The following is a 46,103-nucleotide window of genomic DNA, read 5'->3' on the forward strand; positions in this document are numbered from 1 at the left end:
TGATAAGGCACATGTATAGGAGTGCGAGCCTAATCAAACAACGGGAATTTAGAACCCTACTATTCTTGATCCTTCTTTTTGTGGTGGTGGGTTTTATCAACTCTGACTATTTATCATGGCAGAATATCGATAAATCGTTGAAAAGCAGCTTGCTATTTATTGTTCTCGCGGTCGGGATGACCTTTGTTCTATTAACGGGAAATTTAGATATTTCTGTAGGCGGAACACTGGGCATAAGTGCGGCCGTTTGCGGAACGATTCTTCGCGATGGTGGAAATATTTTTCTAGCTGTCATCGCTGCCCTACTAATTGGAGCTTGCATTGGACTCATTAATGGATTTGGCGTAATAAAATTAAAAATTTCTTCCTTTATTATGACGTTAGCCATCCTCTCGATCACCAGAGTGGTCCAAGTTATTTATACGGACGGAAAGTGGGTTGAAAATATTCCGGCCCACGTTAAAGAGCTTTCGAATCTAGATATCTTCGGCATTAATCTATTATCTTTCATCGTTATTGTGGGGGTCATCTTCGTTCAGTTGTATTTATCGAAGAGCAGCAAGGGAAGGTATTATACAGCGATTGGGGATAACGCTGACGGAGCTATTTCATTAGGCATTCCCGTGAAGCGATATATTGCCTATTCCTTTGTCATCTCTGGTGTCTGCGCCTCGTTAGCGGGATTAATCTTTGTGAGTCAAATTGGCTTTGTCTCAACAAATGCAGGAGCAGGAATTGAGCTAACGGTCATCGCCTCGTGTGTGCTTGGGGGTGTGTCCTTGATTGGCGGAATTGGAACGGTTGTTGGGGCAGCATTAGGGGCGATTATTCTAACTTCGATCAACTCTGCTTTGGTTTATATGAAAGTCCCCGCCTTTTGGAATGATACGATTTCGGGTTCACTCTTAATCATGATTGTCGTCATTGATGCCCTGCTTGCGTTTAATGCCAGTAAGAAGGCGAAGAAAGTCCGATTAAATGCAAGAGTTCTGCAAAAGGAGGCGTAGAAATGACATGTTAACGAAAATCCCGAAATGGAACCTTGCCTTATTTGTCATAATTATTGCTGAAATTATTGTTTTTGGAATGTTGAACCCGAGATTCTGGAATGTCACGATTCTGTTAAACAGCTTTAACGATTTTATTGCGATTGCGATAATTGGCTTTTTTGTCACATTGGTCGTTATTACGGGAGGAATTGACATTTCTGGCGGTTCGATAATCGGATTAACCTCGGTGGTCACGGGGCTGTTATCACAAGTGGCGAGTCTCAATATCTGGGTTTCGATTATTTGTGCCATTTTTATTGCCGGTTTATGCGGCCTTCTCAACGGTGTCCTGATTGCTTATGGAAAAGTTCAGGCGATGGTGATTACCCTTGGCGGCATGCTTTTATATAGTGGGATTGCGATTGTGCTGGTGGGAATGTCTGGCGTCAGTACCTATGAAGGAATTTCAGGGTTTTCTGAGGGGTTTAGCCAAATTGCCAATGGAGAGGTCATGGGAATCCCGCATGCTGTTCTTCTTTTTATTATCATGTTTATCATCGCTTATATCCTTCTGCACCGCACGAGGTATGGCAGATATATTTATTTAACAGGAATAAACAAAAACACAGCCGAGTACTCGGGAATTCATACGAAAAAAATCATTGCGAGTACCTACGTCTTGTCAGGGTTAAGTGCTGGTATTGCAGGGGTTGTGTTGACTTCCTATTTAGGCAGTGCAAGAAGTGATTATGGTGCTGAGTATCTTATGCCCATTCTGACGGTTGTTGTCTTAGGAGGAACCTTAATCACAGGAGGTAAAGGAGGTGTTGTCGGGACAGCTTTGGCCAGCATTATCTTAGGATTCATGCTGATAGGTTTGCAAATGGCTGGAGTTTCTACCCAGTATATCGGATTAGCTACGGGGGTCCTTTTGATCGTGTCTGTCGCATTCTTGGGAATCAATCGAGACTTTAGATCGAACATGAAGAGAATCGTTACACAAAAACAAAATATTGGAGGTTAACTTTCAATGGGAAAAATAAAATCTATTACTCTATTGATTGTGGTGGCAATTGTGATGTTATTTACAGCTGCATGCGGATCCAATGAAGGCGCTTCTGGAGATGGCAAAAAGAAAGATGATAAAGATATTCAGGTTGTGTTCATTCCAAAAATGACTGGGAATGCCTTCTTTGAATCTGGTAATGATGGGGCACAGAAAATGGGTAAGAAAGTTGGTTTTAAAGTAAAGTACGATGGTGCACCTGAAGGTACGGTTGCGAACCAAGTCCAAATTATTAATAGCGCTGTCAATAGCGGTGCTGATGCGATTGCCATATCTTCTGTCTCTTCTGACGGCTTAAATCAAGCCTTGAAAAAAGCAAAAGATGCCGGTGTTAAAGTGGTTACATGGGATTCGGATGTGGATCCTAAGTATCGTTCTGTCTATATCAACCAAGGTACACCAGAAATCTTAGGTAAAATGCTTGTTGATATGGCTGCAGAGCAAATGGATAACCCGAATGAGGCTAAGAAAATTGGCTGGTTCTATTCCAGCCCAACCGTTCCAGACCAAAACGCATGGGTTAATTATGCAAACAAATATATTAAAGAAAAATATCCAAAATGGGAACTTGTCACGACTCAATTTGGTGATGCCAATGAACAAAAATCATTACAAGTTGGCGGAAGTATTTTAGATTCTTATCCTGATATTGATGCCATTATTTGCCCAGACTCCACTGCACTTCCAGCAATGGCTCAAGCAGCGGAAAATAAAGGTTTAAAAGCAGATGATGTCATTATTACAGGATTTGCTTCACCAAATTCAATGAGACAATTTATTGAAAATGGAACGATTACCAACCATGGTTTATGGGATGTAAAAGATCAAGGCGCGCTTGCGGTATACGTTGCTTATTGGTTAGCGAAAGGCAATGAACTGAAAGTTGGAGGCTCTATCGATGTTCCTGATATGGGTTCCGTTAAAGTAGAGCCGAACACCATTCAAGGCTACGACTATACAGCGGATGATTCTGGAATAATCGTCTTGCCTGAGCGGATTGTATTTACAAAAGAAAATACGAAGGACTACAATTTTTAACCGATTAACCTCGGAGTTTGAACAAAGGAGAGAGAGAGAAATGGCTGATACGATTGGCAACAAAAGTGCAAAGGAATTTGCAGAGAGTGTACCATTCGCGAACAATGGGAATTTCCATGTAAAAGGGGCAAACAATCTAGATTGGGGGATGAAGGATCGTTTATCGAGAATCTTTAACCCTAACACAGGCAAAACGGTCATGTTAGCGTTTGACCATGGCTATTTCATGGGGCCAACCTCAGGGTTAGAAAGATTAGATTTGCTGATTCCTAGATTGGCCGGTTATGCGGATTGTTTGATGGGTACTAGAGGTGCCATCCGAAGCAGTGTCCCACCGACCTTTAATAAGGCGATTGCTTTACGGGCAACGTCAGGTTCCAGTGTTCTCCAAGATGACCTCAGCCATGAATCGATGGTGGTGGACATTGAAGATGCGATTAAGATGAATGCAAGTGCCATCGCAATTCAAACTTTCATTGGTTCCGATGGACAAAAGGAAACGATTGAAGAATTAAACAAGGCGGTTAACCTCGGCTCCCGATACTCGATTCCAACCTTGGGTGTCGTCGCTGTTGGTAAAGAAATGGAGCGAACGACGAAGTTCTTCTTGTTAGCGACAAGAATGCTGGCTGAATTTGGTGCACAAATTGTTAAAACTTATTACTGTGACGATTTTGAAAAGGTTGCAGCAGCTTGCCCAGTCCCATTAGTCGTTGCAGGCGGTAAGAAATTACCAGAGAAAGAGGCCCTAACGCTAGCCTACAACTCTATTCAAGGCGGAGCAGCTGGTGTGGATATGGGAAGGAATATTTTCCAATCTGAATACCCTGAAGAAATGATTCAAGCGGTTATTAAGGTTGTCCATGAAGGGTATACGGATATTGAGGCTTATGAGTTTTACCAACATCTCATAAACTAATTTCTATTGTTATGTATGGTATAGCTTCTACGTTAGAGTAGGAGCTTTCCTTTTAAAATTATATAAAGAAGGTTTTCGATAATGGCAAGGGTAGCTTTTTTATTAGCAAGTGATTTTGAGGATTCTGAAATGATAAATTCATATGAAGCCATAAAAGGTGATTATAGGTACGAATAAAGGTGTCGTATGTGAGGGTAAGAAGATGACCGTCGCTTATACCACAGATCTGGCGGCCGCTGAAGCAAACGCGGCTGACTTTGATGCTGCTGTCATCCCGGGCGGCAGTGCACCAGAGGAATTACGTGTGAATGAGGATGTTGTGAGGTTTGTTAAAGAACTGGATCAACATTCTAAAGTGGTTGCTGAAATCGGAAAAAAGGTGCCTGACCCCTGTTGCGTGAACGCATTAACACACTAGGGGTCAGGCACCTTTTTCGATCTTTCAAGTTTATATAGCTTTAGTCGTCCATGATTCTACGTCCCAAATATCTGTTACCACGTCTTGGTAAAACTCAGGTTCATGAGAGATAAGGAGCATGCTACCCTTATACGATTTCAAAGCTCGTTTAAGCTCAGCTTTTGCATCTATATCCAAATGGTTGGTAGGCTCATCGAAAACAAGAATATTGCTTTCTTGGTTAAGGAGTTTACATAAGCGGACTTTCGCTTGCTCGCCACCACTTAAAACCGATATTTTACTTTCAATGTGTTTTCTAGTTAATCCACATCTTGCAAGAGCAGCACGAACCTGTCCTTGGCTTAAATGAGGAAACTCATTCCATATTTCTTCGATGCACGTATTTTGATTTTCTGTTTTCACTTCTTGTTCAAAATAGCCAATATACTGATGTTCACCGCGTTCTATTGTACCAGAAAGAGATCTTATTTCTCCAAGCATGCTACGAAGGAGTGTCGTCTTTCCGATTCCATTCGCGCCAACTAAGGCGACTTTTTGTCCACGCTCAATATAAAGATTTAACGGTTTTGAAAGTGGCTCTTCGTACCCAATAATAAATTCTTTCGTCTCAAAAATTAATTTACCTGAGGCTCTTGATTCTTTAAAGTTAAAATCAGGTTTTGGTCGTTCCTGTGCAATTTCAATAACGTCCATTTTATCGAGTTTTTTCTGTCTGGACATTGCCAGGCTGCTAGTAGATGCTCTTGCTTTATTACGGGCTACAAAATCCTTTAAATTAGAAATCTCTGATTGTTGTCTCTTAAAAGCAGCTTCAACTTGTATTTTTTTAGCTTCATAGACAATAAGGAAATTGTTGTAATCACCGATGTAGCGATTTAATTCTTGATTTTCTAAATGGTAGATGACATTTACCACGCTATTAAGAAATGGCATATCATGCGAAATCAATAAAAAAGCATTCTCGTATTCTTGCAAGTAACGTCTTAACCACTCAATATGTTGTTCGTCTAAATAGTTTGTAGGCTCATCTAAAAGAAGAATATCTGGCTTCTCGAGTAAAAGCTTTGCTAATAAAACCTTTGTTCTTTGCCCGCCGCTCAAATCATGAACATCTTTTTCTAATCCTACATCATCAAGACCAAGTCCACGTGCCACTTCTTCTACTTTAGAATCAATAATATAAAAATCATTATTTGTTAATATATCTTGTAATGTACCAACTTCATCTAACAACTTTTCCATTTCTTCAGGTGTAACGTCCGATAATTTTTCATAAATCGTATTAATATTCGTTTCGACGTCAAAGAGGTATTGAAAAGCCGTATTTAGTACGTCACGGATTGTCATTCCCTGTTGTAAAGCAGTATGTTGATCAAGATAACCGACTCGTTGATGCTTTGCCCACTCTACTTTTCCATCATCAGGCTGAAGTTGCCCTGTAATGATATTCATAAACGTCGATTTACCTTCACCGTTTGCCCCAATTAAAGCGATATGTTCTCCTTTTAATAAGCGGAAGGAAACATTATTAAAAATAGTCCGATCACCAAAGCCGTGGTTTAAGTCTTTAACCGTTAATATACTCATCTATTCAGCCTCATTTAAATTTCATTTTATTTTGTTTAAGAAATATTTATAGTTTCGTTCGTCTGTTTGTTAGAAGTTAATATTTGACTATAACACAGAAAATGGAATAGTTGAATGGTTTAAATTGGAGGTGAGGGAACGGTTCTAAAAAAAGGTGCCTGACACCTGATGCGTTAAAGCTTTAACTCACAGGGGGTCTGGCACCACTTTTAGGGCGTCCAGGTAAGGAATCTGATGATAGTACATTGCACTTTTGTCGTTCGTATAACCGCTCGGTGATGGAGTCTGTCTGCCCTAGGTGATTGGATTTCATTTTAGGTAGTATTTATCTCTAAAAGAAGTGTCAGCAATCCTGTCTACATAAAATTCACCGTTCAAATATTTGATCACAGAAACACTGCAATTTTCAAGGTGTGGATAACCGCTCAATTTTGCTATTTGCATTATGTAGTTGCCTATTGTTACCCCGTGTGAAAATACTAGAATATTTCCACCCTCATTTTTATGCTTATGAATGATTTCATCGATAGCAGAGCTTGTTCGTGAAAAAAGCTGTACGTAGGATTCGCCTTCAGGTGCTGACATATTTAAATCGGTAAGACTATATAATTTCTCTAGAATATTCCCATATTGAGCTAGTAATTCTGTTTGTGATAGGGATACCAATACACCAAAGTTCATTTCCTTTAGACGTGGGTCAGTAAAGATGGGGATGTTTCGTTGGCCAATGGCATACCTAGCCGTATCTACTACTCTCCGGCTTTCACTAGCGTATACTGCTTTGAATTCGATATCAGATAAACCGATTCCTACAGATTTGGCCTGTGCAATTCCGTTAACTGTTAGTGGTGAGTCACAGATTCCCTGTAATCGTTTCTCTACATTATATTGGGTCTCCCCATGCCGAACAAAATAAAGATTCACTTCTTTTTCAGAGAACACGTGTAACCACCTGCTTTGTATTGGGATTAATTGATTGATAAAATGAATACTAACACACTATTCGGGTAGTTTGTAATAAAAACACCAAGCCTTTCCCGTCCACCAAATTTTGGTTAATGATTTTACAAATCCGATGCAATAAATAGCTTGGAATGGAACAAATCGGTTGGTTGAGTGTGAAAATTGGACATAGAATAACAAAAAAGAGGCGAACAGTGCTGTTCGCCTGTTATTATATAGATTAAAGTTGTTCGTGGAAATCGTTTTGAATCAAGAAAATCCGGGGCATGACAGGCACCCTAACTAATGCTCTATAAGTGAATCCGATTTTACGGGCGAATTTTCCAACCTTATGGGCGAATTCAACAAATTTATGAGCGAATTCTTCTATTTTATGGGCGAATCGCTAATGGCCTTAGATTAGAGAATCCTCCGCTATACAAGTTCTAAACATCTTAAAAGACCCGCCCTCCTAGAATGCCCTTACGTGATTAAATACTGTTCAACATTCCGTCAAATCATTTTTAACAAATCGTGAACTTATCACTATACCTATGTTGTTTAACGGAAAAAGGGAATATAGTGTAATCATAAAGAACAAACAAAACATGAAGGGCGGAATGATTTATGTTTAATAAATTTTTAAGAGAAAATAAAATTGCAGCGGCTATTCTTACGGTCTTACGTTTATACCTTGGCTATTCTTGGGTAACAGCAGGTTACGGAAAATTAACAAGTGGCGGCTTCGATGCGGCAGGATTTTTAAAAGGAGCGATTGCAAACCCAGTAAAAGGTCCAGATGGCGCCGTCGTATTTGGATGGTATGTGGACTTCTTAAAACACTTTGCACTACCAAATGTTGATGTGTTCAACGTGATCGTACCTTGGGGCGAAACTTTAATCGGCTTAGGCTTAATCTTAGGTTGCTTAACAACAACTGCAATGTTCTTTGGTCTAGTGATGAACTTCAGCTTTTTCTTAGCAGGAACTGTATCTCACAACCCTAGAGACATCTTCATCGGATTTATCATTTTAACAGCAGGTTACAATGCAGGAAGAATTGGTTTAGACCGCTGGGTCGTTCCATTCATCGCAAAAATGAGCAAAAAAGGTACTGGCAACGATAAAGCAAAAGCGCGAGCATAAATATAGTTTCAAGTAAAAGACGGTTCGGACATCCGAACCGTCTTTTTATTATTGTGCCAGGCATGGCAGTGTACGGAACTGGCGAATAGTGACAGGTTCTGCTTGTGTTAAAATTTGTATATTTGTGGAAATAAATGTCGAAATAAATTTGTAAAAATTATCTATTTTACTGGTAAAATATAAATAGTATAAAATACCTAATTTGTAGTGACGACTTTTTGGTCGTTTGGAAGCACTCTTTAAAGTTGTTTTTACATTTAAAAAAAAGGTGGTTAGGGATAACATAAATAAAAGTTGGGAAAGCCAACCTCCATATAAAAATTATCGGCTTAGTTAAGGTACATATAAAAATGACTGAAATTTAGATTAATGTTCAAATTCCGAGAGGTGAAGATAGATATGGGATTTTGGGATAGTGTAGGTAAAGCTGTTGGTGGCGCAATAGAAAATAACCGGAAAGAAATCGGTAAATATATGATGCAGTATAAAAATTACCCTGAAAGTAAACTGGAAGAAATTCGTAATAGTCGTCATTCTAGTCTTGCGCAACGTGCTGCAGCTGATAATCTAATTGATGGTAAGCTTTTACACATAATGGATGAATATTAATCACCAAATAGTGCTCTTTTAATAGTTAAATCAATATAAATGTTGAGATTAGACGGGCATTAGTAGTAGTTATCTATTCTTATAGAGACACACTACTAGCAATTAGAAAAATATAGAAAAATTTTATTATGGGAGGTTAGACGCTAATGGGAATTTATAAACCAGGAAGACCAGCGAAATACGATCCAAATACTGGACAAGGAAACAAGCCACCACAAGCTCCAGGTGAATATAGAATTCGTGATGGTGCCGGTAAAGTTGTTTATGTGGGAGAAACAAACGATTTAAATCGTAGAATGAATGAGCATAAAAGAAATGGTAAATTTAATTAATTAAATAGGAGAGATAAAAATGTCAGGGTATACATATGAGTATAAAGTAGCTGATGGTCGTTCAACGAGTAATACTAGAAGAGAACACGAGCAAAAAAAGATAGAGCAACACAAACCTTCACTCAATAAATCAAAGGGTGGAGAAGGCAGAAAAGCAACTAAAAGATAAAAAGTGAATTTACTAAGAGTATTTTTAAGACTTATTTATTTGAATACCCTTTTTGCTACAAAAAATTAATATCGTGTTGAGTAGAAAAACACCATCCAATGGTGTTTTTCTACTTTTTAAACTAACATGACGGTGAACCGTACCATAAATAAATGAGATTTTTTAGGAAAACAGAACAACACCAATCCATAATAGGACTGGTGTTGTTAATTTGTAATTTCATGGGGGCTCAATTTCAATTACTAAATCATTTTCATTAATTTCCATAGAGTCAAAGATTTATCATCTTGAATTATGTTTGTGGATGGAATTTTTTTGAACTATTTGTGGATAATTGGTAAAATTAAAAGAGATTCAACGAAAAATGTCGAATTAAAGTATAATAGATTTATGGAAAAATTGTTAGTTCGTGTGGGTACAGAATCTCATTTTACTAAAATGAAGGTTGAGTATGGGGGAGAAACATATGAGAGAAGAAAGCAAATTATCCAAAGGTGATCTAGATTATATTATTAATGAGCTGAAACAAACTCAAAAGGAAACAGCATCCACTTTAGCAATACAACCAGCTAGACCTGTTCATCGGCATCAAAAATTACAATGGTTTAAATCTCGGATTTTGGTAATTGTAATAGGGGTTATCGTTAGTCTAGGCATTTTATTTGCAGGGTATGTTTATTTACAAAAAGAAGAAACATTAAAAAGTACATCAGTCGTTGAGAGCATCCAAAAATTAGCTACATTGGCAACGGCACAAACACATATTAAAACTACTTTATCTAAAGAAGATAATAAATTATTTGGCAAAAGCATCCCATTGGATATTCCTGGGTCAAAAAGGGAGTTATTAATGGTCGCTTCTGGAGAAGTGACTGCAGGTGTTGACTTTGAAAATTTGACTAAAAGGGACATCACCTTGGATACCAACACGAAGGCGATTCATATCACTTTGCCGCGTGCCACCATTGTCCAAGCACCATCTATCGACTCAAAGGGCATTAAAGCCATTTCAGATGAAGGCATATTTCGTAGTGAAGTCAATCGGGATGAATGGTTCAAATTTGAAGATGCTGCTAAACAAAAGATAAAAAAGGAAGCCATTGAGTCTGGTCTTTTAAAAACTGCTGAAGATAATGCCCGCATTGCCCTAAAAGAATTTTTTAAAAATCTAAATTATACCGTAACGGTTACTTTCAAATAATCGGTTACAGCGTCACCTGTGTTAATAAGTGGTTCATAAGATGTTTCCCTCAAACTAATGGTTTGGGGGAATTTTTATGGCGAACAGTGACAGGTACTGTTCGCCATAAACAGGATATCATTCAATACTGTCGAATACTAAATACATAATAATTTTAGTCATGAGGGGTATATAATGTCAGGCCATTTTAATGATTTACTAAATTTACTAAAATTAAAAAATATTAACAATCCGAAAAATCCAGATTCGATGCAAATGAAGGACATTATAGGATTATATTTACAATATGACATGACACTGAACAATTTAAAACATATTTTAAATTTGCTGATCCTGGTGTTAAGTCTGTTATGGAAGGCTTAAGTAATTGAATCTCAAGTAATACTAAGATTTCTGAAAAAGTAATCAACGTTATTCAAACCACAATTGGATACTACAATGACCAAATTAAACTGGCAGATACTATAGAAGAACGAAGAGAGATTAGAAAAGAAATAGAAAAACTGATCATACATACTAGAGATGAGGCCGATAAAGCAAGAAAAAACAACGTTGATATGCTAATGATTGGTGCAGGGGCATGTGTCGTTATTGCTGGTGTGGGACTGGCAGTATTTGCGAAGAATAATGAAGTATTAAAAAAAGGCTTGAAGATGGTAGCCGAGGGTGCAGCAAAAAATTTATAAATAATAACATAAAATAGGAGCGATTATGATTAAAAAGTTTGAAGAATATATTTATATAATTAGTTTTATTTTGTTGATCCTAGTTGGCGTTATCCTAAAAGCTTACTTTAGTTATTCAATATTTAAAGAGTATGGCTTCATTAAGTGGGCATTAATAATATTCATAGTCGGCCCAATATTAGGTTTCATTTTACACTTAATTACTAATTTGATAAAAAGGTGATTGCGACAGCGCATAATGGCTAATATAAATCAAGCTGGTTTTTTCTTAAAAAAGAACGGCTATAAGTAGAATCCTCAATTTCTATTTTTTAGAAGGATCAACTATCATAGAATGTATCATTATGTGAATATGAAACTGGAGAATATAAGTATTCTACACCAAGATAAGGAGAAAGATAATAGATTAACTGCCTTTAGAGAGATACTAGAAGATAGTTATTGAAACCCATGCTAGGGTAATGGTCTTTATTTGGCTGGATGGATTGACCACCAAGAAGTTCCGAAAGTGTTTGACGGTAAACTCTGCACAACTCCGTTCACTGATGGAGTAATCATAAAATCATTTCCTCACAATTGGGATTTTGAACAACCAGGAAAAAGTCCACCAATACATCATTAAACCTCTTATTAGCCTCCATGAAGGACATTTTGATGCGGCATTAGGGTTGGAGGAAATTGTAGAGTAGGGACTACATATGATATCGAATATTCTTATCATCTCTTTAAGGGAAAGGATAAAGTAGCCTATATGAAAAAACAAATAAATCAAAAGCAATTTATTAATTCATATCGTTCTGCGGGGATCTGGTTTGTTGCACTTTATATGGAAGCTTTCTTATTAAGAATTGATGAACTACGTGATCCCAATAAAAAAACAAAATTAATTGAAGAAATATTTAATAATGGTGAGAGCTTTGATAAAGATGAAGGCGGTACAAGAACGAGGGTCAATTGCTTATTCCGAATTATCGAAGCTGGTAGAGTAATAGAGGCATTGGATGTAGCGGTTGCTTCTGAAAGATTAAGTAACGATTTTCCAGATGCTGCTTTTCAGGCAGAAGACTTGTTAATGAGAATCAACTCTGGTGCATTCGTCATACCAGATTAACAATAAATATACTTTGATACTTGAATAGTTCCTCATACAAAAAAGCAGGAAACTCTAACCGGCAATCTTAGAGTTTTCCTGCTTTTTAAATTGATGTACCAAAGTGGTTCGTTTGGTCGTTTACAGTATTTATGGTAATTGTTTCGGAAACGGGGTTATTATAATTCAACCACATTTCCACTAAATCAGTTCCTGTTATCAAATCAATATTTAAGCCATCTGCATATGAACGGGCATTTTCAGTAAAATTAGATGTAGTAACAACATATCCCTTTGAAGCATTTTGTTTTACCATGTTGGAGTGTATCAAAGCAATTGGTTCATATCCAATATCATCTTTGTAACACTTTACCTGACCTAACACTTTCCCTTCACCAATTCCATGTTCTACATCAACACCAAAATCCCCTGAACTTTTTGTGATAAAAATACTTTCACCATATTTATGTTTTAGTATTTCCGCGATAAAGTATTCAAAATCTATGGGATTATTTTTTAAAAAGATAGAAGAGTAGGATTTTTCTTCATTCTCTTTACAAAATCGTTGATAAATACCAAATGCTAATGTCCTTTTAAACTCCTCAGTAGATAAATATTTTTTATAGATCTCCGACTGCCTAGAATCCTTTCCTTTTTTCCATTGGAAAAAGATAAAACCCAATAAAATTAAAATTATTAAATAATCCATATTATCACCTCGAATATCAGTATTATCATTTAAATGAATTATATTCAAATTATTCTGTATTTTATTGATGGGTTTTAGAATCAAGAAATAAGTCAAGAGAAATAAGCCGTTGTTTTGACGGTGACGAAAATGCATATAAAATCTCACAGGATGAACGATAATTATCCACCTTTCGGTTTCCAATTTCCTAAATCTGTTATAATTGTAATAGTTATTTTCTCATGAAACGGAGTTTTAATATGAATGTAATTATTACGGAGCCATCGGCTGCACCAGTAATAAATGCCCTTCGATCAATAGGCTACAATGCCAGCACTGCTATTGCTGATTTAGTTGATAACAGCCTTGATGCAAAAGGATCAATTATTAATATAAATTTTGATTATGACGATTTAAATGGAGCTATTACAATAGATGATAATGGAACTGGTATGAATGAAGAGATGCTTCAGACAGCTATGAATATTGGATCGAAAGACCCGCGTGCAAAAAGAGGAGCTAACGAACTAGGAAGATTTGGTATGGGGTTAAAGACAGCATCCTTTTCATTGGGAAAACGTTTAAGTGTGCTAACAAAATGGAATGGAGTTTACCATGAAAGATGCTGGGATTTGGATCATGTATCGGAGTGTAATGAGTGGCAGTTGTTTACCTCAATTCCTGATGAAGTAAAGTTAAAAATGGGAACAATAGAAGGGGAAAGCGGTACGATCGTCTGTATCGATAAGCTGGACAGATTTATGGGATACGGCGGAAAGCGAACATTAAAAGAAACTAGTTTTTATAAAAAGGTTTCAAGAGTCAATAAACACTTGGAATTTGTTTTTCATTCCATTCTTGAAAAAAACGAAATAAAAATGTTTATCAACGGAAAAGAAATAATTCCTTGGGATCCATTCTTGAGAGCGCATCAACATACTCTTGAGGGAGAAACACAGGTTCTGAGAATTAATGAAAATAGAATAAAGGTTCAATATTTTATCCTTCCTCATGCATCTCACTTAACGGAACCTGAATATAAAAATGCTGGCGGTTACAAAGGATGGAGAGATCACCAAGGATTATACATATACAGGGAAAACAGACTCTTATACTTTGGAGATTGGATGGGGCTGTTTCCAAAGGATGCAGCTTCGCAGCTTGCCAGGGTACGAATTGATCTTCCAAATGAAGCTGATTCCGATTGGCAGGTTGATATAAAAAAATCTGGAATAAACCTTCCTGAAGATGCGAAAAGAAGACTTGAGGCTATATCAGCTATTGCACGTAAAGTCTCCAAGGAAATATTCTACTTCCGTACACAAGCCAAGACCCCAGGCCAATCTTTTAAAGGAAGTTTAAATACATGGGAACAGTCGGGAAGAGAGGATGGTCCACAATTTATTTTAAATAGAAGTCATCCAATTTTGACTGAACTTTTTAATAAGATGGATGACGAAGCAGCAAAACTCTTCAATTTATATCTAAAATTTGTGCAACTTGGTTCTCCAAGCAATATTATTGATTCGCCAAAGGTTCCAGAGGAAATGGTCCAAGAGGTGACCGAAGGTCAGAAAGAGCTGGTTACCCAGTTTGCTTCAACTTTGTTAAAACTAAATGTGGCTAATAATGAAGAACAGCTATTAAATATTTTAATTACACAGCCAGCTTTTGATGGACTAAATAGAGCAACTATGAAAAAGATCGTAACGGAGGCAGATATAATTGAATGAAGATGATATTAAAGTTCTTTTTGAAAAAACTTTCTCAACTAATTACTATAACCTAAAATCAGTTTCTAAAAGTCAGGATGAAGCAGCTGAAAACGCGATTAATTTAGCTAGAATCATTGTTTCAGGTTTCGGCAGTATAGATGAAAGCACATTTGAAATGTGGTCGCTGGAAATGTTCAGGAAATACAAAATTGGTACTGATATTATTAAGCCGCCCCCCGTTATGAGACCCGATAACGGCAAAAGCTGGTTCAGCCCAGAGATGATTTCCGGTAGCTTCTTTTGGACAAGGTACCGGCAATATTTGACCCAGATCAAAGGCTGGCCAATGGAATCGGTTGAGGCTATTGATGACACAACAAATGAAATTATGAAGTCCCTTGGGAATCCACAATCAATGGATCCATTTGATAAGCGCGGAATAGTCTTGGGGTTTGTACAATCCGGAAAAACAGCCAATTTTACAGGATTGATAAATAAGGCATACGATGTCGGCTACAAATTAATCATCGTTTTATCAGGGATTCATAATGACTTAAGAGCCCAAACGCAGATTAGGTTAAACCAAGAGGTTATTGGCACTGTAGATAAGGAAGGTAAGCCAATAGGAGTCGGCCAAATTTACCAGACTACCGCGGACCATATAATTACCTCCTGGACAACAGAAGAAAACGATATTAGTTCACAGCATGGCGGGATTAGGAACTTGAATTCTCCTACCTTGATGGTAGTAAAGAAAAATAAAACGGTGTTGGAGTCATTACGTGATCAGTTAATTTATCATCGTAAGTTACATGGTTTGGATATCCCTGTATTAATTGTAGATGATGAAGCCGACCAGGCCTCTGTTGATACATCTGATCCGAATAAAGACGAAGACCCGAAAACAATTAACAGACTGATAAGACAGCTATTAGAGATTTTCAGCCGTAAAGCTTACGCAGGTTATACCGCGACTCCTTTTGCGAATCTGCTCATTAGTACCGAGGCTGCCACATCTGAAGAGGGTAATGACCTTTACCCTAAAGATTTCTTGGTAGGTCTTCCAAAACCAAAGGATTATTGTGGTCCAGAGGAGTTCTTTAATGTTGAAGAAGATGCGGAAGATAAAAGGCCAAGTTTAATACGATATCTAAGAAATGAAGATACTGAAATTTTTACAACAATTAAGAAAAAAGCTGACGCAGATAAATTTGAAGAGGTTCCTCCTCAAATGCGAGAAGCCATATTAGCATTTTTACTAACCATTTCCATTAGAAATTTAAGGGGACAGCGGAAGACTCATAATTCCATGCTTATACATACCTCACGATTCAAAGATGTGCAATCCAATGTAAAGGATGAAGTAGCAAGGACTTTTGAATCTATTTCTAATCAGATTCAATATAATCCGAAAAGTAAAGTATTAGATGAAATTATGAAATTGTATGAAGAAGATTTTCAGCCCACTACAAAGGATTGGCCAGGGGAAGTTATTATTTTCAGCTGGAATGAGGTTTATGAAGAACTTAGAGTAGTCGTTGATATCATCAAAGTGTTTGAAATTAATGGGAACAGTAAAGACGCATTGGCTTACAATCAATATAAAGAAGATGGATTAAATGTGATAGCAGTCGGCGGTGACAAATTATCTAGAGGATTAACACTAGAGGGGCTTAGCATTACCTATTATTTCAGAAATACTCTAATGTATGACACCCTTATGCAAATGGGACGTTGGTTTGGATATAGAAAAGGTTATATGGATTTATGCAGAATCTACACTTCTGAGGAAATCGCATCTAACTTTGAGCATTTAGCTATCGCAATGGTAGAGCTAAGGGAAGAGTTTGATAGGCTTGCGGAAATGGGCAAAACACCTTCTGAATATGCAGTGAGAATGTTAAGTCATCCTACCATGACATTAACCAGTCCATTAAAAATGAGAAATGCAATTTCATCAAACATTATCTATGGCGGCACATTGCAGCAGACTAGACTTTTTGGGACTGATGAACAGTTTTATAAAGCAAATATGAAGGCAACCGAGTCACTAGTGAATAATCTTACTTTTGTAAAAACCAATTTTGGTAAAGGGAAGACCAGCTATTATGTAGATACAGATGTAAAAGCCGAGATTGTGAAAGAGTACCTTTCTAAATATGAAACTAAAGGAACTAAAGCAGTTTCAGGATTGATGAGGGATTATATTGGCCTTGCTAATGAAAATGGGGAACTGCTAAACTGGACTGTTGCTATTGTTGAAGGTGATCCTGGTGACCGAACAGGGATTGGACAATATCCAGTCAGCTTAGGGAGCTTATATTTAGAATCGGCAGTTGGCCGCGGAACTGGGATTGAACCGCCAATCAATAAGAATCAAGATGTTGATATAAAGGCCATCGTTGCCGCTAATCAAGAGTACATTGATATTGATCCTGAAAAAGTTAAAGGGAAAAAGGATAGGATGGATAAACGTAAGCTTCGCCCAAAGGAAAGTGGGTTGCTTTTAATCTATCCATTAAACCCAAATGTTCCTGTCTTTAAGAGTTTAAATGTCCCATTTTCTGAAAAACTTGTCCCAGTTGGAGTTGCAATTTCGTTCCCATTCACAGAAATTGACGAGACAGACGTTTACCAGACAAATAAGACTGTCCATTAACATTGTTTAAAGGAGAATAGCTGTGGTAAACCTAAAAATAGAGTTTGATGAAATGATTAAGGGGCTTAATAACCAGGCGGAAAGTGAATTTTATAAACTAAATGTGCTTACCTATGAGGCTCCTGTCATTTTTGCAGGAATTGATGCTGGAAATTATAGCAGGCAGCTTTATATTGATTTAGGCAAATCGCCTTGGGAGGAAGAACAATTAAGTGCTCTTCCCAAATGGCGTGGATTAACTATAAAGATCGAGTACTTTGAGAAGATTTTCTCATTAAAAAACCGCCATTTTTTAATAATAAGTCAGGAAGACGAGCAAAGTACGGAGATATATGATTCAGTACTGCAAAATTTGGTTGATCATCTACTAAATAATAAAGAAAGTTCTTTATTTGCAACGGTTTTTAGTGTCTTAGACAGATGGAGGACTTTTTTCAAAAGAGGTGGCTTTAGAAAATTATCTGAAGAGCAGCAAAGAGGTTTGTTTGGAGAACTTTGGTTTATTAATGAGTGGCTGGATAAGTTTCCAGGGCAGCCTCCGCTTATTGTTGAACAATGGGAGGGGCCAACCAAAGGAAGAATCGATTTTACAAGCGGTAAATGCGGGTTAGAGATTAAGACCGTAAATGATAAATTAACTAAATCAATTAAAATTTCAAATGAGGATCAATTAAAGATTAGTGATGCTATATCGACAATCTATTTATATGTCTGTTTCCTGGAGCCGAGTAAAACTCATGGAATATCTCTCCAGGAGCTTGCCGAACAGGTAAAAAGAAAGATAGCAGATCGATCGGAAAGAATCGCTCTAATATATAATGATCTTTTGACAGACCTAGGATTTAGCGAAGAGGAATATGGGGAACCAAAATATTTTGTAGAGAAGATTGAGGTCTATGAAGCTGGAGAAAACTTTCCAAGATTATTAAAAGAAGATCTGCCCAAAGGTATTTCTCATGTTACATATAATATAGATCTCACCCATTGTTCAGATTTTGAAAGAGATCCGGAGACAGTATATCAATACTTTAGAGTGGATGGGGAAAAATGATTGAACTTAGACAAAGAAAAGAATTTCTTATAGATTTTATGGAAGAGTTGGAAGAAAAGGCTATAAAGGCAGGAAGTTATCAGATTCCATTTCTGGACAAGATGCTGGGCTTTATGGATAGACCTGATGAGCCTGAAATTTTATTTCCTCCTTATTTAGATACTGCGAAAAATATTGCCGTCAATGCGTATTCTTTTGACGAAGAGAATAATGTATTAGATCTATATGTAGTAGATTATAATTTCGAGCAAAATGAAGATGATTTGCTTACTATTAGCATGACGGCTGTATCAGAAATTGCAAACAAGGCCAAAAGGTTCCTAACAAATGTACCAGTGTTAATGCAGTCAATTGACCAATCATTGCAAGCATTTGACCTTGCAAAAATGATTTCTGAACAAATGGAATCGATCAATGAAGTAAATCTTTTTGTTATCACAAATATGTATTACACATCGAATAAACCCGTTGATCTAACCATTCCAGGCATTGAAACGGTTAACGTACAAGTTTGGGATATTGATCGTGTTCAGCAGCTGATTACGGCTGAACAAGGAGTCGAGACAGATTACATTGATTTTGAAAGAGACTACGGGGAAACTTTTAATATGATGCTTGTACCAGACCCTGTTAGCGGGATAAAGAATTTTGATTGTTACGTAGGCTATATATCAGCTGAACTGTTGGCGAAGGCATATGATGAATGGGGTCAGAAACTTGTTGAACGAAATGTAAGGTCGTTCTTACAAGCAAGAGGAGGAACAAACAAAGGAATACGTGATACTCTTAAGGACCCATTTCAACGTAAAATGTTTGTAGCTTACAATAATGGGATCTCAACCGTAGCGCGATCAGCCGAACTTGAAAAGGTTGAAGATGGAGTAGATGTATATAAAATAAAACGGCTCAGCGGCTGGCAAATTGTTAATGGTGGTCAAACTACGGCATCTATTCATCAGGCATATAAGGATGGAATTAACTTAAAAGATGTCTTTGTTCAGTCGAAGCTAACCATTCTTCAGGTGAACGAGTTCGTTAAGACTGACCAGCACCTTTTGGAAGATGAGATGGTTTCGCGAATATCCCAATATGCCAATACACAGAACAAAATTAATAAATCGGACCTCCTAGCGAATTCTAGATTTATGTCGGACCTAGAGAAGTTTTCACGAAATATATGGATTCCTGTTTTTGACGGACGCAGACCTGAAAGCAAATGGTACTTTGAACGTGCTAGAGGTCAGTATATGGTGGATATTAACCGAAGAAAAAGAGGGAAAGAACAAACAGAATTTAAAAAGCAATATCCAAAAGAAAAGGTTTTGACGAAGATAGATATTGCCAAACACTTTATGTCATGGGAAGGCTATCCTCATATCTCTAGTAAGGGCGGGGAGGAAGCCTTTAAAAAGTTCATGGATTTAAACAAGGAGTTTTGGAAGAGCGATGGTAACTTACAATCCAAAATGACTTTGTCTGTATATCAAAAGTTAATAGCACGATCTATCATTAATAAACGAGTTCAGGAAATAGTAGAAGAGATGAACCTTCGAGGATACAAGGCAAATGTTATCTACTATGCTACATCAATGCTCAATCATTTATACGGCGAAAAGATAGATTTAGTCGAAGTGTGGGAAGCGCAGGCATTATCGGATAAATGGGATGAAGTTATCCGTATTATGGCTGATAAAACACTTGCCTTCCTTAAGGACTCAGCTGGGGACCGAAACGTGACTCAGTGGGCAAAGCAGGAAGCTTGTTGGAGTCAGTTCAAGGAAAGCTGTTCGAAGGAATTGAGTAATCTTATTTAAAAATATAGAACACTCTTGTCTTCGCTTTGGGAAGATTAGGGTGTTTTTTCCTTCTGCTATTTTGCAAATTATTAAAGCTCAGTTTAGAATGTGGAAGATAGAAACTAACAATGAAATAACATAATTTTTCCTTTGAAAACGTACATACATTTTTAATAGTTTTGATGATATAATTAATAAGTTATAACTTAAAATTTGATACAGAACATATGTTTCTGTAAAATAGAATATATAAGACTCCTTTTTAATTCATGAAAGGAAATTTTTATAAATATCAAGAAGAGTTCTTCTTGTAGGAGTGAGGATATGGAAGATAAACTACAAGTGTTGGATCTTTTTGCAGGTGCTGGCGGTCTCAGCCACGGATTTGAACAAACTAATGAGTTTAAAGTGAAAATTGCGGTAGAAATTAATACGAATGCAAGATTGACTTATGAGCGTAATCATCCAGATGCTAAATTACTAAAAGATATAACTAAAATAGATTATAAAAATAAAGATGGAGTCCTTTTAGAAGACTTCAGTGATATTGATGTAATAATTGGTGGACCTCCTTGCCAGGGATTTTCTAATGCTAATAGGCAGAAGAACACTCTTATTTCATCCAATAACCAGCTTGTTAAAGAGTACATTCGTGCGATAGAAGAAATAATGCCAAAAGCTTTTGTTATGGAAAATGTAAAATCTATTGTTTCTGATAAGCATAAGTTCTTTTTAAGTACGGATTATGAGAAGGAGTTAGAGGATTTAAATATTGTTCCGACCATTGAGAAAATAAAAATTGGAACTTTAAAAAAGTACACAGAAGAATTTATAGCCTTTTTATGGAGTGCGTATCAGCAAGAAAAGCAAGAAATAGATTTATCTCGCTACTTGATTGATATTGCAGTATTATCAAAATTTAATTCCTTATTAAGGTCGGTTAAAAATCATTCTAATAATGAAATATTTGATTTCTTTAATAAAGAAACCAATAAAAAGTATTTTGAAAAATTATTAAGTAATAATTGGGATAAAATTCATAAGGAATTTTGGGATAATTCTTATGAACAGAATTGGAATCTCCTAGGTATTACTTTAAGGGATATACTTAAAAACAACGAATATAATTTTCATGAATTTACTTTATTACTAGAAGATATTATTGAAGCCCAAAAAGTAATCAATAAAATATCTGAAATAATTTATTATAAAATCATTTTGGATGACATAAAAATTGATAATAACAACGTTGAGGTCCATATAAAATCTTTTAATGTTTTTAAATATATTAGAGCAAAGCTTTCGAGCCTAGGATATGTGTTGAATGATGAGGATAATCAAATTTTTAACGCAGCTAGTTTTGGGGTTCCTCAAGAAAGAAGAAGACTTATTTTAATTGGGGTCTTAAAAGACAAATTAGTAGGTGAGTCAGTAAAAATACCAGTCCCATTATTTGATAAGAAAGAAGACTTCTATAAGATACATGATGCAATCGGTGACTTGGAAAAACTTGAGCCCACAACCAACGTTACTGAAGATGAGATAAGTAGGATCAGTCCAATTACTGGTAATAGATTAAACCAATATTTAATCAATAACAGTAATATTGTTTATAATCATGTAAGAACGGAATCAAGAGAAATGGCGCAAAAAAGGTTCAAGGCTCTTACATCAGGTCAAAATTTTCATGATCTGGATGAATCATTAAAGTCAACATATAGTGATCACAGCAGAACTCAGAACACTATTTATAAGAGACTCGACTATAATCAGCCTTCTGACACAGTTGTTAATGTAAGAAAGTCAATGTGGATACACCCAAAGTTAAATAGGGCGATTAGTATTAGAGAAGCAGCTAGATTACAATCTTTTCCGGATACTTATCAGTTTTATGGAACAAAGGATTCGCAGTATCAGCAAGTAGGGAATGCAGTACCTCCATTAATGGCTAGATTTGTAGCAGAAAGTATACTGGAGTCACTCGGAATAGATATTAAAGAAAAGATTAAGGATATTTTACAGCTACAAAAAGTTTTTCAATAACTTCTTTATATAGAAATTGAAGGGAGCCAATTTATATTGGCTCTCTTTTTAAGTTTAAAGTTACTATTATTTACTTTTTTTACAAATTTCCTTAGGACAATTCTGGGAATTTATAAACTCTTTTCTATTAATATGTTAAAATTATTGGAGAATATAAATAAGTTCGAAACATTTCAATTATAGTAAATTTAATTTATTTATAACTGACCGTTTTATTTCACTTTCAGGAGTTACAGATATTATAGAAAGTGTTATTAAAATATGTAAAATGACTTTAAACAACATTCCTAATCATTAGAGAAGGATATTTTATATAAAGATAGGATGGCGAAGAATTGATTACAGAAGTAGTACAACCTATTGTATCAAATTTTATTAAGTCTTTGAGAGATATAGGGTATACCTTTGAGGTTGCTGTTGCGGATGTGTTAGATAATAGCATTACAGCAAAAGCAAATAATATACAAATTGCTTGCATTCCTGACCCAAATACAATATTTACTTTATTAGATAATGGTAATGGTATGACTAATATTGAGTTAATTAGCGCAATGCGTTTAGCTGCTAATGATCCGGATTCTCTTAGGGATGGCAGTGATTTAGGAAAGTTTGGATTGGGGTTAAAAACAGCATCTTTTTCACAATGCACTGACTTAACTGTCTTATCAAAGAAAAATGGAATCGTTTCCATTAAACAGTGGGACTTAAATTATATTTCAAAGGAAAACGAATGGTTATTAATAACACCTAGTATAAATGATTACCAAAATGCCCCTTTGTTCGAGGAGTTTATGAATCAGGAATGTGGAACTTTAGTAGTATGGCGTGGTATAGATACTTTTTCTAAATCTGATATACCTAATAAGTTAGATGTTTTGCGAAGTCATTTATCTTTAGTCTTTCATTGCTTTTTAGAAGGAATTGTTCCTGGTAAAAAGGCACTGAAAATTTCAGTTAATGGTCAAACGTTGGAACCATTTAATCCGTTTAACCCAAAACATATTGCTACACAGCAATTGATATCGGAAAAAATTAAATACAAAAATTCAGAAATAACGGTACAGCCATATATATTGCCACATCATTCGAAGCTTTCGCAACTGGAATTTGATAAATACGCTACAAAAGACGGCTATACGAAATCGCAGGGATTTTATTTATATCGTGCCCATCGCCTGCTTATTCACGGCACATGGTGGGGAATGCATAGAACAAATGATGCCCATAAGCTTGTGCGGATTAAGATAGATATCCCGAACAATCAGGATCACGATTGGGGTATTGATATTAAGAAGTCATCAGCCAATCCTGTAAGTGAAATAAAAAAAGATCTAAAACGTATCATTCAGCAGGTAACAGTAAAGGGTTCAAGACCCTTTACAGGCAGAGGTAAAAAGATTGAGGACAAAACAACCACTCGTTTTTGGGAGCTGGTTGCAGATAATAAGGAAATTCATTTTGCAATCAATCGTGAGCACCCGATTATCAAAAGTCTTGAAGATACACTAAGAGAAGACCAACATCATCTATTGAATGTTATTTTAATGGGGTTAGAAAGCTATCTGCCACTAGATGCAATTGTTGCACAGTTAAATACCAATCCGTTAAAAGTCAACCAGGAAACATTAATTAATGAAAATGAGATAAAAATGCTAGTGGAAAATTGGCGTTCAAAGGGTATAAGTGAAGCATTCATAAAGGAATTACTTAAGACGGAAGTATACAAAAACAAGGAGGGTTATTTTGAAAATGCAAACCAACACTGAGACAAATCATCAGACAATGTATAACCAAGTAAAAGAAAAGATTTCAGGAACTCTTCAGGAACAAAGTGGTTTGCAGGAAGATACCATCCAAGCAGTTATCGAAGAATGGAAAACTTTAATCAAAGTTACACAACCCCAGTACTTAAAGACTATTTTAGGAATAGCAGATGCTAATAATATACGCGAATTATCATCAGAGGAATGGAAATATCTCCAAAATGAAATGGAGCAATCCTTTAACGTACGAATCACCACTGGGATTCTTGTAACAGGTGAAGAGCAGAAGAATAGAGACACCACTTGGTGGACAGGGAAAAAACAGCTCCAATCTGATAATTATTATCTAACTAATTATATGACGTACATGAAACGTGATTTACCGCAAAAAGTACTAGAAACTATTAATGAAGATACTGATGCCATTATGAATAACTTAGCAGATCCTGATTTAGAGTCCTTCTCAAGGTATGGTATGGTTGTCGGCCATGTCCAATCAGGAAAGACCTCTAACTATGCTTCGTTAATTTGTAAGGCTGCTGATGCCGGTTATCGTTTTATCGTTGTTATTGCCGGCGGGCAAAATAACTTGCGAGACCAGACACAAGCACGATTAGATGAAGTGTTTGTCGGAGCAAATTACATTGGTGTCGGGCAATTAGCTGGATTTAAAAGAGAAAAAATGCCTGCAAGTTTAACCAATGCAAAAAATGATTTTAAAGTTGAAACTGCAAGAGCGCAGGGAACTACAAACTTTGATAATATGAAGCAACCAATTTTAGTTGTGATTAAAAAACATACGAAGACTTTAGATCATCTATTAAAATGGTTAGATATTCATTATAAGAATCAGGTGGATAAACCGATGCTGGTCATTGATGATGAATCAGATTATGCGTCGATTAATACAAAAAAAGAAGAAGATCCAACCGTTATCAATGAGAAGATACGGCTTCTTTTACAGAAATTCAAGAAAAGTGCCTATGTAGCCTATACGGCAACGCCATATGCTAACATTTTCATCGATCATAATGCGAAAAATGATGGTGCAGGCAGAGATTTATTCCCGAGCGATTTTATTTACGCGTTAGAAGCACCATCTAATTATTTTGGTGCAGAGAAGATTTTTAATAAAGACAATGAGAAGTATGTGGTCGAAATTCCTATTGATGAAGTTGTTTATGAACTAGATGAGGACATTCTCTATCCTCCAAATGAAATCCCTTTTGTCATTAAACACAAAAAGGACTATGATAGTGAATTAAAAAAACTGCCTGAAAGTTTAAAGGATGCCGTTCGTTTATTTGTTATTAATATAGCGATTCGTAATTTACGTAATCAAAAAAAGCATAATAGTATGTTAATCCATATTTCTAGATTCACTGGCGTTCATGTTAAGGTGAAAAAACTAGTAGCAAGTTACTTTGAGGATCTTAAAGCGGAAATTAAAGCATACGGTAACCTAGCGAATCCGAGCAAGTATCCACATTTGAATGATATGAAAGATACATTTTCTGCAAGATTAAAAGGAATCGAGTTCGATTTTGGCACGATTTTAAAAGAAGTATGTTTATTAGTAGATTCCATCCAAGTTGTAGATGTACATCAAAAAGCCAAAATACCTTTAGCATATCGAAAGGATGTTCAATCAAATGTTATCGTAATTGGCGGGTTAAGCCTGTCCCGCGGTTTTACATTAGAGGGATTAAGTGTTAGTTATTTCTTAAGAACGACTATTTACTATGATACATTAATGCAAATGGGAAGATGGTTTGGTTACCGAATTGGTTATGAAGATATTTGCAGGGTGTACTTAACGGATGATATAAATAAGAAATTTGGTTTTATTATTGATGCTACCAATGAATTAGTCAGCCGTTTAAATGTTATGCGAGAAGAAAATTTAACACCGGATGACTTTGGATTGGCCGTTCAATTGCATCCAGACAGTCTCCTTCAGGTGACAGCCCGTAATAAGTCAAAATATACAGAAGATATGTATATAGAGATGAACCTGGATGGACAGATTAAAGAAACTAGATGGATCAGCAATATACCAGCAGATCTTGATGCAAATGAAGCACTGTTAAAAGGAACGATCCTAGCCCTACAAAATGGCGGTTTCGAGCATATAGCAACCGATAGTCATGTTTGGAAAAATGTTGATAAAACGATTGTTCAACGATTCGTGGGAAATTACAGATTATATAAAAATGACCCTTTGGGATTAAAATCGAGAATGCCGATTGAATTTATTAAAGATTATATTGAAAGAGTTAATATAGACTGGGATGTAGTCTTATACAATGGTAAAGACGACGCTGAATTTTTCCAGGTTGATTCCATACAAGTACATCGGCAATACCGGTCTGTAAAAGAAAAACAGGGGTATTTCGAAGTAGCTAATAGACAGCTTTCACGTGCGAATCCGGAAAGTATTATCATGCCGGCCAAATTCAAAAAATTAATATCACCTCAAATGCGCGGAAAATTGGAGAAACCAGTACTTTTCGCGCATGCGTTAGAACTTGAGGATTCAAATAATAATATTAAAATAAACGCTGTTGGGTTTAGTATCAGCTTCCCAACCTCAATTGATCCCTTTGTTAACAATGTAAAAGTTCGAATTAATAGTGTGTATAAAAAGCAGCTGGAAGAAGCTTATAAAGAAGAAGCTGATGAAGACGGTGTCTACGAAGATGAATAATCCCTGGTTGCAATTAGACCGGCTCAGCCGGATAAGAGTTAAAGAATCAATCAAATACAATGCGTTTTGGATTGTGGATGCCTTCAATCAATATGGATTAATGATTCAATGTGATGAAGACTTTATGCAGCCTATCCGCGAGATTAAGCTGAATGGAATTCAGATTCAGCTTGATCAATCTTCAACTCCGAATAAGCTGATTTTACTATTAAAAGAAACGAAGGACTGGGAAATTTTCTTAATCCTTTGCAATGACTTACTTAATGTTATGAAGCAACATGATGAAGATATTATTGTAAATGTAATGAAGCGGTTAGAACGCTGGCAAAAGTTGCTTCGCAAATCTGCCTTTAAAATTATGTCCAAAGAAGAACAAATGGGCTTGTACAGCGAATTAAAAATTTTACGTGATTACATCATTCCTGCCTATGGATATAGTGCCGGTATCCACGGCTGGGTTGGCGCACTTGGAGATAAACAGGATTTCCTTCTGGAGAACTTCGCAATTGAAGTAAAATCCTTTCGGATGACTTCAGGTAATCTTGTTTGGATTTCTTCAAAAGAACAATTGAATTCAGAAAAAAATCCTTTGTATCTTTTTGCCTGTGCTCTAAATGAAGCAGGTAGCGGGGAAACCATAGCGGACTTAGCTAAATCTATTAAAGAAAAAATTGCAAATGAAAGCCTTTCAACTGAGTTTATTGAGAAGGTTGAAGTGTATGGTTATTTTCCAGAAATACCGCAAGAATCTCTATCAAAGTTTCTTTTGGAGCAAGTTAAGGGTTATGAAGTACGAGATGGATTTCCTAAAATAGCTTTGGAACATGTTTCTCCGTTGATACCAAACATGAAATACAGCATTGAGTTATCAGGCTGTTCACAGTTTAAGGTGAATATGAATGCAATTTTTAAATAAATGGAGATGTAAATAATGATAACTTTAGAAGAGTTCCATCAAGACTTCTTACAATCTATCCTTTCTGATTCAGAAAGCCGTGGATTAATGAAAGCCCAATCATTTTTCGAATTAGTATGTGAGGATCTCATGCAGGTGGGGGACTTGACCAATAATTACGAAATGGCAGAGTTTATTAAAACTGGCTGCGAAGTGTATGGATATGATTTTGATGAGGATCGGAAAATATTTACACTAATTAATTTTCAATTCTTTCAGGATGATGGGATCGAAACATTAACGAAACAGCATGTAACGACAAAGTTTAAACGCTTGAAAAAATTTGCAGAATTAAGCCTGGATGGTTTATATCAAGATTTAGAAGAAACATCTGATGCTTATTCACTGGCATTTAATTTACATCGACATTCGCATAATAAGTTAATTGATAAGTTCCGTTTGATTATTTTAACCGATGGTAAATTGACAAGTACTATTTCACGTATTCCAAATGAATCGGTTGAAGGTATTTTATGCGAACATCAAATTATTGATATTAATTATTTATATAGTATCTTCATGTCTGAAAACGGATCAGGTTCATACGAAATTAACTTGAATATACCGTTTTTAGAAGTTCATACCCAATCTGATGAATATCAATCCTATTTAGGGATTATGGACGGGGAACAATTATTTAAAATATATGATGATTACGGGCAAAAACTTCTTGAAGAGAATGTTCGTACCTTTTTACAATTTAGGGGCGGGGTTAACAAAGGAATACGAAATACTATTCAATATAAACCGGATATGTTTTTCGCATATAATAATGGAATCACTGCAACGGCAACTAATGTTGAAACACGAGATGGAAAAATTACCAAAATAACAGATTTTCAAATTGTGAATGGCGGTCAAACCACGTCTGCCATCTATGCAGCTAAAAAGAACTCAAAAATTGATATCTCAAAGATATCGGTCCAAATGAAATTATCAGTTGTGAATAATATTGAGAAAAAAGGCGAGTTTGTATCGAGCGTATCTCAGTATGCCAATACTCAAAATAAAGTAAACAAGTCTGATTTCTTCTCAAATAGTCCATTCCATAAAGAAATGAAGGATTATTCAAAACGGATTTGGGTGTCTTCTCGCGGAGGTTCTCAGAAACGTACTCATTGGTTCTATGAAAGAGTACGCGGAGAGTATTTAAATGAGCAGGCCTATTTAACTCCAGCGAAGAAAAGACAATTCCAGCTAGAAAATCCAAAAGATAAGCTGATTGAAAAAACATTCTTGGCAAAGAGTGAAATTGCTTGGGACCGAAAACCGCATATCGTTTCGAAAGGTGCACAATACAGCTTTGAAGAGTTTGCGAATTCGGTAACAGATACGTTAGAGAAAAATCAAATGGCGATAACAGAAAAGTATTTTAAGGATGCTGTTTCAAGGATCATTCTATTTAGAGCAACTGAAAAGATTGTCTCGAAGGCTTCTTGGTATGAAAATGCCTTCAGAGCACAAACAGTTGCGTATTCTATAGCATTGCTCTCACATGCAATTCATAAAAAGAAGGTATTTTTTGACTTTTCTAAGATATGGGAAGAACAGGACTTGCCGGCTGAATTAATAGGATTAATGAATGTCATTACTAAGAAAGTATATAACAGAATTACGAATCCACCAGCAGGAACAGCCAATGTTGCACAATGGTGTAAAAAAGAGGCATGCTGGAACGACGTTCGTGGCATAGAGTTTGATTTATCACCACTTAAGAAAATGGTTATCACTACTGAAGAAGCAAAGTATGAGCAAAAATCTGGAAAAAGAGAAAAAGAATTAGACAACGGTATTGAAATCCAAGCGTTTGTTATTCAAACCAATTTTGAACATTGGATTCAGCTTTTCGGCTATTATCAAAGCAATAATAACTTAAGGTCATTAACCATTACTCAAAGGGACATCTTAATGAGATATATCAACGGAAAACTCTCTTTACCATCTGAAAAACAGTCGAAAGTACTCTATTCCTTATATCAGAAAGCTGCTAAAGAAGGATGGGAAATATTAAATAGTTAAATAAACGTAGCACTTTTTGTATAGAGAGGAGATTAATTATAAGATATGTATGTATCGAGCGCTGTGAAACGTAACTATGCAAAGTTTATTGGGCTTTACTAACAAGAATACAGTTTTTAAATGACGTTTACATATTAACACTTGAATTAGATAATATGAAGCATTCGGTGCCATTTAGCAACGGGTGCTTTCTTATTTTCCCCGTATGTTACAATGAGCAATACTTCATTGCTTACATCTATTCCAGAACTTTATTCCCCTAATCGCAGTCATCCATCCGTTCTTAAAGGAGGATTAACAAAGTGTTGATCACTATATTCACTCAAAAAGTTTTTGTCTAAGTTACCAAAAATGACTACATACTTAATATGTTTTCCATCACTCTTTTGAATAGGGAACTTTATTTTCATGATTGGGATAAGGACTAGACTTCATGAATGTTTTTTTGAAATATCTATTCCATTAATATTTTTTATAAATGTTGCAATTTTGATAATAGCTTGATTAAAATCCTTTTTGAATTCATGCTCCCATACCCTCAAAATATTCCAACCGTTACCTCTATAATATGAATTTACTTCAACATCTCTCCTTCTGTTTCTATCCAGTTTTTTTTGCCAATAGTCTTGGTTCGATTTTGGCATATTACCGTGATCAGGGCAACAATGCCAGAAACATGAGTCAATAAAAATGACGATTTTATACTTTTTTATTGCAATGTCAGGTTTTCCAAGCAACTTAACATTTTTCCGATAACGGAATCCCATCTTCCATAGGGCTTTAGAAACTCTATTTTCAAGGGCTGATTGTGACTTTATTGCTTTCATATTTTTTGTTCTTTGTTCTATTGTTAAGTTATCAGCCACTTAGGTCACATCCATTTAGTTATTAACTACTATTATTTATCCCCAAATAGTGAAAAAATAACAAAAAGCGAAATCATCAAATTGCAGTATTTTCCTGAGCAAATATAACAAGGATTAGGATTCCAACTATATGGAATTTTTTTATTATTGGAAAATTAACCCTTATACTCTATCATTAAGATAATAGGATGATCTGCTTAGTGGATTGATATTTTGGAAAAAGTAAATGTAATTGAGAGAATTAAAGATAAATTTTTAGAAAATGGGAACATAATAGAAATTCCCTTATTAAAAGGGCAAAAAGCATTTCAAGCAGTTTTAAAATAAAATGGCATTAGCGTCAGCAATTAAGCCAGTCAACCTTTTCTACCCTTTGAGTATATTAGGGATAGCCAAATTAAAATAAAAATAGACAACCATTTCTGTCGATGGGGGGGATTTAGGATGGAACTATATTTTTATGAAGAGGGATATAAAAATGACATCGAACAATATCAATTAACGGAGGAACAACTTCGTTTTACTGGTAAGCCAACAGAATGTATCAACCTTTCAAATGAAGACCAAGATCGTTTTTCAATTTTAGCGATGGATCAGGAACATTTGGTCACCTTTTTCGATCTGCATAAAAATGAAGGAGTTAAACCATTCTCAAATAATGATAGTTCCATTTTACTAAGAGCCTTTTCGACAGATTTCCGTTATCAAGGGAAGGGGTATGCCAAAAATGCCCTTTTGCAATTACCTTCCTTTGTAAAGGAACACTTTAATGAAACGAATGAAATTGTCCTAGCAGTTAACCTTCAAAATACAGCCGCTCAAGAATTATATAAAAAATGTGGATTTATTGATGAAGGTGAACGAAGGATGGGGAAAAAAGGAGAACTGATCATCATGAGTTATCATTTGTAGATTTAAGACCGTTCTTATGGATTGTTTTGAATCTAATAAATAGTAAAATAGTAGAAAATTGGAGGCGGCTTTTATGATGAATAGCATAATTCCTTTAATAACATTTTTGCCACTAATCGTCCTAGCATTTGTTGTTAGATGGGTTTATCAAATTAAAAAAAATAGTGAAATTCAAGTGGAGCAAAACAGACAGATTATCTTGCTTTTGCAAAATAAGGATATTAGTAATTAACTAGTTAAGATTTTGGGTAGAATGCGGATGATGCCAGTGCACTTTTATTATGAACAGAGGTGTGTCTTCCTCTTTTTATTTTTGTGAGCATACTGTTAGAATAATTTTCCCACAATACTATAATAAGAGCCAGAAGGAGTTGTTAATAATGACACAATCACTAAAAGGAAAAGTAGCGTTTGTAACGGGTGCTGGAAGAGGTATTGGCAAGGCAGTTGCAATCGCTTTAGCAAATGAAGGTGTAAACATTGGTTTACTCGCAAGAACAGAGTCTGCCTTAAAGGAAGTCGTAAGTGAAGTGGAAGGTTTGGGAGTTAAAGCAGCTTACGCGGCCGTTGATATTTCATCTCAGGAAGAAGTAGAACAATCGATTAAAAAAATAACGGGCGAGTTGGGTACCGCTGATATCCTAATCAATAATGCAGGAATTGGGAAGTTTGAAACACTTTTAGAAATGGATCCGCAGGAATGGAAGAGAATTATTGATGTTAACTTAATGGGCCCCTATTATGTAACAAAAGCGGTTCTTCCTCAACTTATTGAGAAAAACGGCGGTGATATCATCAACATTTCGTCTACAAATGGGTTAAGCGGCGCTGCCACATCCAGTGCCTATAGTGCCTCCAAATTTGGCGTCATCGGCTTAACGGAATCATTAGCACAAGAAGTACGAAGAAATAATATCCGCGTTACCGCATTAACGCCGAGTACCGTGGCTACTGAACTTGCAGTTAAAACGAACTTAATCGCTGAAAATAATGATGAGAAATATATGCAGCCGGAAGACATTGCTGAATTTATCGTTGCTCAATTAAAATTGCATCCACGTATTTATGTGAAAACAGCAAGCATGCTGGCAACGAACCCATTCTAATTGAATCGTGTAAATAAACAATAGGTTATTCGTAAAGGCCCAGCTACAGAACTGGGCCTTTTGTGCTGCCTTAATAAAGATTCCTTTCAGAATTCATCTAACCTAATTGTTACACTTGAAGAAACCGGAAAAAAGGCACCTGACCCCCGATGCGTTACATTTCATTCGGAAAACATAGAATGAAGCGAAAGAACTGCCTGAACTTTTTATGAAAAATAAGCATGAAACCACACTTTGGAAGATGTTGCGAAGAGTTTCGGATAGGATTACTATTCAGCTCAATAAACAACTCCTTGATGAGGCTTCGTCAGTTGAAACATTTATGTTTAATAATATTGGGCTTAGCTTGAATAGAGTAGAAGAGACGCTTTCACTTAAGGAGGGTGAAGAAGTACATGTCCTAAGTTCTAAATTACTAATTCAGCACCCTACTTTAGTTTTTAAAGAGGTACTTTCCTTAATTGAAAAGTAATATCAATTGTTAAATTAATTATGTGTAGATTGGCAAATAAATAAGTAAAATGTTTTGAGAAATATATATACTATAAAGAACCTTGTAGATTAAATCTGCAAGGTTTTTGCTATAATTGAGTTAACATTTGGAAAATTTATGCTAATTGGGGTTACAAAGCTTAAACTACCAATCATTTATTTAATTTAGCCTTAAAACCATGGAATATAAGGAACTAAAATAAAAATGAGGTGATTGCATGCTGAGATGTGCCTGGTGCATGAAGAAAATTAAAGAAGAAAAACAAGTGTATTCGTTAAGCGTAAAGTTTGCAGAAGGAAAAGAAATTTCGGATGAGGATGGGCGGATTACCCATATTCGCCTCGAATCACGAAATACTAGTGTTCCTATGATTGTTACTGGAAGAAATTCAGAAGCAAAATTGAAAGGAATTGATGGGGTATTTCCTTTTTGCAGTGAGAAATGTGGAAAGAAAATGAAAGATATTGTTAGTCGGGAATTAGCGACTTTTGAAGCAGTGAAGGATATATATATTAAATAAACATTCGTTTTTTATCTAGGTAACTCATAGTACTTAATGGTTAGAAAAAACGAATCAAACGATTGATTAAATCGGTGGAGCCCTTGGTACATATGCTCTAAAAAACTAACCAAACGTTTGATTAAATTCTTGATCACACAGTGCATATAGAAAAAAAGGCATAATTTAAATCAAATAGACAGTAGAGTAGTAGAAAATTGGAGGGGGCTTTTTTGATGAATAGCATAATTCCTTTAATAACCTTTTTGCCACTAATCGTCCTAGCGTTTGTTGTTAGATGGGTTTATCAAATTAATAAAAATAGTAAAATTCAAGTGGAGCAAAACAAACAGATTATCGTGCTTTTGCAAAATAAGGATATTAGTAATTAACTATTTAGGAGCTTAACAATACGAAGGAGGAAGAGATGAAAATAGAATACTCAGTCATAATATTAGCTCTATCTATTGCCTTTAGTGGATTTTGGATAGGCAATGCGCTTAAACAGGACAATGCTCTTAAATCGGATAATGTAGAAATGACATTAACAGATGATACCCTATCCATTTCAGAAGCAGCAGCCTATTTAAAGATTAGCGAGGATTCAATAAAAAGAATAATCAAAATAGAAAGAGTAACCCTGGAACAAAGTGGATCATTTGACGGTATGATGTTCCCATATTCGAAAATATATGACCAGTATGTTTTTTCAAAAAAATCTTTGGACCAATGGATACAGGAGAAAGTAATAACTCAAAGCGTATATAGTGTGGAAGGGGTTCAAAGCAGATAACACTTTTGGAACCTTTGTGAATATGTTTCGTCTCATTTAAAAAGGGGGCAAAAGATTGAAAATTAAATTTGGTTCCATTCTATTGATTTTATCGCTCTTTCTCACAGCATGTAACATTGGAGTAGACCCGAAGGAGCATTTAGGTGAAATTTACAGTGTTGCGTTGGACTCCATCATGGAAAAGGACGAGGCATTGAGTAGTGAGATGAAATTTATCGCGATTGATATGAGCAATTTCGACGATGGATTAAGTGCGAAGGATAAACAAGATATTATTACTTTTTTCAAAGATAAATATAAAATGGATGTAATGGTGGCCACTTTTGATGAACTGAAAGAAAAAGGATTCTACGATCCCGAAAACATGTCTTTGACTGGTGTTCTTCTTAGAATCGAGAAAGTGGACTTTAAATGGAATCATAATGTCTTCTTTGAAGGATCTAAATATCGATCAGGATTAGGTGCAATTGGTGTAGAAGGTACTGTTCACTATAAAGATGGCACTTGGCAAATAAAAGAGTCGAAAGAGACCTGGATCAGCTAATGTTTGAAATTGTAACTAAATAACGTACCGAAATTTTATATACGTTCATGAAAAGGGGATGAAGCTTAATGTTGGTTAGAGAACTGACAGAAGAGGATTACATAGAATCATTGAATCTGTCCATGTATGCGTTTCAATATAAGGTTCCGGAATCAGATATACCAGCTAGATTAGAAGGATTACGAAACCAAAAAGTTTTAGGGATATGGGATAAGGACATTCTCGCTGCCAAACTACATATTTACTCGCTAAGTATTTTCATGAGAGATGCGGAATGGAAAATGGGCGGCATTGCAGGGGTGGCTACATACCCGGAATATAGACGAAACGGATACGTGAAAACACTCATGGTTGATTCCTTAAAACATATGCGAAATAATGATCAGATTGTATCGCTTTTACACCCGTTTGATATTTCTTTTTATCGAAAATATGGATGGGAGATCTTAACTGAAACGAAAAAAATCACGATTGAAAAAATAGACCTTAAGTTCCTCGAACCGCAGCAAGGTGCTATTAGAAGATTTTCAAAAGAGACCCATAATGAAGAAATAGAAAAGATTTATCAACACTATTGCACGCAATATACAGGTATGTTAAAACGTGACACCCGTTGGTGGGAACAACACGTTTATGATGAAAATTCGCAGGTTGCTGTCTATTATCGTTCAGACAAAGAAGCTACGGGCTATATGCTTTACAATGTGAAGGAAAGTAAAATGGAGGTACAGGAGCTGGTTGCTCTTGACCATGAAGCGAGAATTGGGCTATGGAATTTCATTTGCCAGCATGATTCCATGGTCAAAACCGTAACGATTCATCTTGCCAGTCAGGATCCTTTTCCATACTTTCTGCAGCAGCCCAACGTGAAAATAGAGTTACACCCTTATTTTATGGCAAGGGTCGTTGATGCGGAGGAATGTTTACGGAGATTTCCGTTTCTACATGAAAATGAGTCCCTATTCCTGCATCTTGAAGATTCACATGCACCATGGAACAATGGGAGTTATTTACTTGGTAAGGGAGAAATAAAGGTGTTTAAAGAAAAAACCGGGGGTCAATGTGTTCATCCACCTAAAAAAGGGATCCGCTTAAATATCAATTCCCTTTCAGCGATTCTCTTTGGTTACAAAAGGCCGATGGAGCTTTTTGAAATGGGCTACCTGAAAGGATCAAAGCCTGAAATTGAACTTTTTGAAAAAAAGGTCCCGGCAATGCAATCATCATTTATTGATTTCTTTTAAGTTATGAGTTTATCCTTTAGTGGGATTTCTCCCACAGCTGACAACTATCTTCTCTAGGTGGAAAACCAAACATGCGGGAATATTCACGACGTAGAAGGTTGTTAAAGCTGGAACCCGTCCCTCTAAACCCGCCTGTTAGTGTCTATGCTTCAGCAAAAATATTATTAATACAAAAAATAACCCTCAAGATTGTTCAGAAACAATCTTCGAGGGCATCCAATCATATGTTTAAAATAGGGTCTTGAAGAAGATAACTTAATAATAGTTTATTATTCAACAGAGCAATGTTTGTGAAGGATAGTAACCGGATTTTACAATTTCAAAAAATAGGTTCAGTGAAATAAACTGTTTTGACCGTCGCATTAAGATAGATGCCTTGTTGCTATAAGTTTTGTTCGCTGCGTATTTTATTGAGTAATGCCCGGCAGCCAACTGAAACAAGACGATAGGTTTCATCAAAATCACCTGTGTAAAATGGATCGGGGACATCTTTCCTGTATTTGGTCAGGTCGAGTAGCCTAATGACCTTTGGATGATTAGACTTGCCGGTTATCCTGTAAATACTTTTTATGTTGCTTTCGTCCATACCAATAATATAATCGAACTTCCAAAAGTCTTCTTTCTTTAGTCGGCGTCCAACAAGCCCATCGGAAGAGATATTGTATTTCTTTAGAATATCAAGAGTTCCTTCGTGCGGAGGGAAGCCGATTTGCCATGAACTGGTTGCAGCGGAATCAACTGCGATTTTGTTTGTCAAATTTTCTTTTTTGACTAAGTAACGAAACAAAGCTTCAGCCATCGGTGAACGGCAAATATTCCCCAGGCACACAAATAAAACGTTGATCATGTACTACCCCTTTTTATTTATCTTATTTTTTTCCATTTTAATAATCTTTTTTGTAATGAATTATGTATATACAAAATAGTGGATTGGACAGGTGTGTTATTTTGCATTGTGATGAACTAAACTTAAGCTAAAGGGTGCTTGAGTTGAACAATGCAGTTATATTTATTGATAATGTATAATATTGGTATATTTAACCGTTTGGTAGGAGTAATATGTTTAATAATGGTGGCACACTGTTTGCATCAGAGGGGGTATTTGTTCTTTTAACCTTTTTACCAATTATTTCATATTTAATTTTTACTGGTTTTGGAATTTATTTTGTAATCAAGGTAATTAAGTTTATGAATGCGAAAACAGAATCAGACCAAGAAAGAAATAAAAAGATTGATGAATTAATTGGGGTTAATGGTCAAGGTAAGAATATTGAATAATTTTTTGTATTGTTGAACTTGCGGGTTCCATGAGTTCTATAAAATTTGGCCACTTAGGTAGCCTTTTTATCTTGTTTCACTAACGTGGTTGGTTAGTGAAAGAAGAAAATGGAATTTTGATAATGTGATTAGATATAAAATAGGATGTGTAGTATGGAAAAGTATAGAAAGTTAATCGAATCAATACGATTATATAGTATGATTGCACTTGGTTTTGCAATGGCTATTTCAGGTAATCTAATAGTATGTTTGTCAATAGCACTTATACTTGGTTTTGTAGACCAAATACAATGTGGCTTTAAAGCCTATTCTTTCGAAACCCCTAGCTTTAGCTATGGGGATACTCATAGTAAGCAAGTTCAAAAAGTGATAGACAAGTGGGTGCAGTATTGAAATTAAAAGTAAAAAAATCTTTGAAAATTGTCTTTATAGTTGGTTGTAGTATTACAATTTTGGTTAGCTTCTTTATTTTTATTGTGCTGAAAGAACTCCAAAAAGAAATGTCTCAAAAAGTAGGTACAGAGGTTAAATTGGCGGATATGATTAAAGCCGTATCAACATTGAATTACAACAGTGATTCTGAAGATGAAATTAAAAAGAAGAGCGATAAAAAAGTGATGTACAATGTTACTGTCTATTATAATCCAGGGCTAAAGGGTATTCTTCCGCAAACTAAAGAATCTTTAAAGCGTGCTGAACAGTTAACTAAAAAGTACCTGGGGATTTATAAAAATAAGCCTGTGGATTTACTTTTTATGGATTCAAATGAATTAAAAAAATTTAGCACTTTAAAAGATATATCTGGGTCTTATTCCGATTTTGATAAAGTTATAGCAATTGGGGTTAATGAAAAAGATATGGTGAGTATAATTCAAGAAAAGGAGACTCCATTGTATTTCTTTCAAAAGAGTATTTTCCACGAGTACACCCACTTTGCAACATATAGGAAGTTGGACGAAATTGGAGTGAGAACTAATGACCTTCCAGTATGGTTTGTTGAAGGTATTGCTGAATATGTAGGGGAAAATGAGGAACCTTTGGATTTTCATTCTTTTGAACCGACCTTCATTGAATTAAAACAATTGGATAGTCACGATCAATGGGAAAAGGCTCGACAAACAAAACGGGCAAATCCTTACTTACAGAGCTATTTTACAGTAGCCTATTTAATCAATACCTATGGTGAAAATATAATTCCTAAGTTATTGATGGAAACGTCTACCACTAAAAACTTTTATGGATCTCTTCAAGAAATAACTGGAACAGATCTTAATGGATTTGAGGAACACGTTTTGAGCTTTTATCAAAAATAATCTTTGTTACTTCATTTTGAAATTTTGTACTTAAAGTAACGGATGCTAGAGTTTAAGATGGGGACTGCTGCGGCAATGACGCTCCCTTTTTTTTATTGTACTGACGAAGAAGTTTAGTTAATGATTTCATGATTTTTTATGAACTTTTACGAAAAGAGCCTTTATTTTTGAGAATATCAATCTTTATAAAAGGGGCCTTAAAAAAGGTTAAAGAATCTTTTCATAATTAATAAGAGTTAAGTATTCGTTAACTTGTTGCTCCCCTGTTTTTTTATAGCCAAATTTTTCATAAAAATGGCGATTTCTACGGTTGTCCTTAGGTGTATCAAGTGACCACTTTTTAACTTTAGGGAATTGCCTTTCTAATTCCTGTAAAATTTTTGATCCTAATCCTTTATTTTGAAACTCAGAGCCAAGGAAAATTCGATACAAATAATTATGATCTTTTGCTTGCTTTACAAGACAGATTCCGCCTGCAAGCCTGCCATCAACGAATATAGAATAGTGCAAAGAATTTTGCATTCTAAAAAAAAAGTAATCCAATGATTCAGTTGCAGGACTTGTATGATAATCCTTATATTTAATTAAATCTGAATGAAACGCTTCTTTTTGAATCTTTAACAATTCGTTTGCTTCCGCATGCTTTGATGGTATTATCTTAAATTTCAATTTTCCCACCTCTTACGCCATTTCTGTCATTATATGAATATCTGCCACATTGTTTAATTTTTTATTTCACAGCAGATTAAAAAAAAGAGCCCATAGGCTCCTTGAAACAATGTTTAAATCATTTGCTTAATAGAATCTGCGTTTTCTTCTTTCAAATTCAAAGTCCTACATTCATTTCAGAAACAATATGACAAAGGGACAGATTAACTAAACCTGCCGTTTGTTCCGTACAATTTAGTAGCCACTCATAAAAGAAGTTCCTACAATGATAAGGAGAATAAACAATACCACGACGAGCCCCATACCGTGACCATGTTCTTCCACGAATAACACCTCCAGTACTTGCTTATATAGGATATTACTCGGCAAAAATCATACCGTTTGTTCATTAAACATTAACACCAACTGGACAGTACGATAATTAACAGAATGAACAATACAACGATTAAAACAAAAGTTGAACCGCCGCCATAGCCACCGCTGTTGCTATAACCGCCGCTATATCCACATGATCCCCACATATTTTTCACCACCTATTGGATTATTCGAAGGAATAACACACCTGCTATGTATATATATTCCTTAAGACAAGGGTTGATTGGACAAGCATCATGGTGTTAGGACAAAATCAGCGATTTGCTTAAACAATACTAAAAATAAAAAAGCGTCTGCAATACATGCAAACGCCTCTTCGGAGGTATTTCTTTATGCAAGATGTTGCTTATGGTGGTAGTTATAACATATGCACTCAGAATAAAACTGAATGGGACAAGTGCTGATAAAAGTAAATAAATTAGAAAATGGACAAAATGAACTTTTTCTTCCTTGGTTATGACGGTTTTTGGATTTTATTTTAGTGCAATATTTCAGGATATGGCATTTGGGGCTTCTGAAAAGGAGGATTACCCACGACACTTTTATGGTATTGGGTTGGAGCGGGTTTACCCTAATGTCCACCATTTTTATCTGTATTAGGCAAGCAGGAAAATCAATTCGAAGATTTTAAGTTTCCACTAATACCCTATACACTTGTCCATTACGAAATTTATTTCCATACATATGATGTCGTATGGTCATAAGTAAATGGGGGTGAAAAAATGTCAGTTGAAAATTATCATGGACTGTGTCACAGACATATGGGTAGAGCTGTTGAAATTAGAACCCATGACGGGAGAATTCATAGGGGAATCATTCATCGTGTTTCCAACAACAGAGTTTTTCTTCAACCGATTGGACGACCTAGAAATCTAGGCGGGTTTGGATATGGAGGCTGGGGCTGGGGCGCTGGAATTGCGCTAGGTTTTATCGCTTCATTAGCTGTAATTTCTCTATTCTTTTGGTAGTTCATAAAATTATGTTGTAAGATTTATAAAGAATAGAGTTAAAGCATAAATCGCAAGAACCTCGATCAGCTAGGTATTGGAGCTAGATTCCGATAAACTACATTCAAAGTGATCAACAAAAGATCATTTGATCGTTACATGATCCAATAAAAAACGGACGAGAATTTTTTTCGTCTGTTTTTTCCATTTTATCATACTTTCACTTTATTTGAGCAATATGATCTGTTTTGATACTTAGTAGATCTATACTTGTTTTGTTAGTTGCTTTAATATAATTCATAACCAAGTAATGCCCAACACAGTACCCTAGCATTTTCGGATAGAAACGTGATCCATACAATATGTTTTGATGTTTAAGGTCATTTTTTGGAACATCTTTATTTGGGAGCACTAAGTTTTTCCACATTTTCTTTAGCTCTTCATTGGAATAATACGATGTCCAAGTAGCTAAGTATTCTTCACCCAATCTTTCACGTACTGCATTTTCAGCTAATCCTTCTAAAATGATTGTGTCCAGCAATACGTAATCCTCTTCGTTTTTTTGAAAATTGGATAACCGACAAACATGGTTATACTCATGTGTAAACAATGCCCTTATTTCCTTTTCCGTGTTATCCTCTGAAATAAATAAAAGTAGTTTATCCTTGAAGGCCAAACCTGATTTTCCGTTAAAGTCCTGTTTTAATTTTCGGTTGTTTTTATCTGATGGAAAAATAAAGATAGGGATATTTGGTCCTTCCCACACTTTTTGAAGTCGTAGACTTTCCTCTTGTACAATTTCCCATATTTTATTTTTTTGTAATTTTTTCACTACATCGTTTCCGTTCCCAAAAGGATGATACATTCCATGTAGAGTTAAGTAATCGTAGATTTCGGAAGGTAGAGCACCCTCAAAGTGAACTGTTAACTTTTCACATATTTCCATTGGTTTATGATATGATTCGTGCAACCACTTATCTGTTCTAATCACGCCCATATCAGCCCCCCTAACTACACATTTTGTTTAAAATACATTATGCACTTATCATATAATCGTTCCGAAACCTTTTTCCTTACCTTCCTGACATCCTTAAAAGGTTCCTATTTTCCCCCTAATAGGCCTTTAAAAGTTCATTAGTGTTTATAAGAGTATCGTGAACAAATTTATCCCACTATCATAAAATAATGTACAATTTCTAGAAGGGATGGGATTGAATTTGAATTACACTTATCTTGATTGTTTAGCAATATTTGGAGTTGGAGGTGCCCATCCTGGAGGTCTTCAACTAACAAAAGAGCTCTTATCAAGGGAAAAAATAGATGAAACAAAGTCGATTCTTGATGCTGGGTGTGGTACAGGGCAAACCTCTGCCTATATTGCAGAACAGTACCAATGTCATGTTACTTCCTTAGATTGTAATAAAATCATGTTGGATAAGGCTAGACAAAGATTTTCATCCTTACATTTGCCAATTGATGTAAAGCAAGGGAGCACTGAAAATCTTCCTTTCGATGAGGGTTTATTTGATATGATTCTTTCAGAATCAGTCATATCCTTTACAGATGTCTCCTTAACAATTTCTGAATTTAAAAGAGTATTAAAGCCAAATGGTGTTTTGCTTGCAATTGAAATGGTACTTGAAAAATCACTTCCTGAAGATGAATTAAAATCTATCGTTAATTTTTATGGAGTTTCTCGATTACTAACTGAAAATGAATGGTATAACTTATTCAAAAGAGCCGGCATTAAACAAGTTAGTGTAGAGAATTTTAAACTTGAGTTGGATGAAAATGAGGTGCAAAATGTTACGGATTTTTCACTTTCGGAGAATATTGATGATGAATTTTTTGAAATTCTTGAAAAGCACTTGCACCTCACAACAGTTTATAAGGATATACTAGGTTTTCGACTATTCAGATGTTGTATTTGAACAGTTCAAGTCATACATTTCCTGCTCTTTTCAACGCTTTATTAGAGATTAGCTGTTAATCCTTGAGAACTGACTATTATCGGATAACAATATACGGTCTCATCATTTCATAATCCTCGTGCTCCAAGATATGACAGTGCCAAACATACAATCCAATATAGGGTCCAAACTTCATGATAATTCGAGTTACCTGGTTAGGATTAGCTATTACTGTATCCTTCCGTCCTAGTTCTTATGGTTCGGGAGACATCGCCGTACCCGTATAATTCATAATTCTCTCCTTGTTATACTTTTCTACATCGAAATCTCTCCTGTCTAATAATTGAAAATCAATTAAGTGAAGATGAATAGGGTGTGCGTCGGTAGTTAAGTTAATTAGATACCATATTTCGGTTGATCCTAATTTTGGATTTTCTGTTATAGGGGCATCCCACTGTTTATTATCCAAAAGCATGAATTCTCGTCCGTACTTATCCATATTATCATTTAATGTTAGGTATCTTACCCTTGAAGCCGACTGTCCACTTATCATTGGAAAAGGCTCCATATACTGCGGAATAACACTGGTATCAATACTTGTAAGAGGAAGAAAGACTCTAAATTCCATCACTATACCTACCGCATTTGCAGGATCCCCATCAGTTGTATCATTTAGATCAATATGAAGTGATTGCTTAAATTCTGTCATTTTCACTTCATAGATTTTAAAGATATCATTTATATGAAATTTTAAAGCTAGTTGTTTATAAACAAAGTAAAAAAGTCTGCAATGATAAAAATCCGGGCAGCAAACATGGCATAGGCAACCCCAGCAACACCTGTTACTGGAAGGCCGAACCATCCTTTGATAGCAATAAAGGAACCGAATATACTAATCACATTCATGATAACAGTAACAACCATGGTTTCTTTTGTATGTCCGTAACTGTGCAAAACAGCAATTAATGTAGTAGGTGCCATGAATATTTTGGACAAGTCTGTCAATAAACAGCTAACGAAAAATAGGGGACTACCGTAAATAGAAGATACAAAGTATCACCGAGTCCTTTTAGCTCCTATTGTCTCGCACAATAAGGCTAAAAGGGCAATGGCGTAGAGCCTATGATTGGGCTGCGGTATGTGGTTTTTACTCCATGTCGTAATGAACTGGAGAAGTAGTAAGACCAGGAACCCCAGCCGAAAGGCGGCTTTGATGAAGGTTTAAAAAAGAATCCCCTGGATTTATCCATGGGGCGAAGTCAAGGCAAGGGTCGTCGATGCGGAGGAATGTTTGCGGAGATTTCCGTTTCTGCATGAAAATGAGTCCCTTTTCCTGCATCTTGAAGATTCACATGCACCATGGAACAATGGGAGCTATTTACTTGGTAAGGGAGAAATAAAGGTGTTTAAAGAAAAAAACGGAGGTCAATGTGTTCATCCTCCTAAAAAAGGGGTTCGCTTAAATATCAATTCCCTTTCAGCGATTCTATTTGGTTACAAAAGGCCGATGGAGCTTTTTGAAATGGGATACTTGAAAGGATCCAAGCTTGAAATTGAACTTTTTGAAAAAAAGGTCCCAGCAATGCAATCATCATTTATTGATTTCTTTTAATAATATGACAAAGAAAAAGCATCAGCACCCTTATCCATGCTGATGCATTTTTCTTTTAAGTTATGCGATTATACCGTTTCTACTTCCTCTGGCACTACCGTTTCCGTTTCATTTTCATCAAAAACAACCGTTTCAGAATATAAATTATCTTCCACTAGCACATCTTCTGGTATTTGAACATCCCTCTCTTCCTCAATCTATGAAAAAAATGCATGGTTAGTATTCCGATTATTCATTTTACTCGCATAAACATAAGAGTTATACTAAGTGTGTCGAATTTGTGAACAAAATTTTAAATACTAGGAGTGAAATAGGATACATCATTTGAAAACAACGGATTCCGTAATGACTGGTGCATCTATGGTTGTTGCAGCAGTTAAAACAGACAGGAAATGAAATAATTATTTTTATTTATCTCGAACCCGAGATATTTTAATTAAAAGCTTATTGTAAGATTAATTTTTTAATATAAAGGGGGAAAAGTAGAAATGGATCTAATAGGTTTGCTGGGAATATTGTTAGGTATATTAACAATCATTCTCTTCATTATTAAAAAGTTCAATATCATCATTGCTGCACCCATAGCGACGATTGTTGTGTTGCTCTTTAACGGGGTACCTATACTCGAAACCGTATTTGGTAAAGAAAATTCTTATATGACGGCACTTGCTGGGTTTGTTGCATCCAATTTCGCGATATTCTTATTAGGTTCTATATTAGCGAAATACATGGATAAAAGTGGGGCAACGGTTTCAATTGCAGATAAAATATTGTCACTGGTAGGAACCAAGAACCCGTACAACGCATTAGTGGCATTATTTATTATTTCTGCCATTCTTACTTACGGTGGTATTAATGTATTCGTCATCATATTCGCACTAATTCCCATGGCTAAACCGATCTTTAGACAACTTAATATTTCGTGGAAATTAGTTGCCATTCCTGTGTTTGGTGGGACTTCAACATTCACTATGACGATGTTGCCTGGGGCACCTTCCTTACACAATATTGTGCCTTCAACGGCTTTGGGAACCACATTGACTGCTGCGCCGCTTATCGGAATCGTCACTTCCATCGCAGCGATTGTCTTCATACTAGTCTTTATGAAATTCTCTTTGTCCAAAAGCTTGCGTATGAACGAGACATTTAATGTGGATGAGAAGGTTGAAAGTAGTGAGGCATCTGAACGCAAGCTCCCATCATTCATTATCAGTTTACTGCCTATCATCGTGTTATTAGGCATAATACTCATATTTAGTTCTGTGAAAAATATTATTATTGTCGCTTTAATTGTTGCGATCGTAATGAGTGCTATATTATTCCGTAAACAAATTGCTCAGCAAAAAGAGGTATTAAGCCAAGGTGCTAACGAATCGTTATCATCAACGATAACAACTGGTAGTACCATTGCATTTGGTAGCATTGCAACAAGTGTTCCTGCGTTTAAGGGTGTATTTCAATTGATTCAATCCATTCCTGGACCTCCGATACTCTCATTAATGATTGGTACAGGTCTTATAAGCGGTATTACTGCTTCTGCTGTTGGAGCAATTGGCATTTCTGTTGCGAATTTTGCACCGATTTATTTGGAAATGGGATTAGATCCGGAAACGATTCACCGCGCGATTGCCATCTCATCTGGAGCTCTATCAATCGTTCCTTACTCTGGATTCTTGATTATTTTTAACAATTTAACGGGATTAACGATGAAAGACACTTTCAAAAATGGATTTATTAGTATAAGTGTTACTTCATGGGTAGCAATGGCTGTTATCGTTGTCATGACCCTCTTAGGTTTAGCTTAACCATCTAACTGTAGCAAGTTTTCATCTTGTTATCAATGATTCAACTATAACGAAACATTAGAAACTTTAAACTAAGTTTTTTATGTGATAGATGTAATTACTATAATTAAAAGTATAAAATTAGGAGGAATATATCATGAGTAAAAAAA

Annotated in this window: 48 protein-coding genes and 1 pseudogene (1 of these 49 cut by a window edge); 38 read left to right on the forward strand and 11 right to left on the reverse strand. The window is 35.7% G+C overall.

The window, feature by feature from the left end:
• From BDR01S_RS07680 to BDR01S_RS26215, 6 genes are all read left to right on the forward strand, one after another.
• Window positions 1-19 carry the end of a sugar ABC transporter ATP-binding protein gene (locus BDR01S_RS07680; RefSeq protein ID WP_066250473.1) on the forward strand. The gene continues 1,490 nt to the left of window position 1, outside the view, so only the last 19 of its 1,509 coding nucleotides appear in the window; its start codon lies beyond the left edge, outside the window; the stop codon is at window positions 17-19.
• Window positions 12-1,007, forward strand: a complete 996-nt coding sequence (locus BDR01S_RS07685) for an ABC transporter permease (RefSeq protein WP_066250475.1) — start codon at window positions 12-14, stop codon at window positions 1,005-1,007. The genes BDR01S_RS07680 and BDR01S_RS07685 overlap by 8 nt, the downstream gene beginning before the upstream one ends.
• A 7-nt stretch (window positions 1,008-1,014) precedes the next feature.
• The gene (locus BDR01S_RS07690) at window positions 1,015-2,013 is read left to right on the forward strand and encodes an ABC transporter permease (protein WP_066250477.1); all 999 of its coding nucleotides are present in this window, start codon (window positions 1,015-1,017) and stop codon (window positions 2,011-2,013) included.
• A gap of 6 nt (window positions 2,014-2,019) precedes the next feature.
• Window positions 2,020-3,093 carry an autoinducer 2 ABC transporter substrate-binding protein LsrB gene (gene lsrB, locus BDR01S_RS07695; RefSeq protein WP_066250480.1) on the forward strand — a complete coding sequence of 358 codons (1,074 nt, stop codon included), beginning with the start codon at window positions 2,020-2,022 and terminating at the stop codon, window positions 3,091-3,093.
• A 40-nt stretch (window positions 3,094-3,133) separates the two neighbouring features.
• Window positions 3,134-4,012 carry a 3-hydroxy-5-phosphonooxypentane-2,4-dione thiolase gene (gene lsrF, locus BDR01S_RS07700; RefSeq protein ID WP_066250483.1) on the forward strand — a complete coding sequence of 293 codons (879 nt, stop codon included), beginning with the start codon at window positions 3,134-3,136 and terminating at the stop codon, window positions 4,010-4,012.
• Between the two features lie 202 nt (window positions 4,013-4,214).
• A complete protein-coding gene (locus BDR01S_RS26215) occupies window positions 4,215-4,430 on the forward strand; it encodes a DJ-1/PfpI family protein (RefSeq protein WP_066250485.1) in 216 nt (71 codons plus the stop codon).
• Window positions 4,431-4,460: 30 nt separating this feature from the next.
• On the opposite strand, the gene abc-f is transcribed toward BDR01S_RS26215, so the two are convergent.
• Entirely contained in the window at window positions 4,461-6,017 is a 1,557-nt protein-coding gene (gene abc-f / locus BDR01S_RS07710) for a ribosomal protection-like ABC-F family protein (RefSeq protein WP_066250490.1), read from the reverse strand.
• A 309-nt stretch (window positions 6,018-6,326) separates the two neighbouring features.
• Window positions 6,327-6,959 carry a histidine phosphatase family protein gene (locus tag BDR01S_RS07715; RefSeq protein WP_066250493.1) on the reverse strand — a complete coding sequence of 211 codons (633 nt, stop codon included), beginning with the start codon at window positions 6,957-6,959 and terminating at the stop codon, window positions 6,327-6,329.
• A gap of 627 nt (window positions 6,960-7,586) precedes the next feature.
• Between BDR01S_RS07715 and BDR01S_RS07720 the strand changes: the two genes are divergently transcribed.
• The 7 genes from BDR01S_RS07720 (at window position 7,587) to BDR01S_RS07760 (ending at window position 12,213) form a co-directional block, all read left to right on the forward strand.
• Window positions 7,587-8,105 carry a DoxX family membrane protein gene (locus BDR01S_RS07720; RefSeq protein ID WP_066250495.1) on the forward strand — a complete coding sequence of 173 codons (519 nt, stop codon included), beginning with the start codon at window positions 7,587-7,589 and terminating at the stop codon, window positions 8,103-8,105.
• A gap of 399 nt (window positions 8,106-8,504) precedes the next feature.
• The gene (locus tag BDR01S_RS07730) at window positions 8,505-8,714 is read left to right on the forward strand and encodes a hypothetical protein (protein ID WP_066250502.1); all 210 of its coding nucleotides are present in this window, start codon (window positions 8,505-8,507) and stop codon (window positions 8,712-8,714) included.
• A 146-nt stretch (window positions 8,715-8,860) separates the two neighbouring features.
• Window positions 8,861-9,046 carry a GIY-YIG nuclease family protein gene (locus BDR01S_RS07735; RefSeq protein ID WP_066250504.1) on the forward strand — a complete coding sequence of 62 codons (186 nt, stop codon included), beginning with the start codon at window positions 8,861-8,863 and terminating at the stop codon, window positions 9,044-9,046.
• A gap of 19 nt (window positions 9,047-9,065) precedes the next feature.
• Window positions 9,066-9,215 carry a hypothetical protein gene (locus BDR01S_RS25260; RefSeq protein WP_157406121.1) on the forward strand — a complete coding sequence of 50 codons (150 nt, stop codon included), beginning with the start codon at window positions 9,066-9,068 and terminating at the stop codon, window positions 9,213-9,215.
• A 466-nt stretch (window positions 9,216-9,681) separates the two neighbouring features.
• Window positions 9,682-10,416, forward strand: a complete 735-nt coding sequence (locus BDR01S_RS07745; protein ID WP_066363098.1) for a DUF4230 domain-containing protein — start codon at window positions 9,682-9,684, stop codon at window positions 10,414-10,416.
• Window positions 10,417-10,973: 557 nt separating this feature from the next.
• The gene (locus BDR01S_RS26470; protein ID WP_268874658.1) at window positions 10,974-11,102 is read left to right on the forward strand and encodes a hypothetical protein; all 129 of its coding nucleotides are present in this window, start codon (window positions 10,974-10,976) and stop codon (window positions 11,100-11,102) included.
• A gap of 751 nt (window positions 11,103-11,853) precedes the next feature.
• A complete protein-coding gene (locus tag BDR01S_RS07760; protein ID WP_066250517.1) occupies window positions 11,854-12,213 on the forward strand; it encodes a hypothetical protein in 360 nt (119 codons plus the stop codon).
• Window positions 12,214-12,298: 85 nt separating this feature from the next.
• On the opposite strand, the gene BDR01S_RS07765 is transcribed toward BDR01S_RS07760, so the two are convergent.
• On the reverse strand, window positions 12,299-13,036 hold the full coding sequence (locus BDR01S_RS07765) for a restriction endonuclease (RefSeq protein WP_235846514.1): 738 nt from the start codon (window positions 13,034-13,036) through the stop codon (window positions 12,299-12,301).
• A 104-nt stretch (window positions 13,037-13,140) separates the two neighbouring features.
• Between BDR01S_RS07765 and BDR01S_RS07770 the strand changes: the two genes are divergently transcribed.
• The 9 genes from BDR01S_RS07770 (at window position 13,141) to BDR01S_RS07810 (ending at window position 29,588) form a co-directional block, all read left to right on the forward strand.
• Entirely contained in the window at window positions 13,141-14,613 is a 1,473-nt protein-coding gene (locus BDR01S_RS07770; protein ID WP_066250520.1) for an ATP-binding protein, read from the forward strand.
• Complete coding sequence (locus BDR01S_RS07775; RefSeq protein ID WP_066250523.1) at window positions 14,606-17,254, forward strand: Z1 domain-containing protein; 2,649 nt, start codon at window positions 14,606-14,608, stop codon at window positions 17,252-17,254. Before BDR01S_RS07770 ends, BDR01S_RS07775 begins: the two co-directional genes overlap by 8 nt.
• 22 nt (window positions 17,255-17,276) lie before the next feature.
• Window positions 17,277-18,305 (forward strand): PD-(D/E)XK motif protein, encoded by a 1,029-nt coding sequence (locus BDR01S_RS07780; RefSeq protein WP_066250527.1) that lies wholly within the window; start codon window positions 17,277-17,279, stop codon window positions 18,303-18,305.
• Window positions 18,302-20,119 carry an AIPR family protein gene (locus tag BDR01S_RS07785; protein ID WP_066250529.1) on the forward strand — a complete coding sequence of 606 codons (1,818 nt, stop codon included), beginning with the start codon at window positions 18,302-18,304 and terminating at the stop codon, window positions 20,117-20,119. The genes BDR01S_RS07780 and BDR01S_RS07785 overlap by 4 nt, the downstream gene beginning before the upstream one ends.
• Before the next feature lie 306 nt (window positions 20,120-20,425).
• Window positions 20,426-22,144, forward strand: a complete 1,719-nt coding sequence (locus BDR01S_RS07790; protein ID WP_066250530.1) for a DNA cytosine methyltransferase — start codon at window positions 20,426-20,428, stop codon at window positions 22,142-22,144.
• 335 nt (window positions 22,145-22,479) lie between these two features.
• Window positions 22,480-23,910 carry an ATP-binding protein gene (locus BDR01S_RS07795; protein ID WP_066250533.1) on the forward strand — a complete coding sequence of 477 codons (1,431 nt, stop codon included), beginning with the start codon at window positions 22,480-22,482 and terminating at the stop codon, window positions 23,908-23,910.
• Window positions 23,894-26,614 carry a Z1 domain-containing protein gene (locus tag BDR01S_RS07800; protein WP_066259652.1) on the forward strand — a complete coding sequence of 907 codons (2,721 nt, stop codon included), beginning with the start codon at window positions 23,894-23,896 and terminating at the stop codon, window positions 26,612-26,614. The genes BDR01S_RS07795 and BDR01S_RS07800 overlap by 17 nt, the downstream gene beginning before the upstream one ends.
• Window positions 26,607-27,530, forward strand: coding sequence for a PD-(D/E)XK motif protein (locus BDR01S_RS07805; protein WP_235846515.1), 924 nt, complete (start codon window positions 26,607-26,609; stop codon window positions 27,528-27,530). Before BDR01S_RS07800 ends, BDR01S_RS07805 begins: the two co-directional genes overlap by 8 nt.
• 15 nt (window positions 27,531-27,545) lie before the next feature.
• On the forward strand, window positions 27,546-29,588 hold the full coding sequence (locus BDR01S_RS07810; RefSeq protein ID WP_066250536.1) for an AIPR family protein: 2,043 nt from the start codon (window positions 27,546-27,548) through the stop codon (window positions 29,586-29,588).
• A 431-nt stretch (window positions 29,589-30,019) separates the two neighbouring features.
• Here the strand turns inward: BDR01S_RS07810 and BDR01S_RS07815 are convergent, their stop codons facing one another.
• Window positions 30,020-30,454, reverse strand: coding sequence for a very short patch repair endonuclease (locus tag BDR01S_RS07815; protein WP_066250539.1), 435 nt, complete (start codon window positions 30,452-30,454; stop codon window positions 30,020-30,022).
• A 444-nt stretch (window positions 30,455-30,898) separates the two neighbouring features.
• On the opposite strand from BDR01S_RS07815, the gene BDR01S_RS07820 reads away from it, so the two are divergent.
• The 9 genes from BDR01S_RS07820 (at window position 30,899) to BDR01S_RS07850 (ending at window position 36,045) form a co-directional block, all read left to right on the forward strand.
• A complete protein-coding gene (locus BDR01S_RS07820) occupies window positions 30,899-31,366 on the forward strand; it encodes a GNAT family N-acetyltransferase (protein WP_066250543.1) in 468 nt (155 codons plus the stop codon).
• Window positions 31,367-31,439: 73 nt separating this feature from the next.
• Window positions 31,440-31,598 (forward strand): hypothetical protein, encoded by a 159-nt coding sequence (locus tag BDR01S_RS25695; RefSeq protein ID WP_169801421.1) that lies wholly within the window; start codon window positions 31,440-31,442, stop codon window positions 31,596-31,598.
• 148 nt (window positions 31,599-31,746) lie between these two features.
• Window positions 31,747-32,472: a 3-ketoacyl-ACP reductase gene (locus BDR01S_RS07825; RefSeq protein WP_066250546.1), complete on the forward strand. Its 726-nt coding sequence runs from the start codon at window positions 31,747-31,749 to the stop codon at window positions 32,470-32,472.
• A gap of 208 nt (window positions 32,473-32,680) precedes the next feature.
• Window positions 32,681-32,944, forward strand: coding sequence for a hypothetical protein (locus tag BDR01S_RS25700; RefSeq protein ID WP_066250549.1), 264 nt, complete (start codon window positions 32,681-32,683; stop codon window positions 32,942-32,944).
• 259 nt (window positions 32,945-33,203) lie between these two features.
• Window positions 33,204-33,485 carry a hypothetical protein gene (locus BDR01S_RS07835; RefSeq protein ID WP_235846516.1) on the forward strand — a complete coding sequence of 94 codons (282 nt, stop codon included), beginning with the start codon at window positions 33,204-33,206 and terminating at the stop codon, window positions 33,483-33,485.
• A 215-nt stretch (window positions 33,486-33,700) separates the two neighbouring features.
• Window positions 33,701-33,856 carry a hypothetical protein gene (locus BDR01S_RS25705; RefSeq protein WP_180320544.1) on the forward strand — a complete coding sequence of 52 codons (156 nt, stop codon included), beginning with the start codon at window positions 33,701-33,703 and terminating at the stop codon, window positions 33,854-33,856.
• A gap of 35 nt (window positions 33,857-33,891) precedes the next feature.
• Window positions 33,892-34,257, forward strand: coding sequence for a helix-turn-helix domain-containing protein (locus tag BDR01S_RS07840; protein WP_066250556.1), 366 nt, complete (start codon window positions 33,892-33,894; stop codon window positions 34,255-34,257).
• 55 nt (window positions 34,258-34,312) lie between these two features.
• On the forward strand, window positions 34,313-34,801 hold the full coding sequence (locus BDR01S_RS07845; RefSeq protein ID WP_066250559.1) for a peptide ABC transporter substrate-binding protein: 489 nt from the start codon (window positions 34,313-34,315) through the stop codon (window positions 34,799-34,801).
• A gap of 68 nt (window positions 34,802-34,869) precedes the next feature.
• Window positions 34,870-36,045, forward strand: a complete 1,176-nt coding sequence (locus tag BDR01S_RS07850) for a GNAT family N-acetyltransferase (protein WP_066250562.1) — start codon at window positions 34,870-34,872, stop codon at window positions 36,043-36,045.
• Between the two features lie 382 nt (window positions 36,046-36,427).
• On the opposite strand, the gene BDR01S_RS07855 is transcribed toward BDR01S_RS07850, so the two are convergent.
• A complete protein-coding gene (locus BDR01S_RS07855; RefSeq protein WP_066250565.1) occupies window positions 36,428-36,892 on the reverse strand; it encodes a low molecular weight protein-tyrosine-phosphatase in 465 nt (154 codons plus the stop codon).
• A 212-nt stretch (window positions 36,893-37,104) separates the two neighbouring features.
• Here BDR01S_RS07855 and BDR01S_RS07860 point away from each other — a divergent pair, with 212 nt between their 5' ends.
• The 3 genes from BDR01S_RS07860 (at window position 37,105) to BDR01S_RS07870 (ending at window position 38,636) form a co-directional block, all read left to right on the forward strand.
• Complete coding sequence (locus tag BDR01S_RS07860; RefSeq protein ID WP_066250568.1) at window positions 37,105-37,323, forward strand: hypothetical protein; 219 nt, start codon at window positions 37,105-37,107, stop codon at window positions 37,321-37,323.
• A 153-nt stretch (window positions 37,324-37,476) separates the two neighbouring features.
• On the forward strand, window positions 37,477-37,716 hold the full coding sequence (locus tag BDR01S_RS07865) for a hypothetical protein (RefSeq protein WP_066250570.1): 240 nt from the start codon (window positions 37,477-37,479) through the stop codon (window positions 37,714-37,716).
• Complete coding sequence (locus tag BDR01S_RS07870) at window positions 37,713-38,636, forward strand: peptidase MA family metallohydrolase (RefSeq protein ID WP_066250573.1); 924 nt, start codon at window positions 37,713-37,715, stop codon at window positions 38,634-38,636. Before BDR01S_RS07865 ends, BDR01S_RS07870 begins: the two co-directional genes overlap by 4 nt.
• A 207-nt stretch (window positions 38,637-38,843) precedes the next feature.
• Here the strand turns inward: BDR01S_RS07870 and BDR01S_RS07875 are convergent, their stop codons facing one another.
• The 3 genes from BDR01S_RS07875 to BDR01S_RS24825 form a co-directional block, all read right to left on the reverse strand.
• Window positions 38,844-39,314 carry a GNAT family N-acetyltransferase gene (locus BDR01S_RS07875; protein WP_082797342.1) on the reverse strand — a complete coding sequence of 157 codons (471 nt, stop codon included), beginning with the start codon at window positions 39,312-39,314 and terminating at the stop codon, window positions 38,844-38,846.
• A 225-nt stretch (window positions 39,315-39,539) separates the two neighbouring features.
• The gene (locus tag BDR01S_RS07880) at window positions 39,540-39,629 is read right to left on the reverse strand and encodes a YjcZ family sporulation protein (protein ID WP_066363100.1); all 90 of its coding nucleotides are present in this window, start codon (window positions 39,627-39,629) and stop codon (window positions 39,540-39,542) included.
• Window positions 39,630-39,700: 71 nt separating this feature from the next.
• Window positions 39,701-39,826, reverse strand: a complete 126-nt coding sequence (locus BDR01S_RS24825; RefSeq protein WP_082797343.1) for a YjcZ family sporulation protein — start codon at window positions 39,824-39,826, stop codon at window positions 39,701-39,703.
• A gap of 576 nt (window positions 39,827-40,402) precedes the next feature.
• Here BDR01S_RS24825 and BDR01S_RS07885 point away from each other — a divergent pair.
• Window positions 40,403-40,648 (forward strand): hypothetical protein, encoded by a 246-nt coding sequence (locus BDR01S_RS07885; protein ID WP_066250581.1) that lies wholly within the window; start codon window positions 40,403-40,405, stop codon window positions 40,646-40,648.
• A gap of 199 nt (window positions 40,649-40,847) precedes the next feature.
• On the opposite strand, the gene BDR01S_RS07890 is transcribed toward BDR01S_RS07885, so the two are convergent.
• Window positions 40,848-41,624 (reverse strand): DUF2268 domain-containing putative Zn-dependent protease, encoded by a 777-nt coding sequence (locus tag BDR01S_RS07890; protein WP_066250584.1) that lies wholly within the window; start codon window positions 41,622-41,624, stop codon window positions 40,848-40,850.
• Between the two features lie 214 nt (window positions 41,625-41,838).
• Between BDR01S_RS07890 and BDR01S_RS07895 the strand changes: the two genes are divergently transcribed.
• Entirely contained in the window at window positions 41,839-42,558 is a 720-nt protein-coding gene (locus BDR01S_RS07895; protein ID WP_235846517.1) for a class I SAM-dependent methyltransferase, read from the forward strand.
• Between the two features lie 76 nt (window positions 42,559-42,634).
• Here BDR01S_RS07895 and BDR01S_RS26635 read toward each other — a convergent pair.
• Both BDR01S_RS26635 and BDR01S_RS07905 read right to left on the reverse strand, forming a co-directional pair.
• Window positions 42,635-43,168: pseudogene (locus BDR01S_RS26635) on the reverse strand (multicopper oxidase domain-containing protein); the annotation flags it as partial.
• Between the two features lie 125 nt (window positions 43,169-43,293).
• The gene (locus BDR01S_RS07905) at window positions 43,294-43,518 is read right to left on the reverse strand and encodes a hypothetical protein (protein ID WP_174523437.1); all 225 of its coding nucleotides are present in this window, start codon (window positions 43,516-43,518) and stop codon (window positions 43,294-43,296) included.
• Between the two features lie 310 nt (window positions 43,519-43,828).
• On the opposite strand from BDR01S_RS07905, the gene BDR01S_RS07910 reads away from it, so the two are divergent.
• Together BDR01S_RS07910 and BDR01S_RS07915 are read left to right on the forward strand one after the other, a co-directional pair.
• The gene (locus BDR01S_RS07910) at window positions 43,829-44,149 is read left to right on the forward strand and encodes a sterol carrier protein domain-containing protein (RefSeq protein WP_066250592.1); all 321 of its coding nucleotides are present in this window, start codon (window positions 43,829-43,831) and stop codon (window positions 44,147-44,149) included.
• A gap of 488 nt (window positions 44,150-44,637) precedes the next feature.
• Window positions 44,638-45,954, forward strand: a complete 1,317-nt coding sequence (locus BDR01S_RS07915) for a GntP family permease (RefSeq protein WP_066250597.1) — start codon at window positions 44,638-44,640, stop codon at window positions 45,952-45,954.
• Window positions 45,955-46,103: the final 149 nt, after the last annotated feature.

Origin of the sequence: Neobacillus drentensis NBRC 102427 (genome assembly GCF_001591445.1) — a bacterium.
Lineage (GTDB): Bacteria > Bacillota > Bacilli > Bacillales > Cytobacillaceae > Neobacillus > Neobacillus drentensis.

Coding starts and splice junctions, on each gene's coding strand:
- BDR01S_RS07720 (WP_066250495.1), top strand. CDS start 7,587: ATGTTTAATAAATTTTTAAGAGAAAATAAAATTGCAGCGGCTATTCTT.
- BDR01S_RS07890 (WP_066250584.1), bottom strand. CDS start 41,624: ATGGGCGTGATTAGAACAGATAAGTGGTTGCACGAATCATATCATAAA.
- BDR01S_RS07915 (WP_066250597.1), top strand. CDS start 44,638: ATGGATCTAATAGGTTTGCTGGGAATATTGTTAGGTATATTAACAATC.
- BDR01S_RS07685 (WP_066250475.1), top strand. CDS start 12: ATGTATAGGAGTGCGAGCCTAATCAAACAACGGGAATTTAGAACCCTA.
- BDR01S_RS07690 (WP_066250477.1), top strand. CDS start 1,015: ATGTTAACGAAAATCCCGAAATGGAACCTTGCCTTATTTGTCATAATT.
- BDR01S_RS07835 (WP_235846516.1), top strand. CDS start 33,204: ATGAAGAAAATTAAAGAAGAAAAACAAGTGTATTCGTTAAGCGTAAAG.
- BDR01S_RS07860 (WP_066250568.1), top strand. CDS start 37,105: ATGTTTAATAATGGTGGCACACTGTTTGCATCAGAGGGGGTATTTGTT.
- BDR01S_RS07735 (WP_066250504.1), top strand. CDS start 8,861: ATGGGAATTTATAAACCAGGAAGACCAGCGAAATACGATCCAAATACT.
- BDR01S_RS26470 (WP_268874658.1), top strand. CDS start 10,974: ATGCTAATGATTGGTGCAGGGGCATGTGTCGTTATTGCTGGTGTGGGA.
- BDR01S_RS07730 (WP_066250502.1), top strand. CDS start 8,505: ATGGGATTTTGGGATAGTGTAGGTAAAGCTGTTGGTGGCGCAATAGAA.
- BDR01S_RS07790 (WP_066250530.1), top strand. CDS start 20,426: ATGGAAGATAAACTACAAGTGTTGGATCTTTTTGCAGGTGCTGGCGGT.
- BDR01S_RS07825 (WP_066250546.1), top strand. CDS start 31,747: ATGACACAATCACTAAAAGGAAAAGTAGCGTTTGTAACGGGTGCTGGA.
- BDR01S_RS07850 (WP_066250562.1), top strand. CDS start 34,870: ATGTTGGTTAGAGAACTGACAGAAGAGGATTACATAGAATCATTGAAT.
- BDR01S_RS07855 (WP_066250565.1), bottom strand. CDS start 36,892: ATGATCAACGTTTTATTTGTGTGCCTGGGGAATATTTGCCGTTCACCG.
- BDR01S_RS07810 (WP_066250536.1), top strand. CDS start 27,546: ATGATAACTTTAGAAGAGTTCCATCAAGACTTCTTACAATCTATCCTT.
- BDR01S_RS07840 (WP_066250556.1), top strand. CDS start 33,892: ATGAAAATAGAATACTCAGTCATAATATTAGCTCTATCTATTGCCTTT.
- BDR01S_RS25260 (WP_157406121.1), top strand. CDS start 9,066: ATGTCAGGGTATACATATGAGTATAAAGTAGCTGATGGTCGTTCAACG.
- BDR01S_RS07905 (WP_174523437.1), bottom strand. CDS start 43,518: ATGGCACCTACTACATTAATTGCTGTTTTGCACAGTTACGGACATACA.
- BDR01S_RS07745 (WP_066363098.1), top strand. CDS start 9,682: ATGAGAGAAGAAAGCAAATTATCCAAAGGTGATCTAGATTATATTATT.
- abc-f (WP_066250490.1), bottom strand. CDS start 6,017: ATGAGTATATTAACGGTTAAAGACTTAAACCACGGCTTTGGTGATCGG.
- BDR01S_RS07805 (WP_235846515.1), top strand. CDS start 26,607: ATGAATAATCCCTGGTTGCAATTAGACCGGCTCAGCCGGATAAGAGTT.
- BDR01S_RS07770 (WP_066250520.1), top strand. CDS start 13,141: ATGAATGTAATTATTACGGAGCCATCGGCTGCACCAGTAATAAATGCC.
- lsrB (WP_066250480.1), top strand. CDS start 2,020: ATGGGAAAAATAAAATCTATTACTCTATTGATTGTGGTGGCAATTGTG.
- BDR01S_RS25695 (WP_169801421.1), top strand. CDS start 31,440: ATGATGAATAGCATAATTCCTTTAATAACATTTTTGCCACTAATCGTC.
- BDR01S_RS25700 (WP_066250549.1), top strand. CDS start 32,681: ATGAAAAATAAGCATGAAACCACACTTTGGAAGATGTTGCGAAGAGTT.
- BDR01S_RS24825 (WP_082797343.1), bottom strand. CDS start 39,826: ATGTGGGGATCATGTGGATATAGCGGCGGTTATAGCAACAGCGGTGGC.
- BDR01S_RS07820 (WP_066250543.1), top strand. CDS start 30,899: ATGGAACTATATTTTTATGAAGAGGGATATAAAAATGACATCGAACAA.
- BDR01S_RS07785 (WP_066250529.1), top strand. CDS start 18,302: ATGATTGAACTTAGACAAAGAAAAGAATTTCTTATAGATTTTATGGAA.
- BDR01S_RS07760 (WP_066250517.1), top strand. CDS start 11,854: ATGAAAAAACAAATAAATCAAAAGCAATTTATTAATTCATATCGTTCT.
- lsrF (WP_066250483.1), top strand. CDS start 3,134: ATGGCTGATACGATTGGCAACAAAAGTGCAAAGGAATTTGCAGAGAGT.
- BDR01S_RS26215 (WP_066250485.1), top strand. CDS start 4,215: ATGACCGTCGCTTATACCACAGATCTGGCGGCCGCTGAAGCAAACGCG.
- BDR01S_RS25705 (WP_180320544.1), top strand. CDS start 33,701: ATGAATAGCATAATTCCTTTAATAACCTTTTTGCCACTAATCGTCCTA.
- BDR01S_RS07885 (WP_066250581.1), top strand. CDS start 40,403: ATGTCAGTTGAAAATTATCATGGACTGTGTCACAGACATATGGGTAGA.
- BDR01S_RS07865 (WP_066250570.1), top strand. CDS start 37,477: ATGGAAAAGTATAGAAAGTTAATCGAATCAATACGATTATATAGTATG.
- BDR01S_RS07765 (WP_235846514.1), bottom strand. CDS start 13,036: ATGCATTTTCGTCACCGTCAAAACAACGGCTTATTTCTCTTGACTTAT.
- BDR01S_RS07800 (WP_066259652.1), top strand. CDS start 23,894: ATGCAAACCAACACTGAGACAAATCATCAGACAATGTATAACCAAGTA.